42 protein-coding genes are annotated in these 57671 nt (G+C 46.7%); 17 read left to right on the top strand and 25 right to left on the bottom strand.

Annotated elements, in window-relative coordinates:
• Positions 1 to 502: 502 nt before the first annotated feature.
• The 3 genes from ACO0KY_RS03325 (at position 503) to ACO0KY_RS03315 (ending at position 3410) form a co-directional block, all read left to right on the top strand.
• On the top strand, positions 503 to 1621 hold the full coding sequence (locus tag ACO0KY_RS03325) for a DUF2855 family protein (protein ID WP_423044243.1): 1119 nt from the start codon (positions 503 to 505) through the stop codon (positions 1619 to 1621).
• A 143-nt stretch (positions 1622 to 1764) separates the two neighbouring features.
• Positions 1765 to 2340 carry a TMEM175 family protein gene (locus ACO0KY_RS03320; RefSeq protein WP_186912515.1) on the top strand — a complete coding sequence of 192 codons (576 nt, stop codon included), beginning with the start codon at positions 1765 to 1767 and terminating at the stop codon, positions 2338 to 2340.
• Between the two features lie 239 nt (positions 2341 to 2579).
• Complete coding sequence (locus ACO0KY_RS03315; RefSeq protein WP_186912514.1) at positions 2580 to 3410, top strand: DUF2189 domain-containing protein; 831 nt, start codon at positions 2580 to 2582, stop codon at positions 3408 to 3410.
• Positions 3411 to 3446: 36 nt separating this feature from the next.
• Here the strand turns inward: ACO0KY_RS03315 and ACO0KY_RS03310 are convergent, their stop codons facing one another.
• Entirely contained in the window at positions 3447 to 5372 is a 1926-nt protein-coding gene (locus ACO0KY_RS03310; protein WP_423044240.1) for an AI-2E family transporter, read from the bottom strand.
• A gap of 185 nt (positions 5373 to 5557) precedes the next feature.
• Positions 5558 to 8860, bottom strand: coding sequence for a S41 family peptidase (locus ACO0KY_RS03305; protein WP_423044238.1), 3303 nt, complete (start codon positions 8858 to 8860; stop codon positions 5558 to 5560).
• Between the two features lie 270 nt (positions 8861 to 9130).
• Between ACO0KY_RS03305 and ACO0KY_RS03300 the strand changes: the two genes are divergently transcribed.
• Positions 9131 to 10909, top strand: coding sequence for a glycoside hydrolase family 44 protein (locus ACO0KY_RS03300; RefSeq protein ID WP_423044236.1), 1779 nt, complete (start codon positions 9131 to 9133; stop codon positions 10907 to 10909).
• A gap of 123 nt (positions 10910 to 11032) precedes the next feature.
• Here ACO0KY_RS03300 and ACO0KY_RS03295 read toward each other — a convergent pair whose 3' ends face one another.
• Together ACO0KY_RS03295 and ACO0KY_RS03290 are read right to left on the bottom strand one after the other, a co-directional pair.
• Positions 11033 to 12226 carry an acetylornithine transaminase gene (locus tag ACO0KY_RS03295; RefSeq protein ID WP_423044234.1) on the bottom strand — a complete coding sequence of 398 codons (1194 nt, stop codon included), beginning with the start codon at positions 12224 to 12226 and terminating at the stop codon, positions 11033 to 11035.
• Positions 12227 to 12554: 328 nt separating this feature from the next.
• Positions 12555 to 13580 (bottom strand): CDP-6-deoxy-delta-3,4-glucoseen reductase, encoded by a 1026-nt coding sequence (locus ACO0KY_RS03290; RefSeq protein WP_423044232.1) that lies wholly within the window; start codon positions 13578 to 13580, stop codon positions 12555 to 12557.
• A gap of 12 nt (positions 13581 to 13592) precedes the next feature.
• Here ACO0KY_RS03290 and ACO0KY_RS03285 point away from each other — a divergent pair, with 12 nt between their 5' ends.
• Positions 13593 to 14513: an SDR family oxidoreductase gene (locus ACO0KY_RS03285; RefSeq protein WP_423044230.1), complete on the top strand. Its 921-nt coding sequence runs from the start codon at positions 13593 to 13595 to the stop codon at positions 14511 to 14513.
• On the opposite strand, the gene ACO0KY_RS03280 is transcribed toward ACO0KY_RS03285, so the two are convergent.
• From ACO0KY_RS03280 to ACO0KY_RS03270, 3 genes are all read right to left on the bottom strand, one after another.
• Complete coding sequence (locus ACO0KY_RS03280) at positions 14510 to 16291, bottom strand: GspE/PulE family protein (RefSeq protein WP_423044228.1); 1782 nt, start codon at positions 16289 to 16291, stop codon at positions 14510 to 14512. The genes ACO0KY_RS03285 and ACO0KY_RS03280 overlap by 4 nt on opposite strands.
• 80 nt (positions 16292 to 16371) lie before the next feature.
• The gene (locus tag ACO0KY_RS03275) at positions 16372 to 17190 is read right to left on the bottom strand and encodes a spermidine synthase (protein ID WP_423044226.1); all 819 of its coding nucleotides are present in this window, start codon (positions 17188 to 17190) and stop codon (positions 16372 to 16374) included.
• Between the two features lie 71 nt (positions 17191 to 17261).
• Positions 17262 to 17792, bottom strand: coding sequence for a DNA-deoxyinosine glycosylase (locus ACO0KY_RS03270; RefSeq protein WP_423044224.1), 531 nt, complete (start codon positions 17790 to 17792; stop codon positions 17262 to 17264).
• Positions 17793 to 18034: 242 nt separating this feature from the next.
• On the opposite strand from ACO0KY_RS03270, the gene ACO0KY_RS03265 reads away from it, so the two are divergent.
• The 3 genes from ACO0KY_RS03265 to ACO0KY_RS03255 all read left to right on the top strand — a co-directional run bounded on the left by ACO0KY_RS03265 (position 18035) and on the right by ACO0KY_RS03255 (position 19859).
• Entirely contained in the window at positions 18035 to 18493 is a 459-nt protein-coding gene (locus tag ACO0KY_RS03265) for a hypothetical protein (protein ID WP_423044222.1), read from the top strand.
• Positions 18494 to 18622: 129 nt separating this feature from the next.
• Entirely contained in the window at positions 18623 to 19129 is a 507-nt protein-coding gene (locus ACO0KY_RS03260) for a DUF3016 domain-containing protein (protein WP_423044220.1), read from the top strand.
• A 328-nt stretch (positions 19130 to 19457) separates the two neighbouring features.
• A complete protein-coding gene (locus tag ACO0KY_RS03255; protein WP_423044218.1) occupies positions 19458 to 19859 on the top strand; it encodes a hypothetical protein in 402 nt (133 codons plus the stop codon).
• A gap of 137 nt (positions 19860 to 19996) precedes the next feature.
• On the opposite strand, the gene ACO0KY_RS03250 is transcribed toward ACO0KY_RS03255, so the two are convergent.
• Positions 19997 to 20794, bottom strand: a complete 798-nt coding sequence (locus ACO0KY_RS03250; RefSeq protein WP_422989326.1) for an N-acetylmuramoyl-L-alanine amidase — start codon at positions 20792 to 20794, stop codon at positions 19997 to 19999.
• A 34-nt stretch (positions 20795 to 20828) separates the two neighbouring features.
• Positions 20829 to 21791, bottom strand: coding sequence for an N-acetylglucosamine kinase (locus ACO0KY_RS03245; protein WP_423044216.1), 963 nt, complete (start codon positions 21789 to 21791; stop codon positions 20829 to 20831).
• 284 nt (positions 21792 to 22075) lie between these two features.
• Between ACO0KY_RS03245 and ACO0KY_RS03240 the strand changes: the two genes are divergently transcribed.
• A complete protein-coding gene (locus tag ACO0KY_RS03240) occupies positions 22076 to 23377 on the top strand; it encodes an MFS transporter (RefSeq protein WP_423044214.1) in 1302 nt (433 codons plus the stop codon).
• A gap of 94 nt (positions 23378 to 23471) precedes the next feature.
• Positions 23472 to 25268, top strand: coding sequence for an ABC transporter substrate-binding protein (locus ACO0KY_RS03235; protein WP_423044212.1), 1797 nt, complete (start codon positions 23472 to 23474; stop codon positions 25266 to 25268).
• A gap of 154 nt (positions 25269 to 25422) precedes the next feature.
• On the opposite strand, the gene ACO0KY_RS03230 is transcribed toward ACO0KY_RS03235, so the two are convergent.
• The 4 genes from ACO0KY_RS03230 to ACO0KY_RS03215 form a co-directional block, all read right to left on the bottom strand.
• Complete coding sequence (locus ACO0KY_RS03230; RefSeq protein ID WP_423044210.1) at positions 25423 to 27408, bottom strand: protease pro-enzyme activation domain-containing protein; 1986 nt, start codon at positions 27406 to 27408, stop codon at positions 25423 to 25425.
• A 1076-nt stretch (positions 27409 to 28484) separates the two neighbouring features.
• Positions 28485 to 30176 (bottom strand): glycoside hydrolase family 10 protein, encoded by a 1692-nt coding sequence (locus ACO0KY_RS03225; protein WP_423044208.1) that lies wholly within the window; start codon positions 30174 to 30176, stop codon positions 28485 to 28487.
• Positions 30177 to 30428: 252 nt separating this feature from the next.
• Positions 30429 to 30818 carry a hypothetical protein gene (locus tag ACO0KY_RS03220; protein WP_186912498.1) on the bottom strand — a complete coding sequence of 130 codons (390 nt, stop codon included), beginning with the start codon at positions 30816 to 30818 and terminating at the stop codon, positions 30429 to 30431.
• A gap of 235 nt (positions 30819 to 31053) precedes the next feature.
• Positions 31054 to 31995 carry a LysR family transcriptional regulator gene (locus ACO0KY_RS03215; RefSeq protein WP_423044205.1) on the bottom strand — a complete coding sequence of 314 codons (942 nt, stop codon included), beginning with the start codon at positions 31993 to 31995 and terminating at the stop codon, positions 31054 to 31056.
• Positions 31996 to 32163: 168 nt separating this feature from the next.
• Here ACO0KY_RS03215 and ACO0KY_RS03210 point away from each other — a divergent pair, with 168 nt between their 5' ends.
• The 4 genes from ACO0KY_RS03210 to ACO0KY_RS03195 all read left to right on the top strand — a co-directional run bounded on the left by ACO0KY_RS03210 (position 32164) and on the right by ACO0KY_RS03195 (position 35837).
• Positions 32164 to 33000: a phytanoyl-CoA dioxygenase family protein gene (locus ACO0KY_RS03210; RefSeq protein ID WP_423044203.1), complete on the top strand. Its 837-nt coding sequence runs from the start codon at positions 32164 to 32166 to the stop codon at positions 32998 to 33000.
• Between the two features lie 28 nt (positions 33001 to 33028).
• Entirely contained in the window at positions 33029 to 33853 is an 825-nt protein-coding gene (locus ACO0KY_RS03205) for a sugar phosphate isomerase/epimerase family protein (RefSeq protein WP_423044202.1), read from the top strand.
• A gap of 121 nt (positions 33854 to 33974) precedes the next feature.
• On the top strand, positions 33975 to 35204 hold the full coding sequence (locus ACO0KY_RS03200; protein WP_423044200.1) for a molybdopterin-dependent oxidoreductase: 1230 nt from the start codon (positions 33975 to 33977) through the stop codon (positions 35202 to 35204).
• Positions 35205 to 35213: 9 nt separating this feature from the next.
• Positions 35214 to 35837 carry a c-type cytochrome gene (locus ACO0KY_RS03195; RefSeq protein ID WP_423044198.1) on the top strand — a complete coding sequence of 208 codons (624 nt, stop codon included), beginning with the start codon at positions 35214 to 35216 and terminating at the stop codon, positions 35835 to 35837.
• Between the two features lie 114 nt (positions 35838 to 35951).
• On the opposite strand, the gene ACO0KY_RS03190 is transcribed toward ACO0KY_RS03195, so the two are convergent.
• On the bottom strand, positions 35952 to 38345 hold the full coding sequence (locus ACO0KY_RS03190) for a TonB-dependent receptor plug domain-containing protein (protein ID WP_423044196.1): 2394 nt from the start codon (positions 38343 to 38345) through the stop codon (positions 35952 to 35954).
• Positions 38346 to 38552: 207 nt separating this feature from the next.
• Positions 38553 to 40052, bottom strand: coding sequence for a D-alanyl-D-alanine carboxypeptidase/D-alanyl-D-alanine endopeptidase (dacB, locus tag ACO0KY_RS03185; RefSeq protein ID WP_423044194.1), 1500 nt, complete (start codon positions 40050 to 40052; stop codon positions 38553 to 38555).
• A gap of 284 nt (positions 40053 to 40336) precedes the next feature.
• Here dacB and ACO0KY_RS03180 point away from each other — a divergent pair, with 284 nt between their 5' ends.
• Entirely contained in the window at positions 40337 to 42307 is a 1971-nt protein-coding gene (locus tag ACO0KY_RS03180) for a peptidase U32 family protein (RefSeq protein WP_423044192.1), read from the top strand.
• A 72-nt stretch (positions 42308 to 42379) separates the two neighbouring features.
• Here ACO0KY_RS03180 and ACO0KY_RS03175 read toward each other — a convergent pair whose 3' ends face one another.
• Together ACO0KY_RS03175 and ppk2 are read right to left on the bottom strand one after the other, a co-directional pair.
• Entirely contained in the window at positions 42380 to 43996 is a 1617-nt protein-coding gene (locus tag ACO0KY_RS03175) for an inorganic phosphate transporter (protein ID WP_423044190.1), read from the bottom strand.
• A gap of 76 nt (positions 43997 to 44072) precedes the next feature.
• Positions 44073 to 44993 carry a polyphosphate kinase 2 gene (ppk2, locus tag ACO0KY_RS03170; RefSeq protein ID WP_423044188.1) on the bottom strand — a complete coding sequence of 307 codons (921 nt, stop codon included), beginning with the start codon at positions 44991 to 44993 and terminating at the stop codon, positions 44073 to 44075.
• Between the two features lie 356 nt (positions 44994 to 45349).
• Here ppk2 and ACO0KY_RS03165 point away from each other — a divergent pair, with 356 nt between their 5' ends.
• A complete protein-coding gene (locus tag ACO0KY_RS03165) occupies positions 45350 to 46753 on the top strand; it encodes an aspartate kinase (RefSeq protein WP_423044186.1) in 1404 nt (467 codons plus the stop codon).
• Positions 46754 to 46796: 43 nt separating this feature from the next.
• On the opposite strand, the gene ACO0KY_RS03160 is transcribed toward ACO0KY_RS03165, so the two are convergent.
• Entirely contained in the window at positions 46797 to 47510 is a 714-nt protein-coding gene (locus ACO0KY_RS03160; RefSeq protein ID WP_423044184.1) for a hypothetical protein, read from the bottom strand.
• A 34-nt stretch (positions 47511 to 47544) separates the two neighbouring features.
• Positions 47545 to 48435 (bottom strand): LysR family transcriptional regulator, encoded by an 891-nt coding sequence (locus ACO0KY_RS03155; RefSeq protein ID WP_423044182.1) that lies wholly within the window; start codon positions 48433 to 48435, stop codon positions 47545 to 47547.
• 111 nt (positions 48436 to 48546) lie between these two features.
• Here ACO0KY_RS03155 and ACO0KY_RS03150 point away from each other — a divergent pair, with 111 nt between their 5' ends.
• A complete protein-coding gene (locus ACO0KY_RS03150; RefSeq protein ID WP_423044180.1) occupies positions 48547 to 48813 on the top strand; it encodes a DUF1127 domain-containing protein in 267 nt (88 codons plus the stop codon).
• On the opposite strand, the gene ACO0KY_RS03145 is transcribed toward ACO0KY_RS03150, so the two are convergent.
• The 6 genes from ACO0KY_RS03145 to ACO0KY_RS03120 all read right to left on the bottom strand — a co-directional run bounded on the left by ACO0KY_RS03145 (position 48778) and on the right by ACO0KY_RS03120 (position 56866).
• On the bottom strand, positions 48778 to 49578 hold the full coding sequence (locus tag ACO0KY_RS03145; RefSeq protein ID WP_423044178.1) for a YdcF family protein: 801 nt from the start codon (positions 49576 to 49578) through the stop codon (positions 48778 to 48780). The two genes, ACO0KY_RS03150 and ACO0KY_RS03145, sit on opposite strands and share 36 nt — an antisense overlap.
• A gap of 68 nt (positions 49579 to 49646) precedes the next feature.
• Positions 49647 to 50213, bottom strand: coding sequence for an HD-GYP domain-containing protein (locus ACO0KY_RS03140; protein WP_423044176.1), 567 nt, complete (start codon positions 50211 to 50213; stop codon positions 49647 to 49649).
• The gene (locus ACO0KY_RS03135; RefSeq protein WP_423044174.1) at positions 50104 to 50526 is read right to left on the bottom strand and encodes a hypothetical protein; all 423 of its coding nucleotides are present in this window, start codon (positions 50524 to 50526) and stop codon (positions 50104 to 50106) included. Before ACO0KY_RS03135 ends, ACO0KY_RS03140 begins: the two co-directional genes overlap by 110 nt.
• A 139-nt stretch (positions 50527 to 50665) precedes the next feature.
• Entirely contained in the window at positions 50666 to 51970 is a 1305-nt protein-coding gene (locus tag ACO0KY_RS03130; RefSeq protein WP_423044172.1) for an alpha/beta hydrolase family protein, read from the bottom strand.
• Between the two features lie 321 nt (positions 51971 to 52291).
• On the bottom strand, positions 52292 to 55201 hold the full coding sequence (locus ACO0KY_RS03125; RefSeq protein ID WP_423044170.1) for an HD domain-containing phosphohydrolase: 2910 nt from the start codon (positions 55199 to 55201) through the stop codon (positions 52292 to 52294).
• 264 nt (positions 55202 to 55465) lie between these two features.
• Positions 55466 to 56866 (bottom strand): hypothetical protein, encoded by a 1401-nt coding sequence (locus ACO0KY_RS03120; RefSeq protein WP_423044168.1) that lies wholly within the window; start codon positions 56864 to 56866, stop codon positions 55466 to 55468.
• Between the last annotated feature and the right edge of the window lie 805 nt (positions 56867 to 57671).

The following is a 57671-nucleotide window of genomic DNA, read 5'->3' as shown; positions in this document are numbered from 1 at the left end:
TCCTGTTGTTGGTGGCGTTTCGGGGTGCGCTAAGGGGGCGACATCTGCAGAATAAATTTGATCGTTGTAAGATGCGACAGGAATGCGACTGGTGGTCGTAGTCTGGTGTGAAATGCCTGAAATTTGGCGTGAATAGCAGTACAACTAACCGAATGTGGGAGTTGTAATTTTTATTATAATTAACCCACGGCTTGACGTTCCCAACTTGAATCATCGTTTGGGGCGTGATCAGGTCACGGTCTCTTTATTACTTCATTTTTTCTGGGAAATAAATTATGCCTCTTGTTACGATCACGGTACGACGTCCGAAAACCTCAGAATTTAAAACTAAGGTGAGACTAGCCTTAATGCTTCGCAACGATGCTTGCTGATCAATTGTTTTATGTGATACTGGTGAAAGGCGGACAGCCTCGCGGTTTCATAAAAATGGAAATTTCATTTTTCGACTTAGAAGTAATGACACGCCTGAATAATCGTAGCGACTTTCACACAGGATTTTATGATGACAAATCAAGGGTTGGAATTCATCGTTCAACGTGATCAACTCACGCATTGCAAAAGCAAAAAATTAGATTTTCCTGATCAACAAACACTGGCGACGGGACAAGTGCTGCTGAAAATTGATCATTTTGCCTTTACCTCAAATAACGTCACGTATGCTGCGTTTGGCACGGCGATGAAGTATTGGAATTTTTTTCCGACAGAAACCGGGTGGGGCAATATTCCAGTCTGGGGTTTTGCTGATGTATTGTTGTCTAACGTTGATGGCATAGAGCCAGGTGAACGCTTCTATGGTTATTACCCGATGGCAAGCCATTTATTGGTTACGCCAAGTCGCATTAATGTGAATGGATTTAGCGACAGTGCAGCGCACCGACAAGAAATGCATCCTTTGTACAACCAATATTTGCGCACCACCACTGATCCTGCGTATCAAAAAGATACAGAAGCGTTGCAGATGTTGTTACGGCCTTTATTCATTACCTCATTAATGATCGATGATTTTTTGGACGACAATCAGTTTTTTGGTGCGAAGAACGTCATCATATCGAGTGCTTCCAGTAAAACGGCGTATGGTCTTGCATTCGCCTTGAGTCAAAGGGCAGCGAGAGATTATCAGATCATCGGTTTAACATCGGAAGCCAATCGCCAATTTGTAACTAACCTTGGGATTTACGATCAGGTATTGAACTATGAGCAATGTGGGCAATTGGATGCCAGCGTCGCCAGCGTCTATGTCGATATGGCTGGTAGCGCGTCATTGCGTAGCGAGATTCATCATCATTTATCGGATAATGTCGTTTACAGCTGTGCGGTAGGCGGCACGCATTGGGAAGATTTGGGCGGCGGACAACATTTACCCGGTGCCAGACCCAGCTTGTTTTTTGCCCCGGCGCAAATTAAAAAACGCCTGGCCGATTGGGGACCTGCGGGTTTGCAAAGTAAGTTGGCAGACGCCTGGCAAAAATTGATTTTGCGAATAACGGATGCCGAACATCCGTGGTTGCAAGTGAGCCATAGTTATGGTGCCGATGCTAGCAATCAATTGGTGTTGAAGATGCTATCTGGCAAGGTCGCCGCACACGAAGGGCATATTCTAAGCTTGAGCCGGTCATCCTGATAGTCTGGCATAGTCTCAATTGAGCAAATTGACCAAATTGACCTTGGCTGATACGAGCGCATAGAGTTTTAAATTAGAGCTTTAAATTAGAGCTTTAAATGCATGCCTTATCCATTTATTTTTATGAAAGAAAGTTTTGCACGATGCGTACTACCCGATTAGAAGCGTTTAGCGATGGTGTGATCGCGATTTTGATCACGATTATGGTACTGGAAATGAAAGTGCCACATGGCGTCGAACTTTCAGTCTTATGGCCTTTATTCCCGGTCTTTCTCAGCTATGTACTGAGCTTTATCTATGTCGGCATCTATTGGAATAATCACCATCACATGCTGCATACCTGCCGCAAAGTGACTGGTGGTATTTTGTGGGCGAACCTGCATTTACTGTTCTGGTTGTCCTTGATACCGTTTGCGACCGGTTGGGTGGGAGAGAATCACTTCACTGCCAGCCCCACAGCTTTGTATGGATTTGTGTTGTTGATGTCCGCGATTGCTTATTTCATTTTGCAACAAACGATTATTGCCAGTCAGGGACCGGATTCTGTTTTGAAAAAAGCAGTAGGTAATGACTGGAAAGGAAAAATTTCTCCGGTGATTTATTTTAGCGCCATGGTCATCGCCTATCTCGAACCTTGGCTGTCGATGGCTTTATACGTGATTGCTGCATTAATGTGGTTTGTACCAGATCGTCGTATTGAACATGTTTTACATGAGTAAAAATCAGACGTTTGCTGCTAATGGGATTAAGTCGTAAGCGCAGTGAGCAAAAATGACGAGAAGACCTGGGACGTACAACATGTACCCAGGTTTTTTATTTTGCAGTGCAACTTGAGTCACTGATGTATTTTGATGCAAATCAATTGCCATTTTGGTCTTTGCTGTCTTAGTATGAAGCTGCAGTCCGACTATTTGTTTCGTCAAGATGGTTCCATGAATAAAATAAGAATGGAGACAAGATGGCAGATTCAGCGCAAGGCAGAGATGGTGACAGTGCGCCACCGGATATTAAAACCATTATCGATGAGCAATCGGTGTTTCCGCCGATACGCAGGGTGGGGATGTTGAGACCGTTTGTCTGGTTACGCTTAGGGTGGGACGATTTTCGAGCATCAGGTGGAACTAGTTTTTTTTATGGTGCCTGCTTCGCTGCTATGGGACTACTGTTGAATCTGGTGTTGCACAATGCACCGGAATATGTGTCAGCCTTGAGTTGCGGGTTTTTATTGGTAGGACCTTTACTTGCCTTGGGTTTATACGATATCAGCCGTCGCATAGAAAATGTGCGTTCTGGCATGTTGGGCAGCGTGTTTTCTATGCGTGGACGTTGGAGCAATATCGGTGTGCTGGCGCTGGTACTTGCCGTCGTACTGATGGTCTGGGCTCGCGCCTCTTTGGTAATCTTTGCCTTGTTCTACAATAAAGGCATGCCGACCATGCATGGCTTTTTGCAGCAGTTATTTTCTCTTGAACATCTGGAATTCGTGTTGGTTTATGCTTGCATTGGCTTTATTTTTGCGAGCATCGTGTTCGCCATCAGTTGGGTTTCTATACCTTTAATGCTGGATCGCGATACCGATGCCATTACAGCCATGATTATTAGCTGTGTTTCTTTGTTCATTAACGTGCCGGCGACGATCGTATGGGCGCTGCTGATCGTTGCCAGCGTGGTGGTGGGATTTATGAGCTGGAATCTCGGCTTTCTGATTCTGATGCCAGTAATAGGGCACGCGACCTGGCATGCCTATAAAGAAGTGGTTGGGACGGCGCAAGACCGGAGTAGCAATTAATCAGATTGCCGTCCCATCAATCCTTCAATTATGCGTTTAATGGAGCGGGGTCTCAAGATGTAAATGTTCGAGACAGATTGCTAGTGTTGATTCATAGGAATTGGCGGTGTCGACATTTTCTTCATTGAACTGTAGCTGACTCAGACTCAAATGACTGCTTTCATAAGGGCTTGGCAACTGTACCAAAACTCGGTGGGCATTCTGCAAGCGTAGTTTTACGTCCGCCAATAATAGTGCACTTTGTTTCTCTTCTTTGACCGGTGAAGTACTGACGACACAGACGACAGAAACACTTTCTGCCTTGGCTCCTGGTGGTGGTGATGCACAGTCTGCGAGTGAAATATGACGTGCGTCTATATTATGATGCCGTAAAACACGTACCAGAATCTCGGTCGCTAATTCATTTCCGGCTTCGCCCAGTCCTACGCAAAGCACCACGCTACCCGGTGGAACATCAAACGAACCTTGCCGCGAACCAGTTAACTTTTCACGTTGCGCGCGCAGGTGTCGGCCGAGTGACATATCTTGCAAGAAGGTTGCGTGTTCGGCTTTTTTCCAGGTATGTGTTTTACCATCGAGACTCTCTATCACGGTGCCCACTGCCATACCCAGACGTAGCTTCTCTTCTGGATTAATTTTTCCTTCTTCCAGATCATGTCCTGCGAGATGCAAGGCAGGCATCAGGACGCTGTCGCAATAACTCGCAAATGATTTTCGTTTCATATATGCCCTTGCTGCAGCGATGATTTCAGTCGCATCGCCAGACAAAGCGCGTTGATAAAAATTTTGCGCTAAGGTGAGAGCTCTGACTTCACCAAATAATATTTCCAGAATTTGTAGTGCCGGTACATAGCGTCCCGCCACCACCAGACACAAAGTCAATGGCGTCGATACGACGAGGCCTACTGGTCCCCAGACCCAGCTCCAGAAGATCGCTGCAATTACGACTGAAAGTGGTGATAAACCAGTAGAGTGACCGTATAACTGCGGCTCAACCAGTTGCGCGACGATCATTTCGATGGAAAAAAAAGTCACAAACGCCATGATCGCCAGACTCCAGCCCGGATCAATTGCTGCTGCAAGCACTGTGGCAAACAACGCTGCTAACCAGACGCCGACATAAGGCACAAAGCGTAATATCCCAGCCAGTGTTCCAAACAAAATCGCATGTGGTAAACCGATCGCCCATAAGCCGGCAAAGACCAGAAAGCCAACTGCAAAATTAACCGCAAATTGCGATATAAAGAATCGTGATAAACGCTCGCCGGCGTCATTCACGGCGATCGTTGTCGCACGCAAATCATTGCTGCCGATTAGTCTGATCAGACGATCACGCAAGGACTCATGTTCCATCAACACAAAAATCAGCACCATCAAAACGATGCCCGCCATTTCTATCGGTGGCCAGACAGAAGCCATAATTTTTTGCAGCAATTGCAACGGGCGTAATGCTGGTTCCTGTATCTCTACTAACACCGGTGCTTCGGGATTGTTATTGACAGCATTTTGCATTTTGTCTTGCTGTGTCCGGTTGTCAGTTGGTGATTTGTTGAGCTCATTCATCACCTTACCCGCGTGACTTGTCAGGCTATCAAACTGCGTGTTGCCCAGTTCGCGCATGGTCGCGAGCTTGTCCCGTATGGTTTCTTCATACTCTGGCATGCTGCTGGCAAGTTTGACCAATTGTGAGCCTATCACCGTTCCGGCGGCAGCAATGCCAAGAGACAGTAACATGACCGCTACCCAGACGGAGGCAGTTTGGCCAATACCGATTTTTCGCATCGCACGTATCATCGGCGCGACCAGAAAGCTCAGCAAAATCGCCAATGTAATTGGAATCAGGACATCACGTCCAAAATACAATAAGGCGAGGACCACCGCAGTACCAACAATCCCAGCAAGACTATTGGAGGTTGATGGAGTCACGTTCTTCATTTTGTCAGGAGAATCGGAATAGGGCATAGCAGCCTTTGATTGTAATGAGTAAGCCAAGGAAATCGCGCAGACAGCACCAGCGTTGCTGCAAGGGCTGATACTAGCGCAGATTCTAATGGAGTGACCGTCAGATGGTCAACGGAATTGCTTGCGAGAAAAACATCCCCTGTTTTACTTCACCAGGGGATGTGGAAGTGGCGTATAGAAAAAGCTTATTTGAGTGGCGGAAAGACGTGTGGAATCAGGGGGGTGACCGGTTCAGATTGCAGCTTCTCTTGCAAAATTCTGATTGCTGTCTCCAATTGTTGGTCCTGTCCCTTAAATGTCGCGTGCGGCAAGTTGTCCACTTCGATATCTGGTGTTACGCCTACACCTTCGACTAACCAATGGCCATCGACACTAAATTGGGCATTTTCAGCTGCTCGTATCATACCGTTATCTGTCAATGAATTGTTGTCCGATAACCAGACGCCGGCACCAGCGGTACGTTTGCCAACCAAAGGTGCGAGCTTGAGCGCTTTAATGCCTGCGGCGAAAGTTTCGCCATCGGAATAAGTCAGTTCATCGACCAGCACTACCAGATGGCCACGGAAGGTTTGCTGCATATTGGTACTAGGTGCCGACGAAGGATTCGACCAGAAGGCCCAGGCTTTGCGTAACAGCTTTTCTATAATCCAGCTATCAATATTACCGCCACGATTACGACGGACATCGATGATCAGACCATCGCGATTGATATTGCTATAAAAATCGCGGGCAAATGAATTGATGTCATCTGGTCCCATAGCGCGTAAATGCAGATAACCGATTTTACCTTTTGATGCCTGGCTAACCCGTTCACTTCTGCTTTGTTCCCAATCGCTATAACGCAGGTCGGCATGTTTTTTCATACTCACCGGCGTAACGATCACTTCATGAGGGGCTTGCTTGTCACGCTTGATTTGTAATAAAACTTGTTTATCAGCCTGATTGATCAATAAGTCAGAAATGTCGCGCGCTGTCTTGGTTGGATGACCATTGACACTCAAAATCTGATCACCTTCTTTGACGTCGAGATCTGTTTGTGCCAGTGGTCCGTGTTCATTTGGTAGTTCAGTTTCGGTGCGATAAATATGTTCGATCATGACACCTTCAGCGCTGCGGGTTAATACCGCACCCAAAGAGGCGGGCGTTCCTTCAGGCGGAGCTTTGCGTATATCGCCGGGGCGGAATTGTGAATGCAGCGCACCGACTTCACTTGCCATCTGTGCCAACACGTCATTGAGTTCCGCACGGTCACTAACGCGGTCCACCAAAGGCGCATATTTGCTGCGTATTGCGTTCCAGTCTGTGCCCCGCATTTTGTCATCGTAAAAATAATCTCTGTGCATACGCCATGCGTCACCAAATATTTCACGCCATTCCTGACGCGGATCAACGATAAAACTCCAGTCGTTGATACTGACTTTGGCCTGACTGAGATCGGTAGGTGCTTTGGCAGATGCATCGACGATCACAAAGTCACCACTACCGGCACCGGCAGCTGTTGCTGTCCGGTAGAACACATGTTTTTTATCGTTGGACAGATTAAAGTCACGAACACTACTGGCAAATACTTCAGCTTTAGGACTTGTGTTGCTGATTGCGAGTGTTTTAAGTTCACCTTTCTCTTCATTCGCTTCTTGCTCAATGAAATACAGGCGCTTGTCGTCAATTGCAAGGTTGCGATAGTTTCCCGCTGCCAGTGGTACCTGATACAAGCGTTGCGCTAATCCTTGATATTCAATCGTAGGCAAGCCAGGCTTCGTTGCTTTTTCCTTGCTTGTAGCTTCTGCTTTGTTGGCTTCAACTTTTTCTGGAACAGGTGGCACATTTAATTCATCGACTGCTTTGTAGGGGAAGCGTAGCTTGGCTTGTAATGCAATGGCATACACGCCGGTACGCTTATCAAAACCCGGCCCTAGGTTGCGGTCACCCCATGGTGCGTTGTTACCCACTTTAAAGCTGCGATCAGATAAGAAATAGAGCCAATGTCCATCGCCAGAAAATACCGGTGAACGTGATTCGTAATGGTCGCTGGTCACAAAACGCATTTGCTTGTCGGCAAGCGAATATAAGCCAATTTGTGTGCGCTGTACGTCAGTGTTTGGTCGCGTCACTGCAATGGTCTGGCTATCTGGAGACCAGACGATACTATCAAATTCCGGGACACCAATTTTTCCGGCATTATCAATCAGCTGATTTTTTTTTGTGGCGAGATCCAGTAGCCATAAACGTCCCCGTTTATCGGTATGTGCGAGCCATTTCCCATCTGGCGATGGGAAAAGATTGAAGCGATGAACAGTGCCATCCGTTGTCAGCACTTCAGGTTTTCCTATGCCATTGGCGGGAAACTTCCAGATCTCGTTTTCACCCGTGGTGTCGACAATCGCATACACCGATTTTTGATCAGAAGAAAATACTGCCGAACGGGCGCGTGCATCAGCAGGTATCGGTAAATCGATGCGACGTTGTTTGCCAAGTCCAACATTCGTCACATGGCCACGCGCCGTCAACAATAAGCGGTCTCCTTTGCCGGAGAAATCACTATAGGTCAAATATTCGAGTGGGTTCTTAATAAGGTGTTGACGTTCCTGATCAAAGTCAGAAACGAGGTTGATATTTAGCGTCTTATCGGACTGATCACGCAGGTCCAACAGATGCAGGTCGGCACCGAGTTGATACGTGATTTTGCCATCGCCGAGAGCGGCATTTCTTACTTCCCATTCTTGCTGATGAGTCAGGGCCTGGGCTGCGCTGCCATCTGGATTGGCGCTCCAGATGTTGAACGTACCATCACGGTCACTCATAAAATACAAACGTCCTTGCCACCACATAGGACGTTTGTTGTTACTCTTATCTTGTGGGAAAAGATTGATTGCTTCGGCTTTTCCTTCCAAATCGTAACGCCATAGTTGAGCGTTAGCGCCACCGCGATAATGCTTGGCGTTGTCATTCGTCATCTGCAAGCCAAAGCGGGTGAAATACAAATATTTGCCACTATCGTCGAGCGCCGCTTCATTGGCATCCGCAACTGGGAACACGCGGCGCACCATGGTTTTCGGATCAATGGCTGCGATAATTCTATGTGCACCGGGGCCGGTACTATTTTGTGTGCTGATCAGCACTTCTCCTCGTGCTGTCCAGCCAAGGACATTCACGACATCGTTTTCGAAGCTGATTCGTTTTGGCAGGCCGCCGTTGATCGGCATGACATACGCTTCGGTAGCGCCGTCATAAGCGGCAGAAAATGCCAGCATTTGGCCATTTTGTGAGATCGTCGGATAGAGCTCTGTTCCCGGATGTGAGGTTAACCGCTGCGCCTGACCACCATTTGTGCCGACTTTCCAGATATCCCCTTCTGCGGTAAATACCACGGTATCAGCTCTCACACTTGGGAATCGGTAATAAGCGGGGCCATTTGCTGCGACTGCAAATGGCAGATTATTAAGTCCTAAACTAAAACTGATTAAAAGGGCAAGTCTGGTTAGTTTCATAATGCGTCTCAATAGAATAATTTGTTCTTGGAGTTGAAGGGGTAATAGCAAGTATGTTGACTTCGATTTAATATTAAAAAAATACGTAAGATATTTGTTTAATAAGGAGAAGCATTCATTTTTAATACAAAAGAGCAAGAAATGTTACTGAATTGTAAGATCTGTTGAAATGGGGCAAGTATTAGCCTAAAACGACACTCGTCAATAAATATTTCCATGTGGAAATCTTTGTATGCAGTCATTCGAGTTAATCGTATTCGGGAGAATTCAATGAGACCCCCTACTATCGCCAAAGTTCTCGCAATATGCAGTATGTCAGCAGAATTTTCTTTATCGCAAGCACAGAGTGTGACTTTTAGCATTGATACGCAGTCACAGCGCAACAACATCAGCCCATTGATTTATGGCTATAACGCTTACGCCGATGGTACTGGTCGCGCTGGCTGGGACAATCAGGGGGGGCAAGCTAATCTCCAAGCCCTGAATCTGACTTCACGCCGCATGGGTGGCAATAATATGACTAGTTACAACTGGGAGAATGGTGTCAGCAATTCGGGTATGGACTGGTGTAATTCGTCCAACGCAGGCGTTACATACGCCACTGGAGCGGGCGAACCCAACAATAATGCTGGTCTTGCCTATTACGCGCCAGGTGCTGCAATCAAAACGTTTCATAGTCAGTCTTTGACCTTGGGAACGTATTCATTATTGCAATTGCCAGCGGCGGGAAAGCTACCTAAGGATATCGTGAACCTGAATCCCCCAGGGATGTGTAATGGCTCGCAGCTGTGGCAAAGTGCGCCCGGTGCATCAAATGTTGATCTGGCACGTTGGGTCACTATCGTCAACGATAAGCCAGCGAGTGCGGGTCCACTGAGTCTGACGCCCGCGATTGGTGACGATGTGGTCTATATTGATGAAGAGATTAATTTTTTATTGAAAAATTTTGGCAAAGCCTCAGCAGCCAAAGGCGTCAAGGCATACGAGCTGGATAATGAACCAGACTTGTGGCACTTGTGGCCATCTCAATATGGCGAAGGTACCCATCCTTTGCTGTATCCGAATCTGACAACAGTCGCAGATGTGATGCAAAAAAATGTCAGCCTGGCTGCTACAGTAAAGCGGATGGATAGTACGGCAGAAACGTACGGACCAGCCGTCAGCGGTTATTTAGGATTGTTTAGTTTGTGGGCGGTATGGGATGGTTCACAATCACGCCAACCGAGTGACTGGAATACTTATAACGTTGAGCCTTATCTGACCAATAAAACGGGTGATCGTTATCGCTATAACGGCATGACGTTTGCCAATGTGTATTTGGATAAAATGCGTAAAGCGTCTGCCAGCGCCGGTCATCGTTTGTTAGACACGCTGTCATTCCATTACTACCCGCAGGCCTCCAGCAACCCGAGTGATCGCGTTCAAGCTGCGCGTAGTTTGTGGGATGCGAATTACGTTGAACCGACCTGGATAACGCAACCAGGTTACGGTTTTACCGATGGTCGCGGTTTGCAACTGATTCCAAAATTAAAGCAATCCGTAGCCGATTTTTATCCTGGCACTAAACTGGCCATCACTGAATATGATTTTGGTGGAAAAACCGATGTCACAGGTGCGATTGCACAAGCCGATGCTTTGGGTGTTTTTGGTCAGCAAGGCGTGTATATGGCAAGTTATTTTGGTGATGTCGAAGGTTATATCGCCGCTGGTTTTAAACTGTACCGTAACTATGACGGTAAAAAATCAGTTTTCCCTGAAGTGTCCGTCAAAGCCGTGTCGACAAATAACGACAATGGAACGGTCTATGCTGCAGTGAGTAAAAAGGATCCGAATACACTGCACGTAATTGCGATTAATCGTTTGAGCACACCTCTTTCAGCCAGCGTGCAAATCAAAAATCCGGTGGCGTTTAAAAATGTCCAAGCCTGGGGTGTTGATGCAAGTAGCCCGAACGTTACGCCACGTAATGGTGTCGGGGCTGTGACCAACAACACATTTAGTTATACCTTGCCTGCACAATCAGTGATGCACTTTGTGTTGAAATCTTGATGAAATAAAAAATAAAACAGCCGCAGTAGGTGACTACTGCGGCTGTTTTATTTTAAGACAAGAAAGTGAAAGAAAATGTGATTATTTTTTTGCATATTTCTTCGCATATTCCTACTTATTTTTTTACTTATTTTTTACTTGCTTCAATACGGTACGCAACATACTCAACATCAGATCCAACTCTTCTTTCGTCACATTCAAGGCTGGCATAAAACGCAATAAGTCTGGACGTGGAGAATTGAGCAGCAAGCCAACTGGCTCCATATTGCGCGCAACTTCAACGATTTCTGCACCGATATTGCTACCGAGTTTTAAGGCGCGCAACAAGCCTTCGCCACGTTCACCTTGCAGACCAAATTCTTCGGACAGTTTATTCAATTCATCGCTCAGATATTGGGCTTTTTCTTTGACTGAATTCAGGAAGCCCGGCTTGGTCAATTCTTTCAATACCGCGATACCAACTGCCGTCATCAATGGCGCACCATTGTAGGTTCCGCCTTGATCGCCCGGAACAAAACAAGCAACTGCTTCCGTGGACAGCAGCGCACCCAATGGAACGCCACCGCCTATGCCTTTGGCCAGTGTCATGATGTCAGGTGTTATGCCAGACAACTGGTAAGCAAACAATTCGCCAGTGCGACCCATGCCAGACTGCACTTCATCGACGATCAACAAGATGCCGTGTTTTTTGGTCAATGCACGTAACGCTTGCATGAATTCGCGGCTGGCTGGAATGACGCCACCTTCGCCTTGAATTGGTTCTAGCATCACAGCAACTGTCTTGTCGGTGATTAATTGTTCAACGGAGGCGATGTCGTTCAGGTCGGCTTTAGGGAAGCCAGAAACTTGTGGTGCAAACAGTTTGTCCCAGCCTGGTTTGCCGGAGGCAGACATGGTTGCCAGAGTACGGCCGTGGAAACCATGATCAAAAGTGATGATTTCAAACGCGCCATTTTTATTGAGCTGGCCCCATTTACGCGCGAGTTTGATCGCGCCTTCATTGGCTTCAGCACCGCTATTGGTGAAGAACACTCGGTCAAAGCAAGAGTTTTGCGTCAACAACGTTGCCAGTTCAACCATCGGTGCATTGTAAAAAGCCGGAGAAGGATTGAGCAATTTCTTCGACTGTGCAATCAAAGCATCGGAAATCACCGCCGGGCTATGACCCAGGCAATTAACTGCCCAACCTTGCAGATAATCGAGGTAACGTTTGCCATTATTATCCGTCAGCCACATACCGCTACCTTCGGTAAATACGATTTCCGGGCGTGGTGTGATGTACATCAGAGAATTAACGTTGTACTGACTGAATTCCATTTCGAGACTCCTAAGGTCATTCCAGAGGTGGATAAAAAAACAAACGAAAAAATAAAAATTAAAACGTAAAAAAGCAAAAAGCCACAGGAGTTGGCCTGTGGCTTAGGTCTGGTGCTGCGGTCTCATCTGACGCGCAGGTACACTAACACATCCGCCCAGGCTCGTTGAACGAACGGCGACGTCGCACGATATTTGGTGAAGACATGTCAGGAAAATTTTTCATAGACCGGATAGTAGGACTTTTTGCGCAGTGCGTCAAAATAAATTTTAATCCGGACATAAAAAAATTCCTCGTGAAAGTAGAAGTAAGCAGAAGTACGCAGAAGTGTTAATTTGCTAAATCCGCTTCCGAAGTAAATGAGTCTGCATAGAACTCTTCCGCTGGCAATTGACGCTGTGCCACGAAGTCGCGCTGAGCAGATTCAACTACGATAGGTGCGCCGCAAGCGTAGACTTGATGCGCAGACAAATCAGCAAAATCAGCGAGTACTGCTTGATGCACAAATCCGGTACGACCATTCCATTTATCTTCAGGCAAGGCATCGGAGACCACGGGGATATATTTGAAGTTTGACAACTTGGCAGCCCATTCTTCGCATAATGCCGCCATGTACAAATCGGCTGGGCGACGGCCACCCCAATACAAACTGACAGGGCGGGTCGATTCTGTGTAAATCAGATGCTCTACCAAGGCTTTGATCGGCGCGAAACCTGTTCCTGAAGCAAGCAGAACAATAGGCTTGTCACTGTCTTCACGCAGGAAGAAAGTGCCGTGCGGCCCCTCAAAGCGCAAAATGTCACGCTCTTTCATTGTCGAGAAAACCTGGTCGGTGAATAAACCACCTGGCATATGGCGTACATGCAAAGTGATCTGTTCATCCAGATGTGGGGCATTTGCCATGCTATAGCTGCGACGCTTGCCATCACGTAGCATAAATTCGATGTACTGACCGGCGCGATATTGGAGACGCTCATTGGCTGGTAATTGCAAAGCGATTAACATGACGTCATCAGACAGTTTTTCCAGTTTGGCGACGCGGGTTGGCATCTTTTTGACCGGAAACTCACCACTGGCGGCAATTTCGCGTGCTTCTATGGTCAGATCAGATTGCGGCTTAGCGCAGCAAAACAAGGACATGCCTTGCGCTTCTTCGTTGTCTGGTAGTGCGCGTTGCTGATGGTTGCCGTGTACGACGTTACCGCTGGTGATCTTGCCTTTGCAGGAACCACAGGCACCGTTCTTACAACCATAAGGCAAACCAACGCCCGCGCGCAAAGCAGCGGATAATACGGTTTCGTCTGCTTCGCAGCTAAATTGACGACCACTAGGGGTCACAGTTACTTGAAAAGTCATACAATCCTGAGCATGAAAAAACAGTTTAAAAAAATGGGCAAACCGCGCTTACTGATCGTCGGCTGTGGCGATGTTGGCATGCGCTTGTTACCTTTGTTGCGTGCACGTTTCCGAATTTTTGCTCTCACCAGCCAACCGGCGCGTTGCGCTGAACTGCGTGAAGCTGGGGCAATACCGATTGTCGCCAATCTGGATAATGCTATCAGTCTGGCAAAATTAGCCGGATTGGCGCCGTATTGTGTCCATCTCGCACCCCCGCGCTCCGAAGGTGCGTCAGATATCCGCACGCAAAATCTGACCGCCATTTTACCTGACAAGAGCCGCCTTGTTTATATCAGTACCACCGGTGTGTATGGCGACTGTGGCGGAGCCTCATTTGATGAGACCCGCACGGTGCGCCCACAAAATGCGCGTGCGGTACGTCGCGTTGCGGCTGAGCAAGCATTGCGTACATGGGCAAAACGTAGTTGTTCCAACCTGTCGATTTTACGTGTGCCAGGCATTTATGCTGCGGATCGCTTACCCATTGAGCGTTTGCAAAAAGGCACACCAGCGTTAGCGGATGCAGATGATGTCTACACTAATCATATTCATGCCGACGATCTGGCAAAGTTGATTATGCTGGCGCTGTTTCGCGCTAAGCCGCAAAGGGTATATCACGCGGTCGATGACAGTGATCTCAAAATGGCGGCGTACTTTGACTTGGTTGCTGATGCCTTTCAATTGCCGCGCCCTCCACGTTTGCCAAGATATGAACTGGCCCAACAAGTATCGCCAATGTTACTGTCTTTTATGTCGGAATCGCGACGCATGCAAAACCAGCGCGTAAAACGGGAATTGGGTATGCGGTTTCTATATCCGACCGTAACGCAGGGCGTGGATGCAGCGTTAGATTCAGCGCTACAACATCATCGTTTCAAAGATAACAATTAGATTAGTGATGATGTGACTTTTAACACTTCATCAGCGGTCGTTAAACCTTCGATGATTTTTTCCGCACCTGCAATGCGTAAAGGTTTCATGCCGTCCTTGATACTTTGTACGCGCAATGCGTGGATGTCGGATTCTTTGGTGATCAGTTTGCTAAATGCTTGTGTGACCGTTAGCAATTCATACAAACCGGTACGTCCGAGGAAGCCGGTTTGTCTGCATTCAGGACAACCCACCGGACGATAGATGGATGCAGGTTTTGGCAGCGCGAATTCCTCTGACAAACTTTGCCAGACGGGATCAGGCAGCTCGCCATCGGGTGTTTTGCAAAATTTGCACAAAGTGCGTACCAAACGTTGCGCCAGAATTCCAATAATCGTTGCTTCCAAAAGATAGTAGGGAACGCCTAGTTCTAATAAACGCATAATTGCCGATGGCGCATCATTGGTATGCAATGTTGATAGCACCAGATGACCAGTCAATGCAGCTTGCACTGCCATTTCAGCAGTTTCTAAATCACGAATCTCACCCACCATAATGATGTCAGGATCTTGTCGCATCAATGCCCGTATGCCATCAGCGAAGCCGAGGTCTATCGAAGACTGCACTTGCATTTGATTGAATGATGCTTCGACCATCTCAATCGGGTCTTCCACCGTACACACGTTGACTTCAGCGGTTGCCAGCGATTTAAGAGTGGTGTAGAGCGTGGTGGTTTTGCCCGAGCCTGTTGGCCCTGTGACCAGGATAATGCCGTGCGGTTTTTTGGTCAGTGTGTCCCAACGTTCTGCATCTTTTGGCGGGAAACCCAGTTCTGGTAAGGTTTTAACCACCACTTCAGGATCAAAAATACGCATCACCATCTTTTCGCCAAACACGGTCGGTAAGGTCGATAAACGTAACTCTATCTCTTGTCCATCGGCGGTGCGGGTTTTGATACGGCCATCTTGTGGACGACGTTTCTCAATTACGTCAATCCGTCCCAGTAATTTGATACGCGCAATCATGGCGATCATAATGCTGGCTGGTAGCTGATAGACCTGGTGTAACACACCATCGATACGGAAGCGGATTGCAGCCATATCGCGTTTTGGCTCCAGATGAATATCAGAAGCGCGCTGATCAAACGCAAATTGCCATAGCCAATCAACGATATTGACGATGTGCTGGTCATTGGCGTCGAGTTGCTTATTGCTCTTACCAAGTTCAACCAATTGTTCCAGATTTTGACGCAGGCCAAGATCGTTAGTATTGATCTTGCGCGCATCTTTAATTGATTTTGCCAGGGAAAAGAACTGGACGATGTATTGCGAAATTTCCAGAGGATTGGCGAGAACCAGGCGTATCTCTTTGCGTGAAATACGGCTGATTTCTTCCTGCCACTCGTGATTGAAAGGATCGGTTGTCGCAACGACTACCGTATTACGTTTTGTTTCGACTGGCAAAATATTAAAGCGCGTTGCATATTTTGCGGACATCACATCTGATACGGACGTGAAGTCGATTTTTAAAGGGTCGATCCGATAAAACGGCAGATTGACTTTACGTGCGGCCCATTCTGTTAGCCAGTCTAGCGTCAGTAAATGATGCGGTGCTTTTGCAGATTGTAATTTGCATTGCGCCGCAGCAGTCAGTGTATGCATACTGGCAGGACCGTTTTTCAAAATGCCTTGCGCTTCATTGTATTTAACTTTGGCATCCTCTTTTTTGATAATGCCATCCTCCATCAACCAGGTAAAAATTTGCTGCAGGCTAAGACTGCGTTTTGAGGTTGTATTCATTTTCTTCTGGTTGTTGGGTGGTGAGGTAAGCTACTTTTAAATAATAAACGGCACTTGATCAGGCAAAAGAATCGACTTATTTACTCAGGATCACAAGCTGCTTTCAAACCATTCACCCATGATTTTGCCGGCAGCTTGGTTTGCGTTTTAATTTCGTCAGCGCGTTCATACAGAGCCGGAAAATCAAGCTTCTGTCTATGTTTGAACGCAATTGCGACGACATTGCCATCATGCACTTCAGGCAAACACAATACCTCGGCAAAGGCAAAGCGCAAAGCTTTCAAATTTTTGGCGTAACTAGGATGGTCACCAAACAGATTGACCGTTAACATGCCGTCTTCTTTCAGGCAGGCGGCACATGCCTGGTAAAATTCCGGGGTATCGAGTACCGGGCCCTTGGCAGTTGCATCATACAAGTCAACCTGCAATGCATCGATCGTATCGTGATTGCTTTCATCCATGACAAAGTCCATCGCATCCATTTCACGCACCTGCAGACGTTCGTCGTTCATCGGTAATTTGAACATGCTTTCACAGATACTGATGACGGAGGGATTGAGCTCTATTGTGGTGACGCGCGCTTCCTCAAACTGACGGTAACAGAATTTGGTCAGGGCACCGGTGCCCAAGCCAAGTTGTACAACATGCTCAGGTGTGGTGTTGAACAGCATCCACATCATCATCTGTTGTGCGTATTCGAGTTCAATACTATCTGGTTTGCGCAGGCGCATTGCACCTTGAACCCATTCAGTGCCGAAATGCAAAAAACGCACGCCGTCGAGTTCAGATAAAGTGACTGGAGCGAATTTGGGTTTGCGCGGAGATTTTTTGGCAGAAGCTGCCTTCGGGCCGGTGCGATGGTTCGCTTCGGCTTCTATGGATTTACGTTTGATTAGCATGTGCTTATTTTACCTTTTGCCCTTCCTTAAAGCAAAATGTAGCAGCGGGGGATCATCATTTTTGGTAGAGCTTACTCTGATTCTTGCCTGATCTTCCGCCAAACAAGTAATTTTTGTTCAAACGTCTGCATTGCGTTGGCGGGTGACGATGAGGGTAATACCAGTGTGCTATAACCATGATCATCAAAATAGGCTTGTATTTTTGCTGCTGTTTTTCCGTTAAAGCAAACGCGTTGCAATCGCGGATATTGATTTCTTAGGGCAACGAAATCATTGAATTGACCTTCCCTTATCGCTGAGTCAAGGCTGCCCTGGCGTTGGCAGCTTTTAAAAACGTCCCACAAACCTATTCCTGCTGATAGTAATGCATCTAATTTGTGCCTATATTCAAGTACCATCAAATCTTCTTCTATCACGTCCGACATCAGACGCCAGAATTGATTGTGACGAAATCCATAATATTGTTGTGATTTGAGTGAGGCGACACCAGGGAAGCTCCCTAAAACGAGTGTATGTGCGCGCTCATCAATGACAGGTGCGAAGCCCGATAAACTGGCATCGTAGTCGGTGTACTCTTGATCGTTTTTGTCGGTTTTGGGCATAACAAATCGTGAAACAATGAAATTTTGATGAAATTTTATCTGGCATTCAAAAAGAGCATAATAAATTGATACAAAATTGCCTTGTAATTGGCTTTTTTAAGATGGCAAACCGATGTTCATTGTCGCAGTATGATAAGAAACGCTACAAAACAGAGGAACTTTTTGCTTAGTATGAGATCATAAGTTAGTGTTAAATACATGCCGATGCATTATTTTTAAATGCTTGAAACAAGGAGATAGCGATGAAAAAATTATTGATGGTAGCGCCAATTGCTGCCGTTGCTTTGTTGAGTGCGTGTTCGACACCATCGAATTCAGGGAGCGTTTATCGCGCGAACCAAGCGCAGTCTGAACAAACTGTACGCATGGGGTATGTCGAGTCTGTACGTAACGTAATGATCGATAAAGGGCAGACGGGTGTTGGTACCGTTGCAGGTGCTGCTTTGGGTGGAATTGCCGCTGGTTCGAATATTGGTGGTGGAAACGGTGCTATTGCCGCAGGAATCGTTGGCGCCCTGGCTGGTGGCATTATCGGTCAAAAAGTTGAAAACAACATGAGCCATAAACCTGGCCTGGAAATTACTGTGCGCCTCGACAATGGCGAAATGAAAGCAATCACTCAGGATGCGGATGAAGCATTCAATGTTGGTGAGCGTGTACGTTTATTGTCGAATGGCAGAACCACACGCGTTACTCACTAATCGGTCGAGCTGGTAATGTTAGTGATGATTCAGCCAGCATGTCTGGCTGTTTTTGTTTGTAGTTCCTGTCTATGAGTTATCGCGTAACGTTCGATTTATTGCAGGAGCGAGTAAATAAGGAGAACTGAAATGAAAAAAATTTTAATTGCATTAGCATTTGCTAGTGGTAGCCTGTTGAGCAGTTTTGCTGGCGCTGGCGAAGTCAAAGTAACTTGGCAAGATCCTGATAAATATTCTGATATACGCCCAAGCAATGAAAATCGTGACAGTTTTCGTGCGGGAGTGTTTAAAGAGTTGGGTCAGGTATTCGCTGACCTTGGAAAAAAATTACCGGATGATGTGCAGTGGAATGTTACTGTGACCGATCTCGATCTCGCTGGTGATGTTCGCCCTATGATGCGTCCCGGTGGCAATGATATTCGTGTCATTAAGGATATTTATTGGCCACGCATGTCGTTTAATTACACGATGACGGATGCTAAAGGGCAAATTATCGCGCAAGCGACGGAAAATATTTCTGACATGGGGTTTATGACGTTCAGGCCAATTAACGCCGGCAATTTTCCATACGAAACCAAAATGATCGAAGACTGGTTTCAAAAACAGTTGAAGAGTAATAAGTTTCCAGTGAAGTAGTGGTTAGTTTGTACACGCTTGTGCTAGGTAAAGTCGGGCTGTAGCTTCATTCGCCCGTAGATTTTTTACAAAATACAGTCCGCAACCTGGTGACTCTGCCGTCAATTTAGAAGGTTTTCTCTGTCTTACTTTTTTGAAGCAATTGTCCGTCAGCCCTTTGAATTTATTTATCCAACTTTATTTGTGTAAAGTGTGGTTTTAAATACAATTTGTTCTTCTTTTTTAAATAAAAGTCTTTATATTCAATAAGTTGCAAGTAAATATATTTGAGGACTAAAAAAGGCCTATTGTTTTCTCAATCCACAATAAAAAGATGGAGACTTAAGAGATGAACGACATTGTTTTTCAATGCGGAAAGAGCTTCAAGGAAGTGGAGCGGATCTTAGTAAAAAATATTTACTCAGGTTTTCTTGAAGGTGTTGCAGATCAAAAAATAAATCAACACCTGGTTCAGCAATTTTTGAAAGATGTCGAAGATAGCTCTGTTAATCAAAAGCCCCATTTATTCTTACAAAAAAACAAATCCGGTGATGAATGTTCTGCGCTACCAGCATATGCATGCGCGCTGAGCTTGCGTAGTAATGAGCCAGCCAATAATCCAAATTACCTGATGTCAGTCGCGACTTTCGTCTGGTTTCAGCATCAGAATCCGCTGACCGATGGTTTTGAAATCGTTGATCTGGCTAAAACCTTGTGCTGGAAAGATGTGGCGAAGGATTTGAATTGGTAGATGTTGTTGTCCGATGCGAGATATTTCAATTGAATGCTTCGAGACCTCATTTGATCGCACTTCGTAGTACCAACCCGCGCTGAGCTTACTGTTTGAGCAAAATTGGCGGGTTTGCCCCCGCCTTTTGAAGCATCAAATTACGGTTTAATCTTATTCAATAACACGTCGATCATAGCCGCGGTTTGTGCATCGGGTGTGCCGTCAAATTTTTCCGGACGGTATTTCATTTGAAAAGCAATAATCACGTTCTTCGTTGCGTCGTCCAAAATGCCGGTTTGCGGGATTTTATAACCAATTTTAGCTAGCTTTTGTTGAAACAATTTAACTTCAGGTAATTGCTGCTCATACAGTGGTTGCAATGCTAAAACTTCATCTGCGTTAGGCCATGGAATCAAACCGGCATCTGCGAGTTGTTTCCATGGGAAGAGCGGTCCCGGATCAGGTTTGCGTTGCGGCGCGATATCAGAATGCGCAAGGATGTATTGTGGACGGATGTGATAACGGGCAGAGATGTCTTTGACCAATGCAATTACGCGATCAATTTGTGCTTGTGGAAACGGAAAGTAAGCTCGTCCTTCGGGCGTGTCTTTGTAACCGAGATTGACGATTTCAATACCGATAGAACTGGCGTTTAAGCGACTGAAATCACGCCAGTCACTGTAACCTGCATGATAGGCCATGCGGCTTTCATCGACCAATTGCCAGACCTTGATCGGGCTCTCATTGCCAACCAGATAGTGGGCGCTGACATCTTGTGTGCTAAGTACCCGCAGTGAAGTCGCCTGATCAATGGCTGTGTAATGCAGGATGATAAACTGCACCCGGTCTTCTTGTCCTTTAGCAGCAATCGTTTTGTCTATTATTCTGTTTTCGCCGGTAGTGGCGCAGCCACTGAGCAACGCGGCAAAGAATCCGAGTAGTAAAAGTTTTTTCATGGAAGCGTTGTTGGTTAATTTGCGATATGGTGGGTCATAAAGACAGCGATTGTAACTGCCTTGCAGCCAATCGTGCTGCGGAAAAATGTGCTTGGCAAGTGCTCTGTCTGAAACTGATCTCTGGCGGTAAATGTTGCTTCAGTGATTCAGCGATAATGGGGTGCAGTTCTTGTACTCTGCCACTGAGAGCTATAGGCTTATTGCCAAAGCGGTTGCACATGGCGATGCCAAGGCGAGCCAGTTCCTCTCCGGCGCGCTTCAAAATATCCAATGCAACTTCATCGTTTTCTGCAGCACTGGCGACCGCCAACGCAAGTTTTCCTATGTCGCCACGGCTGCGCTGGTAAATGAATTCTCTGGATTGATTCCATTCGTGCCCCCCGATGAGCTGAAAAACGTTGCGTCCCAGGGGGGATTCGCGCCATAGTTCAGGCTGCTCATCTTCCAGGCGCCAGATGTGTCGTAAGGCTTCGCGCGCGATCCAGAATCCTCCACCACCATCATCCAATAAATAACCTCTGCCACCTGCGCGATGGAATTTGGCATGCTCATCAATATAAGCGGCAATAGAACCCGTCCCGGCATAAATCAGGTAACCGGCGCCAGGGCGGAAAATATCAAGGTAGGCAATTTCTATATCGTTGCCGACACGAATATGGTGTTCAGGTAAGTCAAAGATTTTTGCCAGCATACTTTGCAAATTGCCGACCTCACCGCCAAAGCCGGTAATCCCAGCCCGCACTGTTTGTAAGATGCCATGGGTTCCAGCTGTTGCTGCCAGACCGGAGAAAACTTGCTGAAACGTGTTTTTTCCTTCCAGACTATTAAAGTGCAATGCACTTAAACCTTCAGCGGTGCCGCTGGCGATGATTTCTTCATCCACACCGGCGAGCGCCCACCGGGTTTGCGTTCCACCGGTATCGATGCCCAGACCTAAGTGCGCCGGCTGATTTATTTCCCGGATTGGTACGGGTTGTGGATGATGGGTAGAGTTCATTCCGGAAAATAAAAGCCGAAAAATTAATTGTTGATTGAAAGTGGAAAGAATTTGTTTAGCAGATTGTTGACTCCAGCCAACTTTACGTTGATTCCTGCTTATTTCCGTTTATTATAGGGCGCATTCTGAAATGCGGTAAGAAGCACAGAGACTAATATTGTTGATTTATAGAAATTCAATGAACCTGTCTCTACTTTATCCGGCACACTGAGCGCCAACGGCTGCATTAATTCTGAAAAACTAACAATACTAGTAACTAGTAATAACTCGAAGAAAAATTGCTCATGAGCAGAGAAGTACCAAATTCAGTCAATCTCATCACCCCGCCTGCCACTCAGCCCTGGTGCTGGATACCTTCTTTGTATTTCGGACAGGGAATCCCTTATGTCGTCGTGATGACCTTATCGGTCATTATGTATAAAAACATGGGAATGTCGAATACAGACATCGCTTTATATACCAGTTGGCTGTATTTGCCATTTGTGATCAAACCCTTGTGGTCACCATTAGTTGAGCTGTATAAAACCAAACGTTACTGGATCGTTGGCATGGAGTTGCTGATAGGTAGTTTGTTTGGCTTGGTGGTACTGACGATTCCCATGAGCAGTTTTTTTCAGGCGAGCTTGTTGATCTTCTGGTTGATTGCATTTAGTGCGGCTACCCATGACATTAGTGTCGATGGATTTTATATGCTGGCGCTGGAGCAGCATCAGCAAGCAGCGTTTGCGGGCGTACGCAGTATGTTCTACAGGATTGCCATGTTGACCGGGCAAGGTGCTTTGGTGTTTCTGGCCGGCAGTCTGAAAGATATAACGGGGCGGGTAGAGTTTGGCTGGTGCGTGGTGTTTGGATTGTTAGCAGTTTTGTTCATCGGTCTCGCGGGTTATCACAAAGTGGTGTTGCCGCACCCTTCTCTGGATCAGGGACGTGATTCTACGAATCACACGTTCAAACAATTCCTGACTATTTTTAGTGAATTTTTTAAAAAGAAAAATCTCGTTTTGAGCATCGCTTTTTTGTTGTTCTATCGCTTTGGCGAAGCGCAGTTAATCAAAATGGCACCACCGTTTTTATTGGATGAGGTGGTAAAAGGAGGCTTGGGACTATCGACCCAGGCGGTAGGTATTATTTATGGCACTGTGGGTATGTTGGCGCTGACTGCTGGTGGCTTGCTGGGTGGGGCGGTGATTTCACGTTTTGGTTTGAAAGCCTGTTTGTGGCCAATGGCGCTGGCGATTAATGTGCCGCATCTGGTGTATGTGTATCTGGCGCTGGTTCAGCCACAAAATCTTCTGCTCGTTGGCTCCGCTGTGGCGGTAGAACAAATGGGTTATGGCTTTGGTTTTGCCGCTTACATCTTGTATATGATTATGTTTGCTGATGGAAAGCACAAGACCGCCCATTACGCGATCTGCACTGGCTTTATGGCCTTGAGTATGATGCTGCCTGGTATGTACAGTGGTGCTTTGCAGAATATGCTCGGTTATTCGCACTTTTTTATCTGGATCTGTTTATCAGCAATACCAACATTTATCGTCACTGCATTGATCAAAATCGATCCGCTGTTTGGCCGGAAAATGCAATGAGCCTGATAAAAGAACTCGCTTGATGATGAAAGCAGTCGTTTTCAGAATAGATTAAATTGGCACGTTATACAGCGTGTCTGGATGGGACAACAGAATGAAATTTCGGGTTTTATGTTTGCAGGGTTTCGCTGCGCTAACTTTAGTCAGTGCCGCGCTGGCAGCTACGGCAGCGCCGCTCAAAACCTTACATGTGCTGTTAACTAAGCAGGAAAGCGTAATGGATCCGGCAGTGGCTTCTGACATTGCGACAGCCAGTATCAATGAAAATATCTTTGAACCGATGCTGACTTACGAGTATCTGGCTCGCCCAGTCAAATTAAAAGCCAATACCTTGACGGCAATGCCGACCATCAGCGATGGCGGCAAAACCTATACCATGCATTTGCAACATGGCATCCTGTTTACGCCAGATCCAGCATTTCATGGGCAACCACGTGAATTGGTTGCGGAAGATTATGTGTATTCAATCAAGCGCCTGTATGACCCAGGACTGAAATCGCCTTGGTTGTTTATGTTTGAAGGTAAGTTGCTGGGTGATGAAAAACTGCGCGCTGATAAGCTACTTGCCGGGAAAAAATTTGATATTCGTACGCCAATTGCTGGTATCCAGGCGGTAGATAAATACACCTTACGCATTCGTTTGAATGCACCGGATACTAATTTTTTATTCATCTTAGCGACCACGGCAAGTGGCGCTGTCGCCAAAGAAGTGATAGAAGCTTACGGCAATCAAGCTGGCAATCATCCGGTAGGAACCGGGCCATTCATGCTCAGTGAGTGGCAGCGCAGTTTTCAAATCGTATTGAGTAAAAATCCGCAATATCGTATAACCGTATTTAATGAAACAGCAGGGAATGATCCCGTCGCACAAAGCGTCGCGGCAAGTTTAAAAGGTAAAAGTGTACCTTTGGTCGATAAGGTAGAAATCAATATTGTTGAGGAAAATCAGGCAAGGATTTTAGGTTTTCTGAATCGTCAGTTTGACGTTTTAGAACAAGTACCTGCACCACTGGCGGAAATGGTACTCAAAGATGGTAAGCTCAAGCCAGAATTGCAGCAGCAAGGCATACGACTCAACATGTTTCCGACATTGCAGACCTACTACATGTGGATGAACATGGACGACCCTGTGATAGGCGGTTACACGCCAGAAAAAATTGCCTTACGACGTGCCATTGCGCTGTCGTACAACAGTAAAGAAGACATCAGCCTGATTGAAAAACGCCTTGCGATACAGGCACAAACACCGTTGCCGCCGAGTGTACTTGGTTACGATGCGAATTTCGTCAGCCCCGTGCAATATGATATTCAACTGGCGAATGCATTATTGGATAAATTCGGCTATCAACGCGGCGCAGATCGTTACCGTACGCTGCCCGATGGCAAGCCTTTGCAATTGCTGATGCATTCGGAAGCCAATGCTGCTGGGCGTTTGCGCGAAGAAGTATGGCGTAAAAATATGGATGCGCTTGGCATACGGATACAGTTCAAAGCCGATAAGCACTCTGAAATTATCCATGCTGCACGATTAGGTAAAGTGCAAATGAATGAGCTTGATTGGATAGCTGATTTTCCCGATGGAGAGAATTTTTATCAGCTTTTATACGGTCGCAATATTGGCCGGGCAAACTATGCACGTTTTAATTTGCCAGCGTTTAATCAACTCTACGAGCAATCGCAAACTATGGCAGATTCGCCTGAGCGCCGAAAGATTTATCAACAAATGGCCTTGCTTTTACATGCCTATAATCCATGGGTATTGCGTACACATCCTTTGTCGGCAGACGTAATACAGCCATGGCTGCAAAATTATATGCGTCATCCTGTCAATTATACGAATTGGCGTTATCTGGATATAGCACCTGATGCCAGACAGAACAGTAAGAAATAGTGCTCATTCGTTAAATCGGGAAGTCGCTACGTCGCCATGCTTTGACCAGTCACTTTTTTCGCTTCATATCCTTTTAAAAAAATCCATCCTCAGCACTTGTGATCTGAGGATGGATTATCAACTGACTTAGGATTTAAACTTTACTACGACCAAATTAGTCTGCAGCAACCAGACTGACACCACTAAATGTGGCATAGGCGTTCAGCAATACATAATAAGTACCTGCTGCTGGGCGACTGATCGTGATAGTTTCAGTGGTTGTTGAACCATCGGATTTTTTCAAATACGATGTTGTGGTCGGTGCTGATCCCAATTTTACGTAGATATCGGCATCACCGGTGCCGCCACTAGTTTTGATCGTCAGTTTGGAGCGACCAGCAGGTACGACAAACGTATACACTTTAGAGTTACCACTAGTCAGTGCCAAGCCTGTCACAGGAACACCGTTTGTCAGTACATTGTTTGGCGGTGGAGGTGGAGGAGTGACTCCGCCACCAATGACTGCTGCAAAGTTTGCCACGTTCAGACTACCAAAACCACTTGCATAATCCCAACCTGAACTCGCGCTATAACCACCATTGCTTCCGCTTGTTACGTCGTGGAACATAGATGGATTCGCTGCCGCGTTTTGGTAAATAGCGCTCGCCGGAAATGGCAGACTATTGTTGTTAGCGGATTGAACGCGCGCCCAGAAGCCTGTGAACAAAGGTGCTGCCAAACTGGTGCCACCAATTTGTTGGTTGGAGCCATTGACCAAGACCAAAGCACCGCTGCTAGGATCAGCATCAAATGAAATGTCGGGTGTGCCACGTTTTGTCGAACCGCGCAGTACGCCAGAGTTGATTTGCCAGCTAGGAGCATTTTCTGTCAGGCTTGGCCCACCGCCCGCACCACCGCTTGCACTTTGTTGGCAACTAGATGCGTCAGTGCAGGACCAAACGGATTCAGAAGAATAAGCGCCATTGGTAGTATTGACCCGTGTGCCGCCAACGGAGATCACGTATGGCGATACGGATGGGTAGCTTTGGGAAGTACCAGGGCCACCACATTCATAGGCGCCAGAGTCACCGGATGATACTGAGAAGGTTTGTCCTTGTGCGACCGCAGATTGGAAAATCTGATCATTACTTGCCATGATGCCTGAGGATTGTGCATCGGTTTCGCATTCACCCAAGGACACGTTGATGGCTTGCGCTTTGTTGTCGCTGATGACGCGGTTATAGGCGGATGTCAAATCAGCGTCGCTCAACGTGTTTGCTGTGTACAGTAACATTTGCTTGATCGTACCACCAGCAGCAGCGAGGGCGTCCTGGGTATCCATGTTCCATTCACCGACGCCAGCAGTATCTGAGCTTGGAGAGCCGATTGTGACGGTGGAGACATTGACACGTGGATAGCCCGCATTTGCCGTGAACGTGTTCAAGTCGGCGATAGTTTGGGTCATATCACCCTGCGTAATGATACCGATAGTTGCATTGGTGGCGCTTGGCAGGCTGGTGGCGTTGTAGATGCCAGCGAACTCGGTTGGACTATGGCCGACAGTGCTCAGCGTGCGTGCCATGGTCTTCGCATCCGCTTTGACCAGCGTCGTGTGATGCAAATGCACGGTTTGCAAACCATGTACTGCTAAAACGATGTTACTCAGGGATTGTGGCACCATGACGTCATTGACGTTGGCGTGTGCCGTGCGACCGCCAACATTGTAGGTATGCAAGTCGGTATTAAATGCATTTTTTACGGAAGCTGAGGAACCATCTGCACTCACCAGCATGTTGTTGGCTGAGACGCTGATGTTAGTGAAGCCATTTTGCTTGAGGTGATTAATGACCGCTTGCACTTGGTCTTGTGTCGGTGCGTGACGATACATAAATTCGCTACTGCTGAGTTTTTGAGTATTTCTTCCTGCCATGATGTTGTTGGTCAGGTTATCCAGTTCAGCTTTGTTACGTAGTTTCAAAGACACGACGACATGTGTCAGGCTACCCGCTTGCATTGCAGCGATGTGACTTGCTTTGGTCGCTGGAACAACGGTTGCCTTAGTAGCAGTTGATGCCCAGTTTTCTGCTTGTGCTGAAATGCTTGTCGCAGCCATTAACATTGCTGCAATCGGAAGCAGGGTAAATTTACGGCAGTGTTTCATACTTCTCTCCAGATGAATAAAGTAAAAGTGGTCGTTGCCATTGGGTTTGGCACTAACCGGCTCAGGTGAAACAAGCCCTCTGAAAGAGGATGTCTTTCAAAGGATTTTGGCAAATCCCGACCCCACCGCACTCAGAGCGAGTGAAGTACAGGCGTGCCACAGCAACTTCAAGGTCGGCTTTGAATGACCTTGAAGAGATGTTGGTAATGTTTGAAGTACGCTAGGTGAGCGAGCAGGATGGCTCTAAGCGGGTAGCGCTTTGATGATCGACGGCGAGCCGCCATCGGGTCTTGCAGATGTTTTGGTCAGCCACTTTATTCTCCCTTTCAGTACTGAATTTTTTTCTGAAGTCTGATTTTTTATTTGTCGCTTCAGCCGTGGGCTTGGGCGATGAGCTTGAAAATTGTTTTGCTTCAGTTTTTTATTGAATCTAATGTTTGAATCTAATGTTTGAATCTATTGTTTGTATCTTTTGTTTCCCGTAGTTTCGCGAAGTTTCTTATGGATACCTCGCGTTACTTAAATTGATTATAGGAACGTCAATTTCGAAAAATCAAATGCTTTCCAAGTACAAATGTTTGTAGATGTAACTAAATTTAACAATTCATTAACGGAAACTAAATGCTAATTGTTAATTGAAAGTGGTCTTGTAAATTGGAAAATAATTTACAAAAATAGTGTAAATCATTGATTTAAATCAACTTCGTACCATTTTGTAAGGATGGCTTTAACTCATTGAAAAGTTTGGGAATTGTGAGAAAAGTGAAGAATAGATAAACGACTCTATTTTCTTTTTAGAAACAAATTTGTCGTTAAAAACAACATCTTAAAATGAAAGTGGTATTTTCGAGTGTCCCACATCTGTGTCACACTTACAGCACATAAAACCCTGTTCTGATAATGTGCACGTTACAAACGTGGTTTTGCCCGGTTTGCTGAACAAGTATGTGTCGTTAGGCGGCAGGCTTGGAACCTGGGTTGATGGAAGGTCTGCGTCATGGCGTTGAATGCAATGCCATGACCCTGAAAACTTATTAAGTGAATAAATGACACGTTGTGCGAACAGTGGTGGCCTTTTAAGGGAGTTGGATGCTGCCTTTGATGCTTTCCTGACCTGAGCGGTTGATCGCCATCACGCTGATCTGGCGCACTGGTGAGTTTGATGCTTCAGCATTGGTATCGATGCTTAACTTGTTTGCTGGCTGTACAGAAAACAGCCATTGTTGATCAGTGCGCTTCCAGATGGCCAGCCAACGGGTATTTACAGTATCGGCCAGTTTGATCTCTACGGTTTTTTTATCATCCAACAGGGTCAGCTGTGGTGGTGCGATATTGGTATTTTCCAGCCACGGAGTCGCTGGTACTAAGGCTTGTGACGTATATTTTTCTGTACCAAGTCGTTGAGCGATATTTTTGCGATTTTGTTTTAAGCTGATCAGGCTGAAATGCACGTGTCCATCACCGCCTTGCTCGCGTAAGGCATCAACCTGATTCAAGATCTCATCTGCGCTCCAGGAACGATCAGAGTTATCGATACGGCTGGTGTATAAGCCGGGCCAGATATGGCGTTGCTGCACATTTTGTGATTGCCAGTACGCATGTAACACCTTGAATGCTTGTGGCGCCTGATTGATCGGCCAATAGAGTTGTGGCGATAAATAATCGAGCCAGCCATTCGCCAGCCAGAATTCAACGTCTGCATACAGTTTGTCGTATTGACTAAATCCCGTGATGCCAGCCGGAATTTTATCTGGGCGACCAATACCGAACGGGCTAATGCCAAACTTGACCCAGCTTTTCTCTTCATGCACAACTTGATTAATGGCAGCGACCAAATGATTGACGTTTGATCGTCGCCAGTCGGCGCGGTTCATGGTGCCGCCGGTACTTAAATATTTTTGCCAGGAATTTTCATCTGGAAAATCCAATTCAGTGCCATTCGTGCCTTTGATTGGATACGGATAAAAATAGTCGTCAATATGAATGCCATCAACATCGTAGCGATGTAAGACATCGGTGATCACTGCCAGCGTTTGTTGCATGGCGGCTGGCTCACCCGGATCCATCCACGATAAGTCACCGTATTGCTTGACCGCTTCTGGCATGGTTTTGCTGACGTGATTTTTAGCCGTATTGCCTTTCGGCACCGCGGTTCTGGCGCGAAATGGATTGAACCATGCATGCAGTTCCAGGCCACGCGCATGCGCTTGTTCTATCCAGAATTGCAGTGGATCATAGTACGGAGACGGCGGGCGTCCTTGCTCTCCGGTCAAAAACTCAGACCACGGTTCTATTGCAGAGGGGTAAATTGCATCGGCAGCAGGGCGTACTTGTAAGATGATGGCATTTAATTTCATCTGCACTGCTTGATCGAGAATCGCGACGACTTCGGCCTTTTGTTTGTCGCTATTTAAATCCCGACGGCTGGGCCAATCGATATTAGCTACCGTGGAAACCCAGACTGCCCGGAATTCACGCGGTGTAGGTGGTGTTTCTTTGCCTGGTGGCTGAGTCGGTGGTGGCGCATTGGCAATGATATTCGATACTGGTGGCGTGGTGATTACTGGCGCTAAGGTGTTGGCATCCGGTTTTTTAACGCCGTTTGAGCTACACGCAGCGAGTGTTATCACAACGCTTGCCAGGGTGAGTTGTAAGGCGCGGCGTAGCGTGTTGCGAGCGCAATGCTGACTGGTCGTTGACGTAGTGAATGAACTCGTCAGGGATGTTAATGTGGTAAAGGGCTTCACTAAAGCTGAAAGCGAAAACATGCGTCTAAGGTCGCTGGAATAAGGAAAGAGCTGAGATGCTACTGCATAACACTTTGGCAAACCAGCCTTTCTTTTGACGGCAAGAGTATTTTGGCTACCTGAGTTGATAGATTTTATATACTCCCCATTATTTTTTTAATTTCATGCCAATTGCCATTGATTTATATAGGGGTGTTTTGGGTACTGCGGGCAGTATATTTTTTATTTCCAATTCGTCTGGTAATGCAATAAGCAAAACAGGCAGCATTTTGTTTAATGACACCATTCTTCCGTCATCACGAAAGTGGCGGTCAGCGCGAGTATCGTCGTGCAACTAGTACCGATAAAACTAAAATAGTTGATTGGGTAACCTTGGCGACGATTATCGGCAAAAATGATGAGTTCTCCAACTGTCAGCACCGCGCTGAGCAAGGCAACAAACATCACGATCAGCATCGCCAGTGCTTCCTTATCGTTTAAATTTCTGCAACTTTGTGAATACAGATGAGAAATTTGAAACGTATGATCAAAACCCAGCATTTCAAACAAGACAGACACAATGATCACCGCAATGGTGATGAGGGGGATGAACCAGGTAAGGAAATATTTGTCGGTGAACGCAACAACAATAATCTTGATCCAGTTTTTCAGAAACGCGAGCATACCCACCTTCTCTATAAGACATCCGCAGCGATCTGACGAATGAAATTCGTTAGCATATAGCTGCACCATGAAGTATATGTTAGTTGCCTTCAACTACAAGTTGATGATTTGAGCTCGCTTTTTGGGTTTACGTTACTGTTACGCAACATGTTTCTACAGTGGGTTGATGAAACCCGACACAAGCCTGCTTGTATCGTTTGCTTTTATTATGAATCGCTTCTGAGCCTCGTTTGAATTAAGCTAAGTTGGCTGCCGCTAAAGCGCGATCCCATTCAGGAACAGGTTGGTACTCTTCCACCAGAAAATCAATCAAGGCGCGGATTTTTGGCGCTACTTTGCGAGTCGATGGATAGAGTGCGGTCAGATTGTTTAAAGGCAAGTCCCAGTTGTGTAAAACCGGAACCAGCTTGCCATCGAGCAGATCACGCCACGCCAGAAACGTGGTGTCGTACACGATTCCCGCACCTCGCAATGCCGCCTGATGTAAGACTTTGCCATTGTTGGAACTAAAGCTAGGCACAATATCGACCATCAATTCTTCAGTTTGATTCTCATGCAAGCGACTAAAACGCCAACTGGCACCTTGTGTCAGATGGCTGAAGTGCAGACAACGGTGTCGGCGTAAATCGGAAGGATGGAGCGGCGTACCATGTTGTGCCAGATAAGCGGGACTTGCACACAAAATACCCCGGCATGGTGCTAAGGGGCGCATTTGCAAACCACGACTGTCGGGGATGCCACCGACTCGTATGCTGAGGTCAAAGCCGTGTCTGAATGGATCGAGCAAGTTATCGTCGACGTGCAAACTGGCTTGCAGCTTAGGATGCAGTAACGTGAAGCGTGCCAGCGCGTCGGCCAGCCATTCACTCCCAAAGCTGGTTGGTGCTTGTATGCGCAATGCGCCTGCCAGTTCGCTACCAGATTGTTTAATGGCTTGCCGTGCCAGTTTGGCTTGTTCAACGCTGGCGCTGCAAGGTTCCAGATAGGCGATCCCCGATTCCGTCAAACTGACTTCTCGCGTAGAGCGATGCAGCAGGCGCGTCCCAAGTTCTGCCTCAAGCTGGAGAATCATCTTGCTGACCAGGGCGCGACTGATGCCCAATTGTTTGCCGGCAGCACTAAAGCTGCGCTGACGCGCGACCTCGACAAAAATTTCCATTGCTTTTAATTGATCCATCGTTCTATTGTCAATAAATCGAAGACAATGTGTCAACCACTATTTGTATTGTGGTGTCGACCTTGATGTCATTAAACTTGCGCTGAATCAAAGTGCTAAGGTAAAACACTCTGCTAACGCGCTTGGTTAAAAATGTATCAAATTCATATATCAAATCAGGGAGATAATATGTTAAGCCAAGAACAAATCGTACAATTTCATCAGGATGGTTATGTGATCATTCCCGATTTCAAATCGGCGGAAGAGATTGCTGCCTTGCGCGAACGCGCAGCGATGATTGTCAACGATTTTGATCCGGCGTCTTCCGCATCGATCTTCACGACCAAAGAACAAGAAAAAAAGATAGACCATTATTTTTTGAATTCAGCCAATAACATCAGCTGTTTTTTTGAAGAAGAAGCGTTTGATGCCAACGGCAATCTGGGACAAGATAAGTCGTTGTCGATCAACAAAATTGGTCACGCCATGCATGACCTCGATCCGGTATTCAGCACATTTTCACGCGGCCCGGCATTGGCAACGGTCGCGCAGCAATTAGGTCTGAAAAAGCCAGAAATCTGGCAATCCATGTATATCTTCAAACAGCCAGGCATCGGTGGCGAAGTGCGTTGGCATCAGGATGCGACGTATTTTGAAACTGATCCGGTCAGCGTCACCACGTTCTGGTTTGCACTGGAAGACGCGACCTTAGAAAACGGCTGTTTATGGGCTGAACCGGGTGGTCATAAAACCCCAATGCGCGAACGCTTTGTACGTCATGGGGACATCGTGACGGTGGAAAAACTGTCAGATATGCCTTGGCCTGGTGATGCTACAGCCGTGCCGCTGGAAGTCAAAGCCGGAACGCTGGTATGCTTTCACGGTTTGTTGCCACACTACAGCGCACCCAATCGCTCACCGATTTCACGCCACGCCTATACGCTACACGTGACTGACGGTGCGACCAGTTATTCACCGTTGAACTGGATACAGCGCGATGCCAGCTTCCCGGTCAGTGGGTTTTGATTAGCAGATCATTAGAACGAAAGTAAAGATGACCCAACAAATTTTAATATTTGCCCCGCACTGGGGCAGTGCCCATCTGAGCCGCGACACGTTTATTCGTAAAGTCAGCGACGCCGGATTTGATGGCATAGAAATGTCGCTTCCCATGGATGTCGTCGAGCGCGATGCATGGGTAAAGGCGATTGCCGATGCAGGTTTGCAATTGATTGCACAGCAATGGGAGACCGTGTTCCACAGTAATTTTAAGGCGCATAAACAAGCGCTGGCTGAATTGCTGCTCAACGCGTGTACAGCGCAACCTCTGTTTGTGAATACACACACAGGTAAGGATTTTTACAGCTTTGCGCAAAACAATGAATTGCTCGATTTAGCCGATAGTATCAGCATTGAAACGGGTATTCCTATCGTGCATGAAATCCATCGCAGTCGCTTTAGCGGGCATCCGATGTTGCTGATGCCGTATTTGCAGCAACGCCAGGCTTTGCACCTGAACGCGGATTTATCGCATTGGTGTTGTGCATGTGAATCTTTATTGGACGATCAGGCTGAAACTCTGGAAAAAGTGTTCCCACACGTAAGGCACATTCACGCACGCGTAGGTCATAGTCAAGGGCCACAAGTCAATGATTTCCGCGCGCCGGAACATGCTGCCGCGTTACAACAACATCTCTCATGGTGGGATGCGATTGTGGCTTTGCGCCGTGCTGAAGGTGCTGAAAAAATCACGATGACACCGGAATTTGGCCCTGGTCCGTACACGCAAACCTTACCCTACACCAATCAAGTCGTCAGCGATGCATGGGAATTGAATGTGGCGATGATGCAGTTATTGCGAGCGCGTTATTCAGCATAAACCCTGATCATTAAATTCCTCTTGGGATTTGTCTGGTTAATGATTATCCTTAGCAGAAGTTATTCATCTGGCGTTGAATACTTTTGAGGTTGATAACAGGACAAACCCAACAGGAGTGGATATGAGTAAGCCGCAACAAAAAAACGGCGCACGGCGTCACTTTCTAAGAACCGCTGGTGCAGCCGCCGCTGGGTTTGCTACTCAGCCATTATCTGCTCTGGCAGCCGACACCGAACAACAAGCGTTTGAAAATGGAACGCGTGATCTGGTTCGCTATCCGCAAAAGCGTCCACTAATGTTAATCACCACCAGACCACCGCATCTGGAAACACCGTTCAGTGTGTTTGATGAATCCGTCCTTACACCAAATGACGCTTTTTTTGTGCGTTACCATCTGGCAAATATGCCGATGGCGATTGAGCCAGGCAGTTATCGTCTTAATATCGCTGGCAAAGTAAATACACCTCTATCCTTGTCGTTGGCGGAGCTGAAAGCTTTAGCACCTGCTGTTGATGTCGTAGCTGTCAATCAATGCTCTGGCAATAGCAGGGGTTATTCCGAACCTCGCGTCTTTGGCGCTCAGTTGGGAAATGGTTCGATGGGAAATGCCAAATGGACCGGCATACCGCTCAAAGCTGTGCTTGAAAAAGCGGGCATTCTCGATGGCGCTAAGCAAGTGACTTTCAAGGGACTGGATGAACCAGTCTTGCCTACCACGCCAAAGTTCATCAAAGCACTCGACATCGACCACGCCATGAATGGCGAACCCATTATTGCCTGGGCGATGAATGATGAAGACTTACCATTTTTAAATGGCTATCCTTTAAAACTCATCGTTCCTGGCTATTTTGGTACTTACTGGGTCAAACATCTGAGCCAGATTGAAGTGCTCGATCACGTCTTTGACGGCTTTTTTATGAGTACTGCTTACCGATTGCCGGACAATCCTTGTGAATGCGTAGCGCCTGGCACCGCACCGACTAAAACGCATCCTATCGGCAAATTAAAAATCCGTTCCTTCATTACGAACCTCGCTGATAAGGTGCAGGTAACTCACGGCAAACCAATCAAGTTGCAAGGCATCGCCTTTGATGGCGGCGCGGGCATTAAAACGGTAGAGCTTTCGCTGGATAAAGGCAAAACATGGCAAAGCACCACATTGGCCAAAGATCTGGGTAGCTATTCTTTCAGGCAATGGACGCATACGCTTGTTCCAAAACAGAAAGGCGAATTGCAAATTTTGGTCCGAGCCACCAGCCATGCCGGAGAAACGCAACCGACCGAACAAAGCTGGAATCCGGGTGGCTATATGCGCAATGTGATTGAATCTAAAACCGTGATAGTCGCTTAGGAGCCTGCCATGAAATTACGCTATCTGATCCCGGTTGCATGCAGTCTTTTGGTCTCTAGTTTGACCCAGTCTGCTCCGCTCGAAATTCAATTGCCGCCAGAAACTGCACAACTCAAACCTTCCAACCATCCTGGACGCGTCATCGCTAGTCAAAAATGCGCAATTTGCCACTCCGTCGATTACATCAATTTACAGCCAGGAACCATGTCCTTGAAGCAGTGGACCGCCGAAGTCACCAAGATGCAACGTGTCTATGGCGCCCCGATTGGTGAGGCCGAAATCGCTCAAATTAGCGCATTTCTGGCAACCACTTACGGTACCGAACCAGCGGGAACTGTTACAACTGCCAGTGCAGCAAGCGCTCCGGCAAGCAGTGCCAAAGCCGCAGATGCCATGAGCTTACTCAATGCCAATGCCTGTCTGGGTTGCCATGCGATTCAAAACAAAATTGTTGGCCCTGCTTATCAAGAGGTCGCTAAGCATTACAAGGATGATGCGCAAGCGTTAAGCAAAGTGAGCGCCAATATTCGTCAAGGTGGATCAGGCCGATGGGGCGCAGTCCCTATGCCAGGTTATGCCGGTTTGTCGGATGAAGAAATTCATACCCTGGCTGCGTTTATTTTGAAGCAGTAAATTAACGAAGTAACAAAGCAGCAAAGCAATTAAGCATCTAAGCAGGGCGGGTGCAACCCGCGCTGCTCTTGCGTTTGACAAGAGGCGTCGGGTTTCACCCTACGGTCGTCTCTTTTACCAGTTATACGCCGCTTTCGCATAGTAATAACGACCATCAAATCCATACGGTGAGAACGCGCTGTACGGCAGCGTTCCACCAGTGTTCAGGTTGCCTGCAGAAGTCACCTGATCGGGATATTTGTTGGTCACATTATTCACGCCACCCGTTACCGTCCATTTGCCAATGTGGTAGCTGGCTGCCACGTCCAGCAAAGTGTTGGCGCTATAAGTCTGATCCAGAGTCGGATTGTTTTGCGGCGATATGAAACTGCCATAGCGGGTAACTTGTGCGTGTGTGCTCCATTGATTCAGGACGTAATCAGCAGCAAGTGTCAGCTTGTCTTTAGGTGCTGTGGAGGTGGCACGCAAAATGGATTGGCGGTCTATCAGCGTCAGGTTATTTGCTGCCAGAACGGCTGGATTGGCGGCGGTATTACTGACGGAGGTATTGTTGTGATTGTAGCCCAAGGTCAACAATACTTTATCACTGCCAGAAATCGAGAATTGATAATTGCCCACCACATCCACACCACGGGTTTTGGTATCCATTGCGTTCGTGAAGTAACGCGCAGCACCGACCAGAACACCTTGATTTGCCAGAACGCTTTGCAAGCTCGATGGCAGAACTAAGTTACCGGAATATAAGATGCGATTGTTAATATCGATTTCATACGCATCAATACTCAACGATGCATTTTTACTTGGTTGAAATACGCCACCAAAGCTGAAGTTTTTAGATTTTTCTGGATCTAATGGTTTCGCACCCAGTGCTTTAGCAGCAGCGGTGGCAACGCCAAAAGTGCCAGTATCAACCAATTGAGAACTACCGTTGATGGTAATTAAATTGGTGCTGGTAATCGTGTAGTTTTGTTGTGCCAGTGACGGCGCACGGAAACCATTGGAAGCGGCTGCACGTAAAGAAAATTCTTTGGTCACTTCCAAGCGCGCTGATAATTTACCCGAGGTGACATTCCCAAAATCGCTGTACTCTTCATGACGTATAGCCGCTGTGACACTCAATTGTTTTGTTAATTCAGTCTCAATGTCAGCATAAATCGCCGTACTGTGGCGCTGGAAGTCACCAGAGTTGGACGGTTGAAAACCAGAGAAGCCTTGCGCACCGCTGCCTGAGTACGAATTAGGGTTGCCCGGGCTGATTTGATATTGATCGCGACGATATTCTGCACCAAACGCAAACGTGACTGGGTTACTCAGGGATGCAAATTCAAATTCTTTGGCGGCATCAACATTGAGCAGCGTTTGTATATTTTTTAGTTGACCATCGTAAAAACTGGTCGGGCTATTGGCTCCCAGGCTGAGATTGGCGGTGTTTTTTACATTCAGGCTAAATTGGTTGTAGCCATAATTGAGGCTGGTATCCCAACGCCAGCCATCAGTGCGACCGCGGATGCCAACGACGCTGGACGCATCAATATTTCGCGCGGCTTCAATAGGCAAAAAGCCGACTGGATACAAAGGAGAGCGCAAAGTCGTGCCGCTGGTATATGCCGTACGCCATGTCGCCGCAGCATCGGTATTACGCTGGCTGATATTGGCGAATGTGTAGAGTTCGATGTCGCTATTCAATGGCAATACCGCATTCACGCCGACATTCGTTTGCGCGAGTTGAGGGTCGCCTTGTTGCTGTGTTACTTGACCGTACAGAGGTTCTTTCGGGTTTCGGAAATCAGCACCCGCGCGATTGGTAGCGCCTTGATTTTTTTGTTCAGCAGTAAATCGTGCCCAACCTTTTTCGCCGAGCGGAATGCCAAAGTTCGCGCTTAAATTGGTTTGCGTGCCGTCACCTTCGCTGTAACGGCCACCACCAAATGCAATCTCACCACCAGTTGCACCCTTTTTGAGGATGATATTGATCACGCCAGCAATCGCATCAGAGCCATATTGTGCTGCTGCGCCATCGCGTAAAACTTCGATGTGATCAATGGACGATAATGGAATCGTGTTTAAGTCGGCGGGAGAAGACCCGCGCCCGACTGTACCATTGACGTTGACCACAGCGGTGGTGTGCCAGCGTTTGCCATTCACCAATACCAAGGTTTGATCAGGAGACAAACCGCGTAACTGTGCTGGACGGTTTGCCGATGTCGCATCAGCAACCGCAGGGCTTGGGAAATTGAAGGATGGCAATAAGCGATTTAAGGCTGTGCCAATATCGGTGGCGCCAGTCGCTTGCAAGTCTTTATTGCTCAAGACATCGATCGGTGCTTCTGAGTCGGTGACGCTACGATTGATGCTGCGGGTACCTGTAACGATGACGGCTTGTGCTGCTTCGCCAGCGTTATTGGCTTCTTGAGCATAGACCATTGGTGCCATGCTGCTGGCGAACAAAGTGGCGATCAGAACGGATAAGCGTCGTCGTGCTGGCGGTGTGAGCAAAGAAGCTGGCATAGTATTTTCCATTTCAAATTGAATGCTGAAGAAAGTAATCGGTGGTGCGTAAGGATCGTGAAGTCTATCCTTAGCTTGATGGCTCCGATCATACGTGTCCGTCGGTGCAAACCCAACGAAGCTTTCGCAATTTGAAAAGATGAAAATAATATATAGAAAAAGCTTCCTTGCCCTTTATTCTTAAACTCTACCCACTTCTACCCCGAATTACTCGTTGCTTGTCATGGTGTTATTTGCAGCATCATCACGCCCACTGGCGACCCAATTAATTAGCGTATCTAGCGCTGTTCTTGCTTTGCCTGCGGCATCAGTATTGATCATCGCAACGACGACCCAGTTTTGGCTATTGACGTCGCGTACGTAACCGGCAACCGCTACGCTGTCTTTGAGCGTACCGGTTTTGATACGCGCATTTTGTGCGGCAGGGCTGTCTTTCAGGCGTTTGCGCATGGTACCATCCATGCCTGCAACTGGCAGGCTGCTGGCAAATTCGGGGTACCAATTGCTACGTGCTCCAGCCAGCAATAAAGCGGCCATTTGTTTTGCACTGATTTGTTCAGCACGTGATAAGCCAGACCCATTTTCCAGAACAATACCTGCATCATTGATGCCATGTCTGAACAACCAGGCGCGTATGCGGGCATCGGCGGCTTGTGCGCTATTGGCGTTGAGTAGAGGATTGCTTTCTGTTCCCAGACTCAGGTAAATGCTGCGTGCCATTGCGTTATCAGAATGTTTGTTGACGATGCGTATGGTGTCAGCCAGAGTTTCTGATTGATGTTCGAGTAACAGATTGGCGCTGGGAGGTGTTTTTCCATCAACAATTTTCCCTTGCCAGCTCCCGCCTAGCTCTTGCCATAAACCACGAATTAAATGGGCAATGTATTGATTGCGATCCAGTATATTTAAGTGTTGCGTGATCTTGCAATGACGTGGAAAGCTGCTATTCAAGGTGATGCTGATCGCTGCGTTATCAGAGACCGATACATCGGGGGCTTGCCAGGTTTGTTCCCATGTTGCACAGGGCTTTTTGTTTAAGCGTAATTGATTGATGATGAGCGTGTTGTCCAGAGGTGTTAGTAAACGTGTCTCAACATTGTCATTGCCAGACTCGACGGTAATTGAACTGATATTGCTGTGAACGAGCAACGCATCAGGAACCACGTTGTAATACGCGTCGGGATGTTCGTCAAAAGGCAGCATATTGACGTCAACGCGCTCTGGTTGAAAGTAGCTGCGATCCAAAACAATGTTACCGTTGATAGAACGTATGCCTTGATTGCGAAGATCGCGCAGCATCGTCTGGAATTTTTGTATATTCAAATCGGGATCGCCGCCGCCGCGTAAATACAGATTTCCAACCAATACTTCAGTTGCGACTGGTGCATCGGAGAGAATTTGCGTTTTCCAACGGAAATTGGGCCCCAGTTCTTCTAAAGCGACCAAAGTTGTCAGCAATTTCATGGTGGATGCCGGATGCATGGCAAGATCAGCGTTTTGCGCCAGGACCGCAGCGTCGGGATTACTTGCATTGAAGGGTAGTACTATCACACTGATGGCACTCGCTGGCACGCCCGCTTTTTGTAAGCTGGTCGCCAATTTAACCGGTAGAACAGTTTGTGCGATCGCGTCAGAAGGCACGAGGGTGATGCATAAACTGCTTGTGCAGACGGTCAGAATCAATTGGCGAAAGCGTAAAGAAAGCATAAGTGAGCGCGTAAAAAGTGATTGGTATGAACAGTGATCGGGTTTGTTCAGGATAAGGTTCTATGAAGTCGAATTGTAGATGAAATTACATTTTTATCTGGCATTCGTCAAAAAATACGTGCTCCAGCGGCAGCTAATTGCAAGTTAACCGCAAAGACTTTGCAGATTGACATTGGTATTTGCTGGACTTGAACTAAAAAGCACAATGAAAGTCGCCGCAGTCAGGACATAAGCCTTTGATTTCGTTATAATTTCGCCCTTTCCTCGTTACACTGGTCATCGCCATGAGCTTGCTCGTCAATCAAACTGAACTTCTGTCTCCCGCTAAAAATATTGAGATAGGCAAAGAAGCGATCCTGCATGGTGCTGACGCGGTGTACATCGGCGGCCCGTCTTTTGGTGCGCGCCACAATGCCAGCAATGAGATCAGCGAGATTTCAGAGCTCGTACAATTTGCCCATCGCTATCATGCGCGCATCTTTGTGACCATGAACACGATTTTGCATGAGTCTGAATTAGAACCAGCGCGCAAACAAATTCACCAGCTGTACGATGCAGGTGTTGACGCGCTGATTGTGCAGGACATGGGGATATTGGAATTGGATATTCCTCCGATTCAGTTGCATGCCAGTACACAGTGCGATATTCGCGGCGTTGAGAAAGCGAAATTTTTAGGGGATGTCGGTTTTTCACAATTGGTGTTGGCACGCGAGCTGACGATAGAACAAATCAAGGCGATTAAAGCCGAAGTGAAAACGCCATTAGAATATTTTGTTCATGGCGCTCTGTGCGTGGCGTTTTCGGGTCAATGCTATATCTCGCATGCTGACAACGGTCGCAGTGCAAATCGTGGCGATTGTTCACAAGCGTGTCGCTTGCCTTACACCTTGACCGATGGTGAAGGGCGCGTCGTCGCTTACGAAAAACATTTATTGTCGATGAAGGACAATGACCAGAGTCGCAACCTCGAAGCATTGCTTGATGCTGGTGTGCAATCCTTGAAGATTGAAGGCCGCTACAAAGATATGGGTTACGTCAAAAATATCACTGCCCATTATCGTATGCTGCTCGACGAAATTTTAGAGCGCAGACCAGAATTTACACGTGCATCCAGCGGTCGTAGCCAGATCGCCTTCACGCCGAATGTCGATAAAAACTTTCATCGTGGTCATACCGATTATTTTGCCAATGGGCGTCTGGATAATATCGGCGCGTTTGATTCGCCTAAATACGTTGGTTTGCATCTTGGTTACGTGACGCGCATCGGTACCACCTGGTTTGAAATGGAAACCAACGAACCGATGGCCAATGGTGATGGCTTGAACTACATGCTCAAACGCGAAGTCATGGGTATTCAGGCCAATACCGTAGAACACATGGGTAAGAGTGAAAATGGCGATCTGTGGCGTGTTTCACCTAACGAGAAAGTCAGCGAACTATTAGGTCTTAAAGTCGGCATGCTGATCAATCGCAACCGTGATCAACGCTGGGAACACGCATTAACCAAAAAATCAGCAGAACGCCGGATTCCAGTCTGGCTGACCTTATCTGATGATGAACAAGGTTTGCGTTTGGCGGTGACCGATGAAGACGGTGTGCATTCTGAAGTTGCTGTCGCGATAGCCTTGCAAGCAGCGCAACAGGCCGATAAAGCCGAAGCCGGTTTGCGCGACAGTCTGGCCAAATTGGGTAACACCATGTTTGAGTCTGCGAATGTTGATTTGCGGTTGCGCCAAGCTTGGTTTGTGCCATCTTCGGTCATCAATGCCTTACGCCGCGATGCCGTTGCCGCACATGAACTGGCGCGCTCGCAAGCGTGGTTGCGCCCGGAGCGCACGCCAGCTGTGGAGCCGCCGGTCGCTTATCCAGAAACGACACTCAGTTACCTGGCCAATGTCTACAACAGCAAAGCTCGTGAATTTTATAAAAAGCACAGCGTACAATTGATTGCTGCTGCTTACGAGGCGCATGAAGAGCCAGGCGAAGTATCCTTAATGATCACCAAGCATTGCCTGCGCTTCTCTTTCAATCTTTGCCCTAAACAAGCCAAAGGCGTTAAAGGCGTACAAGGCCAGGTGAAAGCAGAACCGATGACATTAGTTACTGGGGAAGAAAAGTATACCTTGAAGTTCGATTGCAAGCCATGTGAGATGCATATTATGGGTGCGATGAAGAAACATATCTTGCAAGCACCGCCACCATCCTCTGTGCCGTATAGTCCGCTGGTATTTCATAAGACACGTCCGGCGCAATAATTCTGTAGATATTTACTCTTTAAAAATAAAAAAACTCGCTTCAAAAGCGAGTTTTTTTATCGAAAAATTCAATCAGAAAACATGCGTAAATAACCAGTACAAAGAACCCGACAACAACATTGCCGCTGGCATTGTCAGTACCCATGCCATCGCCAGATTGCGGATGGTGGACATTTGCAAGCCAGAGCGATTTGCTGCCATTGTACCCGCCACGCCAGAGGACAGAACATGTGTCGTCGACACTGGTAAACCATACATATCCGCCGCACCAATCGTCAACATAGCGACCAATTCAGCAGAAGCACCCTGGGCATAAGACAAATGTGTTTTGCCGATTTTTTCACCGACGGTAACAACGATACGTTTCCAGCCAACCATGGTGCCGAGGCCAAGTGCGATCGCTACCGCAATTTTCACCCACAGAGGAATGAACTTGGTTGCATCATCAATCTGATGTTTAAACGCATTCAGATTCTCTTTGGTATCTGTATCAAAATTCAAGCTAGTGTCTTTGGTCAGCAAACGAATTGCTTCTGAAGCCAGGAACATGTCGTTACGGACATTGGATACGAGTGCCGTTGGAACTTTCGCCAGCGTGCCGTGTTCTTTAATTTGTTGCGCAATGTTGCCCGTTGTTTTTGCAAGTGCTGGTAATACTTCAGTGGTTAATTCCTTGGTACGTACATAGTTCGCTAAAATTTTACGTGGTTCCACTGGTGCGTCTTGCACGATGTATTTATGCAGAGATTGTTCAGTTACCTGAGCGACTGCAATAAATTGCGTCATATGATCGACTGGCATGGCACGGTTCAGTGCATAGGCCATCGGTGCTGTACCAACCAGAATGAGCATGATTAAACCCATACCTTTTTGACCGTCATTCGAACCGTGTGCAAAAGAAACGCCGGTGCAAGTCAATACTAACAAGCCACGAATCCACCATGGTGGTGGTGTGTTGGTGTCTGGTTCTTCATACAGTTCTTTTGCTTTCACCAGTTTGCGCAACACCAGCAACAACATGGCAGCAAAGAAGAAACCAACCAATGGTGACAGCAACAAGGAGTAGCCCACTTTGGTCGCCTGTGCCCAATCAACGCCGGTTGTACCATCACGGCCGTGCATCATCGCATTTGCAACGCCTACACCGATGATAGAACCGATCAACGTATGTGAAGAGGATGCTGGCAAACCTAACCACCAAGTTCCAAGGTTCCACAAGATCGCAGCGATCAAGAGAGCGAATACCATTGCAAAACCGGCGGACGAACCAACTTGCAAAATCAATTCGACTGGTAACAAAGAAATAATACCGAACGCTACCGCGCCGCTAGATAACAACACCCCCAGGAAGTTGAAGAATCCGGACCACATCACGGCAAAGTTAGGTGGTAAAGAATTGGTATAAATGACGGTCGCCACGGCATTGGCAGTGTCGTGGAAACCATTTACAAATTCAAAGCCGAGAGCGATCAACAAGGCAACCCCTAACAGGATGTAGGGTACCAGCGTGGTATCGCCAAAGCTCACGCCACTCATATCGGAAACCAGACTGTAGCAGGTGAATACAATACCGGCGATCAATAAAGTAGCAAAAATAATCAGCGTGACAGGACTCGTTTTATGGTCCCTCAAGGTTTTTTTTGCCGGCCGTTCTGGTACTCCAGTAGCGGCAATATTAGTGATGGTCATACGGTGAATCTCCAGTCAAATTAAAGCAATATTTGGTACAGCAAACTAAATAAATTTAGGATTGTGCAGAGTTTGATCAATACACTTTGGGAACGATAATTTCTGGTGGAACCGGATTGCGCAGATAATCCTCATGTCTTTCACGCTGCGGCAATTCAATTGTAGGATGGGGCACTTCCTGATAGGGCATCTGATTTAGCAGATGATGGATGCAATTAAGGCGAGCTTTTTTCTTATCATCGGCTTCGACAACCCACCATGGTGCCTCAGGGATATGTGTACGCTCAAGCATGATCTCTTTGGCCTTGGTGTAATCTTCCCAGCGGCGACGAGACTCGAGATCCATAGGACTTAATTTCCATTGTTTCAGCGGATCGTGAATACGTCCCAAAAAACGCGCTCGTTGCTCTTCGTCGGAAATGGAGAACCAGTATTTGATCAGTTGAATGCCGGAGCTGACCAACATGCGTTCAAATTCTGGCGTGGTCCGGAAAAATTCTTCATATTGATCGTCAGTACAAAATCCCATCACCTTCTCTACGCCAGCACGGTTATACCAGCTACGATCAAACAAAACGATTTCGCCACCAGCTGGTAAATGCGATACATAACGTTGAAAGTACCATTGTGTGCGTTCACGATCATTTGGTGCTGGCAATGCCGCGACCCGACAAACGCGTGGATTCAAACGTTGGGTGATGCGTTTTATGACGCCCCCTTTGCCAGCGGCATCGCGTCCTTCAAATAAGATCACAACCTTATGTTTAGTGGCGACCACCCAATCTTGCAATTTGACCAGCTCTGCTTGCAACCGGAATAACTCACGGAAGTACAAGCGGCGTTGTTCTTTTTCAAAATCGCTTAATGCAATTGCCTCTGCGCCGTTTTCATAGTGACGATCTTCAATTTCGAGTTCAAACTCTTCATCGTAGCCGTCGAGTAAATCACGACGGATATGTTCGCTGAGTTCTTGGTTGCTGATTTGGGTGTTAAGCATCACAGAATCACCTAAAGGATAAAATAACAATAATCTTTCAACTATAAGCAGTCGATGTGACTCATCTATGACATAGATCAAAATGCCATTTCCGATCGGAAATAAATGCACATCTGTGTCTTGTCTGTTCTTGCTTAACGAATTGCCACGCGAACCAAAAATGATGAAGGATGAGACTTTGTTTGCGCCAGTTTGATTGACCCATACCTCAGGTGGCAGTACCCTAGTGGCTGGGATCGACAGGTAGGGTGGGGGCAACCCGCCAAGACCCATCAAATGTCAGCGCGGCGTGGCTTGTACTCGTCCTGCTTATTGGCAATGCAATCGAACACTGCAACACTTATTTGGAATCGGGCATGAAAAAAATCGTTGTAAAATTTGGCGGATCAAATTTACGTCAGCCACAGGATATTGATCGAGTCGTCAACGTGGTACAAGCGTATCAACGACCACTGGTATTGGTGGTGTCGGCATTTTATGGCATTACCAACGCCTTAATCGACTGCGTTCAAGCAGCAAAAGAGGGTGCTGGTACTAAAGCTGCATTGGCTGAAAGTCAAAATTACACCCAGACTTTGCGCGCGTTGAAACGCGAGATTCTGGAAGCGAATATCAGCGATGTCGCCCATCGCGATAGAACCGAAAAAGCATTAGGTGAGAGACTCGATCAATTAGATCGTTACCTGACTGGCATTCATTGCATAGGCGATGTGCCGACGTTTGTGAATGACGCGATTCTGAGTTATGGCGAACGTTTATCGAGCTTGTTGCTGACAGAAGTACTATTGAGCCGCGGTATCGCTGCGCGTGAAGCTTTACCGGAAGATATCGGTCTGGTGACTGATGGCGTGTTCGGTAATTCTGCTTGCGATTTTGAAGCGAGCACTACGCCAGTATCACAAGCATTGGCCGATGATGTTGTGTACGTGGTGCCGGGTTTTTACGGCGTTGATAAAAATGGCAAAACTACTTTGTTTGGTCGTGGTGGTTCGGACTATTCAGCGGCCTCGATTGCTGCCTGTATCGGTGCCGAATCGTTGGATGTCTGGAAAGACGTGGATGGCTTCTTAAGTGCGGATCCAGGTACGGTCAGCGCGCCACGTTCGATTTCTCAATTAAATTATCTGGAAGCGGCGGAATTGTCGTATTTCGGGGCGAAAATTTTACATCCACGTACTGTAGAGCCGCTGTTTGACCGCGAGATTCCTATCCGGATTTTAAATATCACTCGTCCGGAACGTGGCTTGAAACCTTATACGATCATTGATGGACAACGCAAAGTAACCAGTGATGTGGTCAAAAGCGTCAGCTCTACCGAGGATGTGGCGATACTGAAATTGCACGGTCCTGGTGTCGGTTTTAAATCTGGCATTCTGGCGCAAGTAACCAATACGCTGGATCAACATGGCATCAATATTAAGAGCGTCTTGACAGCGCAAACTGCGATCAATATTTTACTGGCACGTGATCATTTGGATGCTGCGTATGAAGCTTTGAGCGAACACCATTTGGCTGGTGTGGTTGAGGTGAGTCGTAACGATGCGGTGGCGATCGTTGCTGTCGTTGGGGACGGCGTACTTGATGCATCCGATGTGGGTAGCGCGATTGCCAGTCGGGCGCTGTCAGCGGCATTGGCCGGAGGTGCTCGCGTGACGCTTGCCGCTGCAGGCGCTAGTGAAGTTGCAGCTTATATGCTGGTCCAACAAGAGGATCGCAAGCTTGCATTAAGACTGGTGCATGAAGAGTTTTTTGGCAAATAGATGTTGAAGTTGTCTTGAAATGCCGCTATTTATGCGGCACAAGCTAAGGCCTGATGCTGTGACTGAAGTATTGCACGCCGTCAGGCCATGCACCTGCATGACCCTGAAAAGCATGGCGTGCATCCCAATCGTTGCGGTTATACGTTCCGGCTTGTGTGACTTGTGGGCCATCCTGATCAAGTTGCGATTGTGTCTTTAAAGACGGACGGACAATCGCAATATGACCCGGTTTTTTGGGATTAGGACTTTGATAAACAATCACCACCAGTTCACCAAGGTTAGCTTGGTTTTGCGCTGCTTTGGCATCGTCCAATCTGATCCAACCGTCCTTCGTTGCCGCCCGGCTTGATAACCACGCGGTTTGCGCGTTTGCCAATAAAATCTGACTATGTTCAGGTGGTCTGAGTAAATACACTCCAACACGTTTTCCTACTGCGGCAGCAAACGCACTGCAATGCGTGGCTTTGCCTGGTCCCTCATAGTCTGCGTCACGATCGGCAATACCCGTTTCCCAATTCACATGTTGGTGTGCAAGCCATAAATGTTCAACATCCATGCTGTCCAATGTTTGCAACATGTGTTTTCCCGCCGGAGTAATCACGCCACAACATGGCTGCTGTGTTTGATTTGATGTTGCTTGTGCACTGGCGTTACCGGCGATGAAAAGCAAGCTAATCAGCGGAATGATAAAGACGCAGGTAAGGCGGTAACTAATGTGATCAATGATTCTGGTGGTATGGGCTTTATCGCGTTTCATGCTGGCACTTTCTATCGACAATATTTAAGGATGCCTATTTTTGCTTAAACATCTCTAAGACATTCAGAAAATTTTTACTCGCACCGTCTAGCGTAGCAATTGGTCTATGAGCAATTCCAATGTGGCGCGGTAAAGCAGGACGTAAAGGGCGCAATTGGATTTGCGGTCGGACTTCAGATAATTCTGGATGTTCAAACGGTAGTATCGCAGCACCGTAGGCGGCAGCAACCAGACTCTTCATCGCTTCGGTATAGTTGAGTTCGATCTTTGCTCGCGGAGAAAATCCTGCTTGCGCAAACCACGCCATCGTCAGTTGATACATATGGGTGCTTGGTTCATTAAATATCAGCGGCTGCTGAGCTAACCATTCTGGCGTCACGAATTTCGGTGCTTTCCAGCGCAGTGGTAAATACGCCATCATGGGATCGGTACGCCAGTGTGTAATGACGATGTCTTTCGCTGGTGTTTGCGGCATGGCGACGATACCTATATCCAGGCTTCCCTGTTGTAAGCCATTCATGGTGTCGGAAGAGCCCAGAATATTGACCTCAATATCGATTTTTTGATAGGTCTTTTCCAGCGTTTCCATCACTTGCGGTAGTTGATGAACCAGGATGCCGCTTGATGCACCGAGCCTGACCCTGCCAGTAATACCAGCAACCTGGCGCTCGACTGCTGCCACCGCTTCATCGGCATCACGCAATAAACGCCTGCCGCTGTCAGCCAGACAAGCCCCGGCAGGTGTCGCAAGTACTCGCTTGCCGCCGCGTACCAGTAACGGTGTCTGAAAACGACTTTCCAGTTCATTGATGTGCAGGCTGACCGTTGGCTGCGACAAGTGTAAAGCCTGCGCAGCCGCTGAAAAAGTCCCGAGATCAATGATGCAAATCAGTGTCTTGAGTTGGTCGAGGCTGAGTTCTCTCATCAGTTTTCCTGATAGATGTGATCATAAAATGTCATTTTACTGATTGTACCGCAAGTTGCATGATGTGAGCTCTTCAACGTTAATTGCGGTTATCCTATTAAGGAGCTCATCATGCAAGTATCTCTCATACAAGTTGTCATCAGTCGCTTTGCTGATCGTTTGCAAAGGATATGGGACAAAGTGTATTCGCCGTCTCAAGGAGAGTTGTCAGAGTTGTCTAAGATGAGTGAGTTGGAACTCAGAGATCTGGGAATAGGGCGCAGTGAAATTCCAGGCTTTCGGGAACGGCAGTGTCAGCGCAGCAATCACGCAGACACCGGGTTATTGCGACAGAGCGCACCATTAATAATCTCCGACTATCCAACCACGAACAAATGAAAAATATTCGCGCAACCAACTGTTATAGCGCACGCTCAAAGGTGTCTCAGCACCCGCACTGGCAAGATTGTTGAATCCAGCCTTGAGTGCAATCTGCCGCGAACGTACGCTATGAAAATCGCTGGTGATGATGAGCAATCCATCGGTAGTACTGATGCCGTGTTCAGACATGATTTGTTTGCTGAAGGCCAGGTTTTCAAATGTGTTCGTACTCATGCCCTCTTGCAACAGGCGATTCTCTGGTAATCCGCGCTGATGCAGATAGTTAGCCATGACTTGTGCTTCGGTGCATTGTTCACCCGGATCCTGGCCGCCGCTGACAACGAGTTTGGTGTCAGGCAAGCGTTGTGCCCATTCAAAAGCCAAATCCAAACGTTCAGCCAGAGTGGGTCTTGGAAGGCAGTCTCTGGTGCCTCCGCCCAACACTAAAATCGTTCGTACGGGCTGACGAATTGTTTGAATGTCGATATCGTGCCCAGCCTGAATGAAATAGAAAAAAGCCGCTACGGTGGATAGCCAGATTACCGCTCCCGCCCAAAACAGCCGCCACAATAGTAGCCTGTGTTTTTTTTGATTTAACCACGCATGCAATCTTTGCCACCGCCACGCAATACTTAATAAACCTATGCCGACACAAAACGGAAAGGTCACACCAAATCCAAAGTTGTGTCGCGTCATAAGAATAGTGGAGTCAATCGTCAGTGTTACGCCCACCAAAAAGCATAAAAATACGAGAGGTTTTTTATATGGTGAAGTATTTAACATGGGTTTTTTATATTTCAAAACGAAAGACGTTATCGTAGCATTTGGAGGATTATTCCAGACGCTGCAATTTATATATATGCATGGATATCGGCCTCATCAATTTGCTCCGGAGACAAATACTGATGTGCGTATTCAAGATAAACGCCAGAACGCAAGAATACCGCAAACAGATCAGCATCAATATGCTGATCTTGCTTCATGAAGTTCATAATTTTGAGCGCTTCTGATAAGGTTTTTCCTTTTTTGTACGGACGATCGGATGCCGTCAAGGCTTCAAAAATATCGGCAATTGCCATCATTTTTTCCGGTGCTTGCATATCTTTGTCATGCAGACCTTTGGGGTAGCCCGTGCCATCGAGTTTTTCATGATGGCCACCTGCGATTTCTGGCACGCGACTTAAGTGACGTGGAAACGGCAATTGCGTCAACATCTTGATCGTCTGCACCAGATGTTCATTAATCTTATAGCGTTCTTCTTCCGAAAGAGTGCCACGTTTTACCCTGAGATTATAAAGTTCACCGCGGTTATATAAATGTATATAGATGTTCCGGTACTTTGATATTAAAACCCCATGGATTATCCGGGGCAATTTTGTCCTGTTCTTCGCGGATGAAAATATGTTCTGGCTTGTCATCTAATAGTTTCTCCATGACAGGTAACAGAGGCTCTGGTGTCTGATCTTTTCTTTCCTTCTTCAATGAAGAAATGCCGATGCGGTCAGATAAACTACTTTGCCATTTTCTTTCTGCAATATTGTCAAGACGTTCAATTTTCTCTTCACTCATAAACTCACCACCAACATTGCAATCAATGACGAAAGCAAAATCGTCATCGATTGCAGTGATTGCCTGATCGCGCTGTTGCCGCAGTTTTTCAGGATCGCCACCTTCCGCGATCGCCTTCCAGTAATCAATTTCTACATCTCGCTTAATTACTTCAAAACGCATGCGCACTTCATGAATGCGGTCATATAGCATCTCTAATTTGTTGGCTGCCTAAACCTTTATTTGGTAAGGTGAGACGTCACCAGCTGATGTTTTCTCGCCGCAGCCTTGTGTATTCACCTACTTAGTTACATGCAACGTGTCAGGGTTGTTGGTGTTCCAGTCGAAGGCCGATTGCGGTGCGAGCTGGGAAACCCTTCCAATAAGTGTGGTCAGTATTGTAGCTGCCATCTTTTGCGACCGACCATTTGCCATCTTGAGCATTTTCTATGACGTTAAGATAAGCATCTTTGCGGACATCATTTTTCAAATATTTATCCAAAAATGCAGTCACAAAGTGCTGAGAAATATTATTCATACGAACGTTGTCCCAGATCGCATCGAGGTAATGTTCTGCTGGAATAAAATGTAATTTTTCTGAATACTTCCAGGTTTCTTTGGGCGCCGGAATTGGTGCGCCTGCATTATGATTTGCGTTTTCAAATGTCAGTAAGTAGCGTGGTGCATTGACCGTATTCTCGTAAATATTTCTGACACCTGGCCCGTAGCCAGAGACATCGTCCGCACTACCTGCAATATAAAATATCGGGGTATGGATGCCAGCTAATCCTTGCTTGTCCCATACTCCCATATTCCAACCCCAAGGGGCAAAAGCGACTGCTGCTTTGATGCGTTTGTCTATGCTGGCGAGATAGTTAGCATTTCCTGATTGGCGTATCTCCAATGCACTATCTGGTACACCAATTGGTGACTTCACTGCGGCTTCACTAACACCACCGCCGACGGTATTAACGACACCATAGGCGCCCATCGAGTAACCGATTACGCCAGTGATATTGACATTGACCATGCCTTTCAAACCATGGGTCGTTTCCTTATTTAATTTCTCCATTTGGTTTAAGACGAATAACTGGTCTAAGGAGCGATTCATCAAGGTACTACCAAAACTAGACTGGTCCTGATAAGTACTGTCCGTGTGATCAATCGATGCAACGACATAGCCTTTGCTCGCCAGATTTTCAGCCAAATGACTCAACAAAAAACGGTTGCCCGGATAGCCATGTGAAACGATCAGCAAAGGATATGGTCCGTCTGTACTGTTTGCTCGTGCATCGCGTACTGCTTGTCCCCAAAGAGTTACTTCAGTGATCCCATCGCGTGTCATCGCATGTAATGGCGTGCTTCCTGCTTTTTGATCAGCATTTAAACTGGCTGGATACCATATTTCAACAGTCAGCGGTCGGTTGTAGACGGGAATCTTTTCACCAGCTTTCGCTTTCACAATATCCAATTGATTTTCATGGGTAAAGTGCAGCGTCTTTACACCTGTCTGATAGGTACCATAGTGAGCGAGTTCTGGCGCATCAGGACGTATGGTGTCAATGCGATTTTCTTGTGCTAATACTGTGCAGGTCTGATTGCACAGCACGAAGGTAATGAGAGACACGGCAATGCGTTTAAGGAACGGAGTCATTTTGTTTGTGCTTATAAAAATTTCGGCGGCGGGCAGAAAAAACCAATGCGTGACTCTAGGTGGAATTGCTTTGCTTGAAAAGCATTTAGCGCGTTTTGACGGATAATTTGTACTAAGTGATGTATTTTATCGATAGGTGGTATTTGGTCATAAAGAAGTCACGTTAATTTGATAGGTGGAATAACATGCAGATAAAGAAGCCGTTCATCATGAACGGCTTCTTTTCTCGTGATTGTCAGACTTGGCTCAGAATGAATAAAGTCTGCTGTCGTCAGGCTTATTTCACATATATCTCTACATATAAGCATGAATATCAACTTCATCAATTTGCTCCGGCTGCATAAACATATAGGCGTATTCGAGATATACCCCGGATCGCAAGAACAAGGCAAATAGATCGCTATCGATATGCTTATCTTTTTTCATGAAACTCATGATATTGAGCGCTTCGGATAAGGTTTTTCCTTTTTTATAGGGGCGATCTGATGCAGTCAGGGCTTCAAAAATATCGGCAATCGCCATGATCTTTTCTTTGACGTCCATTTCGTGACCGTGCAGGCCTTTAGGATAGCCCGTACCATCCATTTTTTCATGATGACCACCTGCAATTTCTGGCACTCGGCTCAAATGACGTGGAAACGGCAACTGCTTTAACATCATAATTGTCTGCACAATATGCTCGTTAATTTTGTAGCGCTCCTCTTCGGACAGCGTGCCACGCTTCACTTTTAGGTTGTAAATTTCACCGCGGTTGTACAAATGTTCCGGTACCTTGATATTGAATCCCCACGGATTATCGACGTCTATCTGGTCATGTTCCTCACGAATGAAAATATGTTCAGCTTTGTCGTCCAGCACTTTTTCCATTACCGGTAGTGCTGTTTCAGGAGTACGATTTTTTCTTTCTCTTTCGTTGTAAGAGATGCCGATACGATCAGATAAAGTACGCTCCCATTGTCTTTCTGCAATTTGATCGATGCGTGCCATTTTTTCTTCGCTCATAAATTCGCCGCCTTCATTGCATTCTGCGATAAAGACAAATTCGGCATCGATGTCGGATAGCGTCTGATCGCGCTGTCTCTTCAGCTCGTCTGGATTACCACCTTCTGCCACAGCCTTCCAAAAATTGATGTGTACATCGCGCTTAATGACTTCGAAACGCATGCGAACTTCGTGAATACGATCATATAAGGTTTCTAGTTTGGTGGCCTTATCGACGATGTACTCGGGTGTCGTAACTTTACCGCAATCGTGCAGCCAGGCGGCAACGTGTAATTCTTCCCATTCCGCTTCGCTAAGACGAAAGTCGGCAAATGCAGCTGTATTTTCATTGCAGGCAGCTTGCGCCAGGCTCTTGGTGAGCATAGGAACACGCTGGCAATGGCCTCCTGTGTAAGGGCTCTTGGCGTCAATGGCACCCGCAAGCAATTGAATAAAGGCCTCAAGTAATGCCTTTTGTTCTTGTATCAGGCGCTGATTTTCTATCGCGATAGCAGCGGTGCCGGAAACGGCGACTGCCATCGCCTGACGCCCAACATCGATGCTGCTAGCATTGATTAAGAGTGCAATAGCGCCGACTAATTGATTTTTTCTGTCGCGCAATGGAATGGCAATCAGAGTGCATTCGTGTTGGTACTCGGCGATGCCACCAAAGTACTCGTGCAATGCTTCCACCCCGAGGCGTGTCACTGATGACGTCTGATGGCACACCAGAGCAACGGGATGAGAAGCTGTCGTCGGGATGATTTGTTGTTCAACGTTGACGACATGATGATCCATATAAACTTGTACCGATTCAAGTGAAGATTTTTGGGGATCATATAAATACAAAATCGCCGTATCTGCAATCGTGATTTCGGATAGCTCCCTTAATACGGTCGCAAGCAAGTTATTGAAGTTGGTCTCGCCGGTAAGATTGCTGGCAATGTCTAAAAATGATTGTATCGTAGCCTTCATTCCCGACATGGATGTCGCCAGATCAGAAATCTCTTTGATGTGCGATTTGATGTTGACCGGACTTTGGAAATCAAAATGGGCAATTTTTTGGGCTTCTTGAGCCAGTTGCACCATCGGCCTGGAGATTCGTTTAGAAAGCAAAAAGGTGATCAGGATAGCCATTAGGAATAGCACACCAAAAAAAAGCATGCTTTGCTTTTTCATGGCAATAATATCCGCCAGTAATTCCTGGTGCGGGCTGGCAATTAGTAAAGTCAATGGTCTGCCACCAGGGATGTCGATATTTTGTTTGTAAGTAGCCCAGTTTTCTCCGTCGATATCGATAGATTCGCTTAGGGCCCCTTTGGCAGATTTCAGTTTAAGTACAGTATTTAACACAGGAACATCTTGTTCCATCAATCTTGGCATGTGATGCGTGCCATCTTTGTCGGTAATGATTTGGGGGCGAAACGGCATTTTGTCGCCATATTGCAGGGCCAGAATCTGTGCATTTTCATCGATCAGGGCGATTTTGCTAGATGGTGTTAATTTATTGTTTTCCAGCGTCTGTAAAATGGTAGGCAATTCAATGTCGATACCTATTACTGCGTCTGCGTCTGCAATTTTTTGTGAATAGGTAACGCCGATTTGATGATTGGTGAAGAAGTAATAGGGCTTGGTGACATTCACATGGTCTGGAGCATTGATGGCTGACTTGTACCAGAGCGTCTCGCGCGGATCAAACTTTCGGCGTGTAATTTTTTTACGGCTGGTTTCTTCTAGTAGTTTGTTAAAACTAATGACGTGTTCGACCAATTTTTTGTGTTTTAAACTGGTACTTTGAACCACCCAGGCAGTGTCGGCTGGTACATGAAAAAGTGAAGAAGAGACTGAGTTTTGTTGGTATTTTCTCAGAAGAAAAAACTCGCCATCAACGTATCCAATAAACGCTGAGGTCGCAGAGGGAATACTGGCAACGGCTTTCGCCAGGTAAGCAATGTGCTCCAGTCTGTCATCAAGTTGATCACCGGGTATCGGCATTGATTGCGCCAGAATTTCCGTTTGATTTTTAGCGGGCGTATAAATTGCTTGAATACTGTTGGCAACTTGCTTGCCAGTATGTTCGTAATTGCTATTAGCCTCATGCAGGATAATCTCGCCCATTTTATTAAATTGAACGACACCGATTGCAAGAGTAAAGGCAAAAATTAAACCGGTTAAGCTATAAGAAAGATAAATGTGAAACGGCCACTTTTTAGACGCTTGCATTGCTTATCCTTTCATGGTCAGATTCATTCTGATCAGAAAGTATATTGCACAAAAAACAAAATAATAAAATTTTGTTATATTTTTTTGTAAATGAATTGTACAAAGTCACGAATGAGCAATCTTGCCTTTGGCAGGGTGGAAAGAAACGCTGGATCAGAGGATGGCATAGATGCAAAATTGCAACATCACTGTGTTGCAGGAGGCGGCTATGAAGAAAAAAGCCATTTAACTTACGCTAAACGGCTTTCAAAGCGGATATTGAAATTATTTTGCTGCGGTGTAGTACTTGATCAGGTAAGCGTTGTAAGTACCATCCGATTTCGGTACTCCACTGACTTGTACTGCTGTTCCTGCTTTGGATACGCCATTCGTCAATGCGGTCAATCCGGCTGTGGTGGTGATATCGATAGGGCTGACTGTGACGACATCTCCAGTACGATCAACTTGGTACACTAAGGCTGCGGAACCGGCTGTTGCATTTACGTTGACCGTGACAGCATTAGATCCGCCTTTTGCATTAGTCGCAAAGGTATAGCTATTGTTTGTGCCTGAGGCAGCTACTAGCGGCGTTGCGACAGTCGTATTTGGAATAGTTTGTGGCATGAATATCGCATATGGAACAGTCCAACCACCAGTACCAGGATTGCTGGTGCTGGCAGCCCACGTAGCGTATGTCAGCAATATTGGGTTATAGGTAATGGGGGGATTTGTTCCTGTGCTTCCAAAATTAATGGCACCTGTGGTTCCGATAAAATTCGTAATCGCATTCGTCGAACCGGATGTATAGGTAACAATGGTTGGATAAGCGTAATTCCAGTATTTGAAACCAGCAATTGTTGTTTTGGGGTTCAATGGATCAACGCCGTTCGGTGTCGTTGCACTGATATAGCTTAAAGCCACGCCTTTGTAATTATCCGTCGGTGTCGGGAATGTCGACGTCAAGCTAAAGTTGGTGCTGTTCGCGTTTGTTACTTTGCCTTGGTATGGTGCTGTCTCAATATCAACGGTTGCAGCGTGCATTGTCGACGCCGTTACATCTACTGGCGTGATTTTGACTTTAAATCCTCGCACCAACGAACCGCTGGTCAGGAAGCTCGGTCCGGTACCAATTGGTGCCGCATCCGATGAGGTATTCGGGGTGCGGAAGAAGAATTGCGTCGTTGGGTCAATTGCTACAGTAATCGGCTTCCCGTCTGCGTTATCTAACACCATCGTTGCACCAGTGGTCTGATCAGCATGTATGACGTAACCCTCTGGGCTGATAAAAATCTTATTGAAGTTCGTCGAAGCAAAAATACGAGTCGCGACAAACGTGCCATCTTGTTGGTAACGCGCAGCAACGCGAACATATTCGCCAGTTTTTTGTAGTGCAGCGACCACTGCTGCGTTGCTGAAATCTTTGATCGTGCCGTTGTTTGTCTTGTTGTCCAGATCGTAGAACAAAGTACCGTTGGTCGTGTCTACATTGATAGTCAATGCCTTACCCGTATCGACAGCGCTGAAAGTATTCCCGCCACCACTCGTAGATAAAGTGCCTGTATCTCGTTCTATCACCATTGTATTGGTGGTCGTCGAAACCGATGTAACGCTGCCATACATGTGACGTAAAACCAGACGGGTCAGATCGTTGACGGGCTTGTGTTTGACCGGACCGTTAAAATTCACTGACCAGATGATGAGCCACCACCACCGCAAGCGACGAGGCAGGCAAGCATGATGGCACTAAGTGCGAATTGATGATTTTTCATGTTCTAAGTATCCCTTGTGAGAATAATGGTTGTTATCGATTGAGATTGCGCAACAAGCTACATACTTAGAAATGCCAATTTACAAAACAGCCCAGTGATAGTGAAATGAAAAAGACTGACGCAAGCAAAATTTTGGCTCGTCCATTTACCTTTACGTGGTTAAATTACTCTATGAAATTTTTATGAATGATCGATGTTTGAGATCGCTTTTTACCTTATCCGATTTCGACAATAATCTACCTCGGTTAGTTGTTAGTTGGTAACATCTCTTGATTGAAATTTGTTTCGTTGCGTATCGTTCTGTGTAACTCATCAAAATCAGCAATCGTTTGAAATTTGTGTTCAAGAATTGACATTTTTAATTCATCAATATCGTTCTGGTCTGGTAACTGTTGTAGCCTTTTGATCAGCGTATTAATTTTGATATGTTGCGAGGCGAGCATGCTAAATAAAATGAAAATAGCAAGTGTTGAAAGGCAAAAAAATAGATTAGTTTTTGAGGCGAATTGTGGTGTCATAAGAACTACCAATTAACGTTGTTAAATTAAACCTGGTTGCGCGGTATTGATCTTCTGTCAAAAACTGATCCGCACTATTTTTTATTCAATAGGTAAGCTCTCGATTCATAATTTAGACAATCGTGACGTGCAATTAAACGTATAGATACGAGGAAGATCGAGGCATGGATCATATGACCTTGGCCGTCGATATATCAACATGAG

Source organism: Undibacterium sp. Dicai25W, assembly GCF_049340505.1.
Taxonomy (GTDB): Bacteria; Pseudomonadota; Gammaproteobacteria; order Burkholderiales; family Burkholderiaceae_D; genus Undibacterium; species Undibacterium jejuense.
The sequence above is the reverse complement of the archived record's forward strand: the minus strand, read 5'-3'. Positions and strand labels throughout refer to the sequence as shown.

Excerpts from the sequence above, each read along its gene's own strand:
- ACO0KY_RS03145 (WP_423044178.1), bottom strand. The coding sequence starts at position 49,578 with ATGTTAAATACTTCACCATATAAAAAACCTCTCGTATTTTTATGCTTT.
- ACO0KY_RS03300 (WP_423044236.1), top strand. The coding sequence starts at position 9,131 with ATGAGACCCCCTACTATCGCCAAAGTTCTCGCAATATGCAGTATGTCA.
- ACO0KY_RS03285 (WP_423044230.1), top strand. The coding sequence starts at position 13,593 with ATGAAAAAACAGTTTAAAAAAATGGGCAAACCGCGCTTACTGATCGTC.
- ACO0KY_RS03275 (WP_423044226.1), bottom strand. The coding sequence starts at position 17,190 with ATGCTAATCAAACGTAAATCCATAGAAGCCGAAGCGAACCATCGCACC.
- ACO0KY_RS03125 (WP_423044170.1), bottom strand. The coding sequence starts at position 55,201 with ATGCAAGCGTCTAAAAAGTGGCCGTTTCACATTTATCTTTCTTATAGC.
- ACO0KY_RS03150 (WP_423044180.1), top strand. The coding sequence starts at position 48,547 with ATGCAAGTATCTCTCATACAAGTTGTCATCAGTCGCTTTGCTGATCGT.
- ACO0KY_RS03235 (WP_423044212.1), top strand. The coding sequence starts at position 23,472 with ATGAAATTTCGGGTTTTATGTTTGCAGGGTTTCGCTGCGCTAACTTTA.
- ACO0KY_RS03135 (WP_423044174.1), bottom strand. The coding sequence starts at position 50,526 with ATGCGTTTTGAAGTAATTAAGCGAGATGTAGAAATTGATTACTGGAAG.
- ACO0KY_RS03255 (WP_423044218.1), top strand. The coding sequence starts at position 19,458 with ATGAACGACATTGTTTTTCAATGCGGAAAGAGCTTCAAGGAAGTGGAG.
- ACO0KY_RS03310 (WP_423044240.1), bottom strand. The coding sequence starts at position 5,372 with ATGCCCTATTCCGATTCTCCTGACAAAATGAAGAACGTGACTCCATCA.
- ACO0KY_RS03200 (WP_423044200.1), top strand. The coding sequence starts at position 33,975 with ATGAGTAAGCCGCAACAAAAAAACGGCGCACGGCGTCACTTTCTAAGA.
- ACO0KY_RS03225 (WP_423044208.1), bottom strand. The coding sequence starts at position 30,176 with ATGTTTTCGCTTTCAGCTTTAGTGAAGCCCTTTACCACATTAACATCC.
- ACO0KY_RS03315 (WP_186912514.1), top strand. The coding sequence starts at position 2,580 with ATGGCAGATTCAGCGCAAGGCAGAGATGGTGACAGTGCGCCACCGGAT.
- ACO0KY_RS03165 (WP_423044186.1), top strand. The coding sequence starts at position 45,350 with ATGAAAAAAATCGTTGTAAAATTTGGCGGATCAAATTTACGTCAGCCA.
- ACO0KY_RS03280 (WP_423044228.1), bottom strand. The coding sequence starts at position 16,291 with ATGAATACAACCTCAAAACGCAGTCTTAGCCTGCAGCAAATTTTTACC.
- ACO0KY_RS03245 (WP_423044216.1), bottom strand. The coding sequence starts at position 21,791 with ATGAACTCTACCCATCATCCACAACCCGTACCAATCCGGGAAATAAAT.
- ACO0KY_RS03305 (WP_423044238.1), bottom strand. The coding sequence starts at position 8,860 with ATGAAACTAACCAGACTTGCCCTTTTAATCAGTTTTAGTTTAGGACTT.
- ACO0KY_RS03210 (WP_423044203.1), top strand. The coding sequence starts at position 32,164 with ATGTTAAGCCAAGAACAAATCGTACAATTTCATCAGGATGGTTATGTG.
- ACO0KY_RS03270 (WP_423044224.1), bottom strand. The coding sequence starts at position 17,792 with ATGCCCAAAACCGACAAAAACGATCAAGAGTACACCGACTACGATGCC.
- ACO0KY_RS03230 (WP_423044210.1), bottom strand. The coding sequence starts at position 27,408 with ATGAAACACTGCCGTAAATTTACCCTGCTTCCGATTGCAGCAATGTTA.
- ACO0KY_RS03175 (WP_423044190.1), bottom strand. The coding sequence starts at position 43,996 with ATGACCATCACTAATATTGCCGCTACTGGAGTACCAGAACGGCCGGCA.
- ACO0KY_RS03265 (WP_423044222.1), top strand. The coding sequence starts at position 18,035 with ATGAAAAAATTATTGATGGTAGCGCCAATTGCTGCCGTTGCTTTGTTG.
- ACO0KY_RS03215 (WP_423044205.1), bottom strand. The coding sequence starts at position 31,995 with ATGGATCAATTAAAAGCAATGGAAATTTTTGTCGAGGTCGCGCGTCAG.
- ACO0KY_RS03250 (WP_422989326.1), bottom strand. The coding sequence starts at position 20,794 with ATGAAAAAACTTTTACTACTCGGATTCTTTGCCGCGTTGCTCAGTGGC.
- ACO0KY_RS03140 (WP_423044176.1), bottom strand. The coding sequence starts at position 50,213 with ATGACAAGCCAGAACATATTTTCATCCGCGAAGAACAGGACAAAATTG.
- ACO0KY_RS03325 (WP_423044243.1), top strand. The coding sequence starts at position 503 with ATGACAAATCAAGGGTTGGAATTCATCGTTCAACGTGATCAACTCACG.
- ACO0KY_RS03220 (WP_186912498.1), bottom strand. The coding sequence starts at position 30,818 with ATGCTCGCGTTTCTGAAAAACTGGATCAAGATTATTGTTGTTGCGTTC.
- ACO0KY_RS03320 (WP_186912515.1), top strand. The coding sequence starts at position 1,765 with ATGCGTACTACCCGATTAGAAGCGTTTAGCGATGGTGTGATCGCGATT.
- ppk2 (WP_423044188.1), bottom strand. The coding sequence starts at position 44,993 with ATGCTTAACACCCAAATCAGCAACCAAGAACTCAGCGAACATATCCGT.
- ACO0KY_RS03205 (WP_423044202.1), top strand. The coding sequence starts at position 33,029 with ATGACCCAACAAATTTTAATATTTGCCCCGCACTGGGGCAGTGCCCAT.
- ACO0KY_RS03290 (WP_423044232.1), bottom strand. The coding sequence starts at position 13,580 with ATGACTTTTCAAGTAACTGTGACCCCTAGTGGTCGTCAATTTAGCTGC.
- dacB (WP_423044194.1), bottom strand. The coding sequence starts at position 40,052 with ATGCTTTCTTTACGCTTTCGCCAATTGATTCTGACCGTCTGCACAAGC.
- ACO0KY_RS03155 (WP_423044182.1), bottom strand. The coding sequence starts at position 48,435 with ATGAGAGAACTCAGCCTCGACCAACTCAAGACACTGATTTGCATCATT.
- ACO0KY_RS03160 (WP_423044184.1), bottom strand. The coding sequence starts at position 47,510 with ATGAAACGCGATAAAGCCCATACCACCAGAATCATTGATCACATTAGT.
- ACO0KY_RS03190 (WP_423044196.1), bottom strand. The coding sequence starts at position 38,345 with ATGCCAGCTTCTTTGCTCACACCGCCAGCACGACGACGCTTATCCGTT.
- ACO0KY_RS03180 (WP_423044192.1), top strand. The coding sequence starts at position 40,337 with ATGAGCTTGCTCGTCAATCAAACTGAACTTCTGTCTCCCGCTAAAAAT.
- ACO0KY_RS03195 (WP_423044198.1), top strand. The coding sequence starts at position 35,214 with ATGAAATTACGCTATCTGATCCCGGTTGCATGCAGTCTTTTGGTCTCT.
- ACO0KY_RS03295 (WP_423044234.1), bottom strand. The coding sequence starts at position 12,226 with ATGGAATTCAGTCAGTACAACGTTAATTCTCTGATGTACATCACACCA.
- ACO0KY_RS03260 (WP_423044220.1), top strand. The coding sequence starts at position 18,623 with ATGAAAAAAATTTTAATTGCATTAGCATTTGCTAGTGGTAGCCTGTTG.
- ACO0KY_RS03240 (WP_423044214.1), top strand. The coding sequence starts at position 22,076 with ATGAGCAGAGAAGTACCAAATTCAGTCAATCTCATCACCCCGCCTGCC.